At 39.9% G+C, this 52,758-nt stretch carries 51 protein-coding genes and 1 pseudogene (1 of these 52 cut by a window edge); 25 read left to right on the forward strand and 27 right to left on the reverse strand.

Going from position 1 to position 52,758, the window contains the following annotated elements; translation table 11 throughout:
• Window positions 1–965, reverse strand: the 5' portion of a protein-coding gene (locus J3L16_RS01835; RefSeq protein WP_207611156.1) for an FtsX-like permease family protein. 268 nt of this gene lie to the left of the window's left edge; only the first 965 of its 1,233 coding nucleotides appear in the window; it begins with the start codon at window positions 963–965; its stop codon lies beyond the left edge, outside the window.
• A gap of 243 nt (window positions 966–1,208) precedes the next feature.
• On the opposite strand from J3L16_RS01835, the gene J3L16_RS01840 reads away from it, so the two are divergent.
• The gene (locus tag J3L16_RS01840) at window positions 1,209–1,643 is read left to right on the forward strand and encodes a nuclear transport factor 2 family protein (protein ID WP_207611157.1); all 435 of its coding nucleotides are present in this window, start codon (window positions 1,209–1,211) and stop codon (window positions 1,641–1,643) included.
• Window positions 1,644–1,698: 55 nt separating this feature from the next.
• Here J3L16_RS01840 and J3L16_RS01845 read toward each other — a convergent pair whose 3' ends face one another.
• A complete protein-coding gene (locus J3L16_RS01845) occupies window positions 1,699–2,376 on the reverse strand; it encodes an ATP-binding cassette domain-containing protein (protein WP_207611158.1) in 678 nt (225 codons plus the stop codon).
• Between the two features lie 144 nt (window positions 2,377–2,520).
• On the opposite strand from J3L16_RS01845, the gene J3L16_RS01850 reads away from it, so the two are divergent.
• On the forward strand, window positions 2,521–3,696 hold the full coding sequence (locus J3L16_RS01850) for an aminotransferase class I/II-fold pyridoxal phosphate-dependent enzyme (protein ID WP_207611159.1): 1,176 nt from the start codon (window positions 2,521–2,523) through the stop codon (window positions 3,694–3,696).
• Here the strand turns inward: J3L16_RS01850 and J3L16_RS01855 are convergent.
• Both J3L16_RS01855 and J3L16_RS01860 read right to left on the reverse strand, forming a co-directional pair.
• Window positions 3,674–4,237: an acyl-CoA thioesterase gene (locus J3L16_RS01855; protein WP_207611160.1), complete on the reverse strand. Its 564-nt coding sequence runs from the start codon at window positions 4,235–4,237 to the stop codon at window positions 3,674–3,676. The genes J3L16_RS01850 and J3L16_RS01855 overlap by 23 nt on opposite strands.
• Window positions 4,238–4,339: 102 nt before the next feature.
• Window positions 4,340–4,882 (reverse strand): sugar O-acetyltransferase, encoded by a 543-nt coding sequence (locus J3L16_RS01860; protein ID WP_207611161.1) that lies wholly within the window; start codon window positions 4,880–4,882, stop codon window positions 4,340–4,342.
• Between the two features lie 110 nt (window positions 4,883–4,992).
• Between J3L16_RS01860 and J3L16_RS01865 the strand changes: the two genes are divergently transcribed.
• Window positions 4,993–5,328, forward strand: a complete 336-nt coding sequence (locus tag J3L16_RS01865; RefSeq protein ID WP_207611162.1) for a zinc ribbon domain-containing protein YjdM — start codon at window positions 4,993–4,995, stop codon at window positions 5,326–5,328.
• A gap of 29 nt (window positions 5,329–5,357) precedes the next feature.
• Here J3L16_RS01865 and J3L16_RS01870 read toward each other — a convergent pair whose 3' ends face one another.
• Together J3L16_RS01870 and J3L16_RS01875 are read right to left on the reverse strand one after the other, a co-directional pair.
• On the reverse strand, window positions 5,358–6,476 hold the full coding sequence (locus J3L16_RS01870; RefSeq protein WP_207611163.1) for a hypothetical protein: 1,119 nt from the start codon (window positions 6,474–6,476) through the stop codon (window positions 5,358–5,360).
• Window positions 6,477–6,485: 9 nt separating this feature from the next.
• A complete protein-coding gene (locus J3L16_RS01875; RefSeq protein WP_207611164.1) occupies window positions 6,486–8,069 on the reverse strand; it encodes a bifunctional metallophosphatase/5'-nucleotidase in 1,584 nt (527 codons plus the stop codon).
• Between the two features lie 249 nt (window positions 8,070–8,318).
• Here J3L16_RS01875 and J3L16_RS01880 point away from each other — a divergent pair, with 249 nt between their 5' ends.
• From J3L16_RS01880 to J3L16_RS01900, 5 genes are all read left to right on the forward strand, one after another.
• The gene (locus tag J3L16_RS01880; protein ID WP_207611165.1) at window positions 8,319–8,954 is read left to right on the forward strand and encodes a chalcone isomerase family protein; all 636 of its coding nucleotides are present in this window, start codon (window positions 8,319–8,321) and stop codon (window positions 8,952–8,954) included.
• Window positions 8,955–8,972: 18 nt separating this feature from the next.
• The gene (locus J3L16_RS01885) at window positions 8,973–9,782 is read left to right on the forward strand and encodes an alpha/beta hydrolase (RefSeq protein ID WP_207611166.1); all 810 of its coding nucleotides are present in this window, start codon (window positions 8,973–8,975) and stop codon (window positions 9,780–9,782) included.
• A gap of 22 nt (window positions 9,783–9,804) precedes the next feature.
• Complete coding sequence (locus J3L16_RS01890; protein WP_207611167.1) at window positions 9,805–10,671, forward strand: cupin-like domain-containing protein; 867 nt, start codon at window positions 9,805–9,807, stop codon at window positions 10,669–10,671.
• Window positions 10,672–10,934: 263 nt separating this feature from the next.
• Window positions 10,935–13,193, forward strand: coding sequence for a catalase/peroxidase HPI (katG, locus tag J3L16_RS01895; protein WP_207611168.1), 2,259 nt, complete (start codon window positions 10,935–10,937; stop codon window positions 13,191–13,193).
• Window positions 13,194–13,367: 174 nt separating this feature from the next.
• Entirely contained in the window at window positions 13,368–15,656 is a 2,289-nt protein-coding gene (locus tag J3L16_RS01900; RefSeq protein WP_207611169.1) for a DUF748 domain-containing protein, read from the forward strand.
• Between the two features lie 104 nt (window positions 15,657–15,760).
• Here J3L16_RS01900 and J3L16_RS01905 read toward each other — a convergent pair whose 3' ends face one another.
• Entirely contained in the window at window positions 15,761–15,937 is a 177-nt protein-coding gene (locus J3L16_RS01905) for a hypothetical protein (RefSeq protein ID WP_207611170.1), read from the reverse strand.
• Window positions 15,938–16,192: 255 nt separating this feature from the next.
• On the opposite strand from J3L16_RS01905, the gene J3L16_RS01910 reads away from it, so the two are divergent.
• The 6 genes from J3L16_RS01910 to J3L16_RS01935 all read left to right on the forward strand — a co-directional run bounded on the left by J3L16_RS01910 (window position 16,193) and on the right by J3L16_RS01935 (window position 20,209).
• Window positions 16,193–16,618, forward strand: a complete 426-nt coding sequence (locus J3L16_RS01910) for an energy transducer TonB (RefSeq protein WP_207611171.1) — start codon at window positions 16,193–16,195, stop codon at window positions 16,616–16,618.
• A 123-nt stretch (window positions 16,619–16,741) separates the two neighbouring features.
• On the forward strand, window positions 16,742–17,668 hold the full coding sequence (locus J3L16_RS01915; protein ID WP_207611172.1) for a hypothetical protein: 927 nt from the start codon (window positions 16,742–16,744) through the stop codon (window positions 17,666–17,668).
• Between the two features lie 202 nt (window positions 17,669–17,870).
• Window positions 17,871–18,194, forward strand: a complete 324-nt coding sequence (locus tag J3L16_RS01920; protein WP_207611173.1) for an MGMT family protein — start codon at window positions 17,871–17,873, stop codon at window positions 18,192–18,194.
• 76 nt (window positions 18,195–18,270) lie between these two features.
• Window positions 18,271–19,098: a hypothetical protein gene (locus J3L16_RS01925; RefSeq protein WP_207611174.1), complete on the forward strand. Its 828-nt coding sequence runs from the start codon at window positions 18,271–18,273 to the stop codon at window positions 19,096–19,098.
• A 69-nt stretch (window positions 19,099–19,167) separates the two neighbouring features.
• Window positions 19,168–19,362 (forward strand): hypothetical protein, encoded by a 195-nt coding sequence (locus tag J3L16_RS01930; RefSeq protein WP_242698587.1) that lies wholly within the window; start codon window positions 19,168–19,170, stop codon window positions 19,360–19,362.
• A 130-nt stretch (window positions 19,363–19,492) separates the two neighbouring features.
• A complete protein-coding gene (locus tag J3L16_RS01935; RefSeq protein WP_242698588.1) occupies window positions 19,493–20,209 on the forward strand; it encodes a DMT family transporter in 717 nt (238 codons plus the stop codon).
• A gap of 12 nt (window positions 20,210–20,221) precedes the next feature.
• Here J3L16_RS01935 and J3L16_RS01940 read toward each other — a convergent pair whose 3' ends face one another.
• The 3 genes from J3L16_RS01940 to J3L16_RS01950 are packed head-to-tail and all read right to left on the reverse strand — an operon-like array spanning window position 20,222 to window position 21,924.
• A complete protein-coding gene (locus J3L16_RS01940; protein WP_207611176.1) occupies window positions 20,222–20,743 on the reverse strand; it encodes a YceI family protein in 522 nt (173 codons plus the stop codon).
• Window positions 20,744–20,747: 4 nt separating this feature from the next.
• Window positions 20,748–21,299 (reverse strand): cytochrome b, encoded by a 552-nt coding sequence (locus tag J3L16_RS01945; protein ID WP_207611177.1) that lies wholly within the window; start codon window positions 21,297–21,299, stop codon window positions 20,748–20,750.
• Window positions 21,292–21,924 (reverse strand): YceI family protein, encoded by a 633-nt coding sequence (locus J3L16_RS01950; protein WP_207611178.1) that lies wholly within the window; start codon window positions 21,922–21,924, stop codon window positions 21,292–21,294. The genes J3L16_RS01945 and J3L16_RS01950 overlap by 8 nt, the downstream gene beginning before the upstream one ends.
• A 187-nt stretch (window positions 21,925–22,111) precedes the next feature.
• Here J3L16_RS01950 and J3L16_RS01955 point away from each other — a divergent pair, with 187 nt between their 5' ends.
• Window positions 22,112–22,864, forward strand: coding sequence for a transporter substrate-binding domain-containing protein (locus J3L16_RS01955; RefSeq protein WP_207611179.1), 753 nt, complete (start codon window positions 22,112–22,114; stop codon window positions 22,862–22,864).
• Window positions 22,865–22,918: 54 nt separating this feature from the next.
• Here J3L16_RS01955 and J3L16_RS01960 read toward each other — a convergent pair whose 3' ends face one another.
• The 5 genes from J3L16_RS01960 to phoB form a co-directional block, all read right to left on the reverse strand.
• A complete protein-coding gene (locus J3L16_RS01960; RefSeq protein WP_207611180.1) occupies window positions 22,919–25,675 on the reverse strand; it encodes a TonB-dependent receptor in 2,757 nt (918 codons plus the stop codon).
• A gap of 96 nt (window positions 25,676–25,771) precedes the next feature.
• Window positions 25,772–27,544, reverse strand: coding sequence for a hypothetical protein (locus J3L16_RS01965; protein WP_207611181.1), 1,773 nt, complete (start codon window positions 27,542–27,544; stop codon window positions 25,772–25,774).
• 241 nt (window positions 27,545–27,785) lie between these two features.
• The gene (locus J3L16_RS01970; RefSeq protein WP_207611182.1) at window positions 27,786–28,724 is read right to left on the reverse strand and encodes a phosphate ABC transporter substrate-binding protein; all 939 of its coding nucleotides are present in this window, start codon (window positions 28,722–28,724) and stop codon (window positions 27,786–27,788) included.
• A gap of 7 nt (window positions 28,725–28,731) precedes the next feature.
• On the reverse strand, window positions 28,732–30,024 hold the full coding sequence (gene phoR / locus J3L16_RS01975; RefSeq protein WP_207611183.1) for a phosphate regulon sensor histidine kinase PhoR: 1,293 nt from the start codon (window positions 30,022–30,024) through the stop codon (window positions 28,732–28,734).
• Window positions 30,025–30,065: 41 nt separating this feature from the next.
• Complete coding sequence (gene phoB, locus J3L16_RS01980) at window positions 30,066–30,755, reverse strand: phosphate regulon transcriptional regulator PhoB (RefSeq protein ID WP_207611184.1); 690 nt, start codon at window positions 30,753–30,755, stop codon at window positions 30,066–30,068.
• 170 nt (window positions 30,756–30,925) lie between these two features.
• On the opposite strand from phoB, the gene J3L16_RS01985 reads away from it, so the two are divergent.
• Together J3L16_RS01985 and rdgC are read left to right on the forward strand one after the other, a co-directional pair.
• Window positions 30,926–32,659 carry a HAMP domain-containing sensor histidine kinase gene (locus tag J3L16_RS01985; protein ID WP_207611185.1) on the forward strand — a complete coding sequence of 578 codons (1,734 nt, stop codon included), beginning with the start codon at window positions 30,926–30,928 and terminating at the stop codon, window positions 32,657–32,659.
• Between the two features lie 41 nt (window positions 32,660–32,700).
• Window positions 32,701–33,618: a recombination-associated protein RdgC gene (gene rdgC / locus J3L16_RS01990; protein WP_207611186.1), complete on the forward strand. Its 918-nt coding sequence runs from the start codon at window positions 32,701–32,703 to the stop codon at window positions 33,616–33,618.
• Window positions 33,619–33,622: 4 nt separating this feature from the next.
• Here the strand turns inward: rdgC and J3L16_RS01995 are convergent, their stop codons facing one another.
• From J3L16_RS01995 to folB, 4 genes are all read right to left on the reverse strand, one after another.
• Window positions 33,623–34,459 carry an HDOD domain-containing protein gene (locus J3L16_RS01995; protein ID WP_207611187.1) on the reverse strand — a complete coding sequence of 279 codons (837 nt, stop codon included), beginning with the start codon at window positions 34,457–34,459 and terminating at the stop codon, window positions 33,623–33,625.
• Between the two features lie 96 nt (window positions 34,460–34,555).
• The gene (locus J3L16_RS02000; RefSeq protein WP_207611188.1) at window positions 34,556–34,915 is read right to left on the reverse strand and encodes a histidine triad nucleotide-binding protein; all 360 of its coding nucleotides are present in this window, start codon (window positions 34,913–34,915) and stop codon (window positions 34,556–34,558) included.
• Between the two features lie 24 nt (window positions 34,916–34,939).
• Window positions 34,940–35,740: an undecaprenyl-diphosphate phosphatase gene (locus J3L16_RS02005; protein ID WP_207611189.1), complete on the reverse strand. Its 801-nt coding sequence runs from the start codon at window positions 35,738–35,740 to the stop codon at window positions 34,940–34,942.
• A 51-nt stretch (window positions 35,741–35,791) separates the two neighbouring features.
• Window positions 35,792–36,160, reverse strand: a complete 369-nt coding sequence (gene folB, locus J3L16_RS02010) for a dihydroneopterin aldolase (RefSeq protein WP_207611190.1) — start codon at window positions 36,158–36,160, stop codon at window positions 35,792–35,794.
• A gap of 64 nt (window positions 36,161–36,224) precedes the next feature.
• Here folB and plsY point away from each other — a divergent pair, with 64 nt between their 5' ends.
• Window positions 36,225–36,827, forward strand: a complete 603-nt coding sequence (plsY, locus tag J3L16_RS02015) for a glycerol-3-phosphate 1-O-acyltransferase PlsY (protein WP_207611191.1) — start codon at window positions 36,225–36,227, stop codon at window positions 36,825–36,827.
• On the opposite strand, the gene tsaD is transcribed toward plsY, so the two are convergent.
• Together tsaD and J3L16_RS02025 are read right to left on the reverse strand one after the other, a co-directional pair.
• Window positions 36,820–37,833 (reverse strand): tRNA (adenosine(37)-N6)-threonylcarbamoyltransferase complex transferase subunit TsaD, encoded by a 1,014-nt coding sequence (gene tsaD, locus J3L16_RS02020; RefSeq protein ID WP_207611192.1) that lies wholly within the window; start codon window positions 37,831–37,833, stop codon window positions 36,820–36,822. The genes plsY and tsaD overlap by 8 nt on opposite strands.
• A gap of 77 nt (window positions 37,834–37,910) precedes the next feature.
• On the reverse strand, window positions 37,911–38,318 hold the full coding sequence (locus J3L16_RS02025; RefSeq protein WP_207611193.1) for a secondary thiamine-phosphate synthase enzyme YjbQ: 408 nt from the start codon (window positions 38,316–38,318) through the stop codon (window positions 37,911–37,913).
• Window positions 38,319–38,552: 234 nt separating this feature from the next.
• Here J3L16_RS02025 and rpsU point away from each other — a divergent pair, with 234 nt between their 5' ends.
• The 3 genes from rpsU (at window position 38,553) to J3L16_RS02040 (ending at window position 40,174) form a co-directional block, all read left to right on the forward strand.
• Complete coding sequence (gene rpsU, locus J3L16_RS02030; RefSeq protein ID WP_207611194.1) at window positions 38,553–38,768, forward strand: 30S ribosomal protein S21; 216 nt, start codon at window positions 38,553–38,555, stop codon at window positions 38,766–38,768.
• An 87-nt stretch (window positions 38,769–38,855) separates the two neighbouring features.
• Entirely contained in the window at window positions 38,856–39,299 is a 444-nt protein-coding gene (locus J3L16_RS02035; protein WP_207611195.1) for a GatB/YqeY domain-containing protein, read from the forward strand.
• 50 nt (window positions 39,300–39,349) lie between these two features.
• Window positions 39,350–40,174 (forward strand): SDR family oxidoreductase, encoded by an 825-nt coding sequence (locus J3L16_RS02040; RefSeq protein ID WP_207611196.1) that lies wholly within the window; start codon window positions 39,350–39,352, stop codon window positions 40,172–40,174.
• On the opposite strand, the gene J3L16_RS02045 is transcribed toward J3L16_RS02040, so the two are convergent.
• The 3 genes from J3L16_RS02045 to J3L16_RS02055 form a co-directional block, all read right to left on the reverse strand.
• Window positions 40,163–41,179 carry a hypothetical protein gene (locus tag J3L16_RS02045; RefSeq protein ID WP_207611197.1) on the reverse strand — a complete coding sequence of 339 codons (1,017 nt, stop codon included), beginning with the start codon at window positions 41,177–41,179 and terminating at the stop codon, window positions 40,163–40,165. The genes J3L16_RS02040 and J3L16_RS02045 overlap by 12 nt on opposite strands.
• 61 nt (window positions 41,180–41,240) lie before the next feature.
• Window positions 41,241–42,104 (reverse strand): polysaccharide lyase family 7 protein, encoded by an 864-nt coding sequence (locus tag J3L16_RS02050; protein WP_207611198.1) that lies wholly within the window; start codon window positions 42,102–42,104, stop codon window positions 41,241–41,243.
• Between the two features lie 267 nt (window positions 42,105–42,371).
• Window positions 42,372–43,235 (reverse strand): polysaccharide lyase family 7 protein, encoded by an 864-nt coding sequence (locus tag J3L16_RS02055; protein ID WP_207611199.1) that lies wholly within the window; start codon window positions 43,233–43,235, stop codon window positions 42,372–42,374.
• 363 nt (window positions 43,236–43,598) lie between these two features.
• Between J3L16_RS02055 and dnaG the strand changes: the two genes are divergently transcribed.
• From dnaG to J3L16_RS02075, 4 genes are all read left to right on the forward strand, one after another.
• Window positions 43,599–45,371: a DNA primase gene (dnaG, locus tag J3L16_RS02060; RefSeq protein ID WP_207611200.1), complete on the forward strand. Its 1,773-nt coding sequence runs from the start codon at window positions 43,599–43,601 to the stop codon at window positions 45,369–45,371.
• Between the two features lie 159 nt (window positions 45,372–45,530).
• The gene (gene rpoD, locus J3L16_RS02065; RefSeq protein WP_207611201.1) at window positions 45,531–47,354 is read left to right on the forward strand and encodes an RNA polymerase sigma factor RpoD; all 1,824 of its coding nucleotides are present in this window, start codon (window positions 45,531–45,533) and stop codon (window positions 47,352–47,354) included.
• Window positions 47,355–47,628: 274 nt separating this feature from the next.
• Window positions 47,629–49,887 (forward strand): carbohydrate-binding protein, encoded by a 2,259-nt coding sequence (locus J3L16_RS02070; RefSeq protein WP_207611202.1) that lies wholly within the window; start codon window positions 47,629–47,631, stop codon window positions 49,885–49,887.
• Window positions 49,888–50,013: 126 nt separating this feature from the next.
• On the forward strand, window positions 50,014–50,532 hold the full coding sequence (locus J3L16_RS02075; RefSeq protein ID WP_207611203.1) for a hypothetical protein: 519 nt from the start codon (window positions 50,014–50,016) through the stop codon (window positions 50,530–50,532).
• A 64-nt stretch (window positions 50,533–50,596) separates the two neighbouring features.
• Here the strand turns inward: J3L16_RS02075 and J3L16_RS16170 are convergent.
• The 3 genes and pseudogenes from J3L16_RS16170 to J3L16_RS02085 form a co-directional block, all read right to left on the reverse strand.
• Window positions 50,597–50,728 (reverse strand): annotated as a pseudogene (locus J3L16_RS16170) (transposase); the annotation flags it as partial.
• A 255-nt stretch (window positions 50,729–50,983) separates the two neighbouring features.
• A complete protein-coding gene (locus tag J3L16_RS02080; RefSeq protein ID WP_207611204.1) occupies window positions 50,984–51,313 on the reverse strand; it encodes a hypothetical protein in 330 nt (109 codons plus the stop codon).
• The coding region (locus J3L16_RS02085; protein WP_242698590.1) for an RHS repeat-associated core domain-containing protein at window positions 51,310–52,758 on the reverse strand (1,449 nt) is incomplete at its 5' end. The genes J3L16_RS02085 and J3L16_RS02080, both read right to left, overlap by 4 nt.

Raw genomic sequence — 52,758 nt, forward strand, 5'->3', positions numbered from 1 at the left:
GACGCACCCAATATACGCATAACGGCTATTTCTACAGACCGTTCATTCATACTAGCCAATAACATTGTGGTTAATCCAAATAGAGACGCCAGTAATACAAGAGCACTAATAAACTGAAGTAGCTTTTCCATACTCGCCATCAATTGCCAAAGCTGGTTTAACGCAACACCGGGCAGAACGGCCATTAATCTGTCGTTTTTGTACTGATTTACTTGTCGCTGTAAAGTGAACGTTGCTAATTTGCTCTTTAGCCCTACTAACACAGCGGTTATATTCGCAGGCTCAAGTTCGTTGTAATTTTCGCTCGCAATAATTCCGTCTAATGCTCGAGGCGCTATATGTATAGCTTCAATGGCCTGTAAACTCACATGCAATGTTCTATCTACCGGTGTACCTGTAGGTTTAAGGATCCCAGTCACATGAAACGGAGAGTGGTCATGTTTGTGAAAACTGGTATTGCCTATTCCATGAGAAACAACAATGTCATCGCCTAACCGATAACCTAAGCTCTCTGCAACTTCGGCCCCCAGAACAACATCAAACAAGGTACTGAACTTATTCCCTTTAGCAAATGCAATATTTTGTTTATTGCCATATTTAAAATGGTCAAAATAATCGTTTGTTGTACCTAAAACCCGAAAACCTTTATGTGAATCACCTAAAGACAAGGGAATAGTCCATGCCACTGAACGGTGTTTTTGCAGCATGAGTAAGCTGTCATATTGAATGTTGTTGGTTGGGCTTCCCATCCTAAAAACAGAGTAAAGTAACAAATTCAATTCACCAGTGGGTGCCCCCACAATGAGGTCTGTGCCTGAAATGGTACGGTTAAAACTTTCTTTTATTTGCGACCGTAAGTGTTCTACCGAAACCAGTAAACTAATACTCACCAACAAGGATAAAAAGGTCAGTAAAACGGTTTTTTTACGACTAACAACACTTTTCCATACCAATTTTTTTAACATAACCTCTCTCTAACACACTGTTCTGCTTATGGTATTTAAAAGTTCAGAAGCATGAATTCAAATGACAAAACCAAACTATACGGATTGTATAACTAAGTTTCAAAGGCTACTCACTATATCTGTATTGTATGAATAAAGTCATTAATCTCTCTTTTTTGAACTAAAAGTTCTACTTTCTCTGTCTTTAAACTCAAGAGGTTTAATGCACAGGGCATAACCTCAATAACGTAGAGATACCTATTCATGTTTAAATCAGTCTTAGTTGTATTAAGCCTTGCACTATTTTCATCAAACGTATTCGCCGACAAAGCTTCTGACAAAGTAGCCATAGAAGCCGCCGTTAATGATTACTTTCAAGGCCAAGGTGAAGCCAGTAAAGAACGCTTGTTCCGCGCATTTGCTGCGGAAAATGCCACTATGGTTGGGGTTGTAAAAGATGAGCAAGGCAAAGACGTTATAAAATCGTGGAAAGACATGACCACTGTTCTAAACCATTGGTCTTCAAATGAAAACCCAGCCGGTGGCAACCTTGACGGTGAGATCATCAGCCTAAATGTTGTAGATGACCGCTTAGCTGTGGTGCTATTTCGCTCAACAACTCGTTTTTACGACGCCTTAACACTGGCAAAAGTCAATGATGAATGGAAAATCATAGGTAAATCTTACATTCTCCAATAGCGCTGCTATCACCACATTGGCGTCAGCGGTAAACCTTTATCGCTGACAATAAAAATCACCCATCAACTGAAGACCAAGTCGCTATATTTGACAAGGTTTCATGACGTTCAAAATAGCTTCCCAAACTATCGTCATGGCTTACAAAAATTAAACTCGATTGATTCACTTTACACAAATCCAACAGTAATCCCATAAAGCCATTTGCGGCTTGTGAATCTAGTGCTGAAGTAGGCTCATCGACCAGTAAAACCTTAGGTGTGTTTACACAGGCACGCATTATTGCAACTCGTTGCTTTTGCCCAATGCTCAATGTGGATATTGCCTGAGTTAACACCGATTCATCTAATTTCAATGCCTCTAACATGGGCTTCACATGACCCTCTATATCTAATTCAGAGTTAGCGAAATGGGTTGCTAACTGTAAGTTTTCTAAGGTATTCAAATAGGGAACAAGATTAAATTGTTGAAAAACAACACCCAAGTTTTGTGCTCTAAACTTATCTCTTTGCTTTTGAGATAAACGACTTAACTCTGTTCCATTAATGCACACCTCCCCACTATTAGGTTTTAATATTCCAGATAAAAGCCCCAAAAGCGTGGATTTCCCAGAACCAGAAGGTCCTTGTAAAAAAACATGTTCGCCGTGATTTAATGTCCAATCATTGCATTCAAACACAGCATTGGAATTTGGATAAGAAAAGATTACTGAAGAAAGTTGTACTGCACTAGTCATGGTTATTCTATTTATAGAGACACCTTTTTAGTTTTACCACCTTAATCACTGTGTTGTCATTACCAATATTGGCTTGCGCATTTAAAAAAGTCGCTATACATTGCAGCTCCTAAAATACAACAACACGACATTATAGGTAGTTTTTTGAAATTTTCAGATAGAGCCAATGCCATCTCTTCTTTTTTAGCTATGGAGTATGGCGAGAAAGCCACTGCATTAGAACAAGCAGGTCACCATGTTGTGCGCTTAAATTTAGGTGAACCCGATTTTGGCGCTCCTAAAGAGGTCTCTGAGGCTATGCTCACTGCGGTTTCCAAAGGAGAGCTGCCTTACACTTCAGCACTCGGCTTACCCGCGTTAAGGCAAGCTGTAGCAAATTTCTACTTCAGTCAACATGGGGTAGAAATCGACGCCAACCGAGTGATTATTACTTCAGGTGCATCTGCGGCCTTGTTACTTATCAGCGCAGCATTGATAAACCCCGGAGACAATGTCATTTTAGGTGACCCATCATACCCGTGTAATCGTCGCTTTATTACTAGCTTCGGTGGTGATGTCTCTTTAGTGCCTACGCCAGCAAACCAACATTTTCAGCTGACTGCACAAAATGTTGCAAACAATTGGCGCGATACCACCAAAGGCCTGTTAATAGCATCTCCTGCTAACCCAACAGGCACCTGTATCAGCGAAACGGAAATGTCTGCGATTTCTGCATTTTGCGAAGAGAAAAACGCGTGGCGTATTGTTGATGAGATCTATTTAAATTTAGCCTTGTCTGAGCAATCTAACGTCAATACCGTATTAGCCTCTGACGACAAGGCTATTGTCATTAATAGTTTTTCTAAATACTTCGGTATGACAGGTTGGCGATTAGGTTGGTGTGTCGTGCCATCAGAGATGGTAGCTCCTATGGAAAAACTAGCGCAGAATCTTTATATTTGCCCATCAACACCTGCTCAATACGCAGCGTTAGCTTGTTTTACTCCCAATTCGTTAGCGGAATGCGAAGCTCGACGAGCAACACTAATCAACAGAAAAAATTACGTATTAGATGCCCTTAACCGTATTAATTTACCCGTAGAAGTACATCCAGATGGCGCTTTTTATGTGTATATCAACATAGCAAAAACAGGACTAACCGCCATCGAATTTTGCGACGCCCTGTTGGCCAAACATTATGTCGCGATGACACCAGGAAACGATTTTGGTGAGCACCGCGCTGACGAATATGTTCGACTTTCCTTTGCCACCGATGATCAAAAACTAAAAGAAGGTCTAAAACGCATTGGAGAATTTGTTAAGAGCATTTATCAGGGCTAAAGCCTAATGAACAGCGATGAGATTCAAGTAAGGCTATATCCTTATTGCGAACGCAATCATCTTGTTGCTGTTGAATGCGAGCGTTTGCTTCTTTTTTGACTTCCATACGCTTGATGGCCGTAACAAAATTTTTCATTTCTTCTTCATTACTCACAACCAGCTCTGGTACTTTGGCAGGTTTTCCGTCATCACCTTTTGCCACCATAGTAAAATAGCTATTATTGGTGTGTTTAATAAAGTTGTTTTTAATGTTTTCAGATGTCACTTTAATGCCCACAATCAACGACGTATTACCCACATAGTGAATTGTGGCATCTAAATGTAGTAGCTCACCAACTTCTACCGGTTGCAAAAACTCTACACCATCAACAGTAACAGTTACACAATAAGCACCTGCATGTTTACTTGCACAAGCATAGGCCACCTTGTCCATTAACGACAAAATAATACCGCCGTGAACCTTACCGCCAAAATTAGCGAAAGAAGGAACCATAAGTTCCGTTAAGCGAGTGCGAGAAAATGCAATATTACGAGCATCCATAGTGATACCTTGGAAAAATTATTATTATAGGGCTAACAATAAACTATCACACTACACACCTGCAATGGTGAAATCTAAATGCTGAGCTATCGAAAGCAGATCTTAGATGCTATTTTTCTTCATAATTTTCGCAGGGTTTCCAGCAATTACCACATCATCACCAAAACTTTTTGTCACTACTGAGCCTGCGCCAACAACCACTCGATTACCCAAACTAACCCCAGCCAATAATGTTGCGTTCCCCCCAATCCACACATCGTCTCCAATAGTAATTGGCAATGATGCTTCTAAGCCTTGCGCTCTGAGTTCGGCATCAAGGGGGTGAGTTGCCGTATAAATACCCACCTGCGGTCCCAGCATACAGTTTTTACCAAAGGTAACGGCGGCCGCATCCAAAATCACACATCCAGTATTTGCATAGAAATTGTCACCCAAACGAATGTTATCACCGTAATCACAATGAAAAGGCGATTCAATGTAAAACCCCTTTCCCGTTGTGCCAAACAACGACTCAAACTGCGCTTTGCGTTCGCCAAATTTATCTTGTGCGGTTGCATTTATATTTTCAACAATCCGTTTTGCTCTGCGTCGTCGCTGTGCCAGAGCCTTGTCTCTCGGACTGTACCAATTGTACTTCTGTTTCATGATTGAGTTTCCTGCATTGAACACTAAATCTTAATTGGAGATAAGACCAATAGGCTTTATACTCGCAGCCGAATTAATTGCCAGTACTTTTATTTACAAGGCCAGAAAGAATGACTGATACACTTCCCCCATGCACACAATGCCAATCAGAATACGTTTATGCTGATCAAAACCTGTTAATTTGCCCAGAATGCGGCTTTGAATGGGATCCCTCGGCAGAGGCTGAAGAGGAAGAAATATACAAAGATATCAACGGCAATGTGCTTATTGAAGGCGACAAAGTCACCTTGGTAAAAGATTTAAAAGTAAAAGGTTCATCCTTAATACTTAAAGTAGGAACGAAAGCTGTCATCAAGCGCTTTACTCCTGGCGACCATGACATTGATTGCAAAGTCGATGGCGCTGGTCACATGATGCTGAAAACAAAAGTAGTTAAAAAAGCTTAAAAACGAATGAATTGAAACTTGCTAAGCCATTATTTCGGCTTAGCAATAACATCGTGTAGCTCTTGTAGCGAGGGCAAAATAAATTCAGGTTGATAAAACAATCGATTTAATCGTCCAAGCAAATTCACCGTTCTAGACGCATCATGGCCCTTCACTCGGTGGCGACTGGTTGTTTGTAAGAATTCATGAGGCTGTAAATTAAGCTCCGCAATTTCTGACAAATCAACGTCCTGCTCTCGTATGGTTTCCAGTATACGTTCCGTCTTGCTGTTTTCTGTTGGAATAAGAACAGAGGAATAAGCGTCTTCCAAAGGCGCACTCACAGCCTCTAGCGCTGCATTAATTCCAGCCCAGATATCAGCCTGACTTAACTCAGCACCTTGGGGCGCATAATACCCCAATACTTCCCACTCAAATTCAGCTTGGTTGGTAGCAATAGAGCTTTCATTTTCTGGAGAAAACGATAAATCAGGGCGAGCGCCAATATTGTAGGCATCTAGAGACAAACTTAAGCATAAAACAATATCACCCAGTTTAGATTTGTCTTGGTATAGCGCATCAAATGCACCGCGCTTTACTCCCATCCATCCATAGACAAACGAAGGTGCAGTAGCAAACTCTCGTATCGCTTTGGGTAAATCTTCACCGTATTTATTAATTAGTAGCGGTAGAGGATCTTGCTCTACATTGTCATCGGGTATCCATACTTCGTATTCCAATCGGTTGTCACCTTTGCCTCTGCTTTTAATTCCATAAGACAAATTAACCGGACGACAAATACTTCTGTCTTCATCGACTTTATGAAAGTACTCAGAGCGCATCCGCTTAATAAATGGCGCATCATCCCCAGCAATTGCAGCGGTAGGATAGCGAAATCCCGACTCGCTATTTGCAACCAATGAAAATCCAGAAATGCTTTTTTCAAGTAATGGCAACACGCCTTCCATTAACGTGTAATTCGGTAAAACAATACTGCGTTCTGGCTCAATTGTAAGCCGTTCACCAGATTCAGTCACAAACTTAGGGGTTTTATGGAACTCATACCCTTTCAGGCCAAGCTCTAAAATCGCATTGTTTCGCAAACGCGCTATTTCTAAGAATAGCTTTGTGTGATCTCTTTTATGTTGTAACAGGGGGCGATGCTGCATTTTGGTGTATCAATCCTTCGGCTTACTCGTTAAATTAAACGGAGTAGGCAGGTGTTTAATGTAATTAATCGTTTCGTCTAAATCATTTCCATTAGAACTTACCCATTCTCCTTCATCAAATAGAGGCAAATTCATAACGTAATTGTTACCTGCAACCGAATAAACATTTGTGTCAACAATAGTCTTACCATCAAGAGTAATATTTCCATTGTCAGAAACAACCAGGTTACTGCTCCAAAAATGCACTGTTGATACAAGTTGCTTGAGTTGCTTCCCTGAATATAGTCTCACCATTAAACTATTGCCAAAAGGTTGGATTGCGTAAATATCTCCCCAGGTTACGTCTCCCCCTTTCAATTCAGCTCGAACGCCACCTTCGTTCATTACCCCTACGTCGGTTTTTAGACCATACCGATGAGAATCAGCAATAAAGGTTCCCAACGAATTTTGCTTTTCTACTGGTGAATATGAGTTTATAAATGTAGCTGTATAGCGCAATGCAAAGTTCGTCGCGGCCTTAACCAAAAGGTCAATTTTGTTCGTCTGTAGAGTTTCAGCTTCAGATAATGAATATGATGTATTGGCATCCAATTTGACAATTTTTGCAGACGCGTTTTCTACATCACCAGAGACCTTGTTTATCGTTAATTCTATATCTGCATATGCTCTACCTTTAGAATAAGCTTGTGTCACTAACAGCTTGTTTCCTGTATCAGTAGTCACATAGGCATTAGTAAAAAAGTGAGAATGGCCCGATACGACAAGATCGATGGAGTCAGGTAATTTTTTAACAAACTGTCCAAAATGACTATTCAAAGGAATAAAATTGTCATCCTGAGTTTCTCCAGAATAATAGTTTGTGTTTGATTCATCACCATCATGAACAATCACAATGATCGTTTCTACACCTTTCTTTTGTAATACAGCAGCATACCGTTCTACCGCTTCAGTCTGATCGACAAAGACCAAATTATCAACAGTTCCTCGAGTCACCTCTACCGGAGTAGTATCAAGAGAGATACCAATGATACCTATACCTACACCGTTCACCTTTTGTATTGAGTACGGTTCGAGTAGCAATGAATTAGTGCTCTTATCAATTACATTAGCACTAAGTGTTTTATAATTTGCGCCCTGCCAATGAGTATCTAAAAAGGGGCCTTTTGCATGAATACCTCCATGTAACAAACGCAGCATTTCCTCACTGCCTTCATCAAATTCATGATTACCTGCAGTACCCAATACTTGGCATCGGAAAAGCCTATATTGTTGGCAATACGAATTAATCAGATTTAGAAATTGGATTGACGGTTCATCTTGTAGCAAGGATGATTCTGCGGGGCTTGCTCCTACTTGATCACCTCCGTGTAAAATAAAAGTAGGACGCTGATCAGTTGCCAGTGATTGCAATAGCGCAGGTCCTAGCTGCTGCATGCCGCCCTCACCATCATCAGGTAAGACTTGGCCATGAAAATCATTAATTCCAAGTACTTTTACAACAAAGGTATCGTTAGATTCTGTTGTGTGTGTTCTCGAGCAAGCGGCAAAGAGCAAGCATAGAAAAAAGCTCGCACAAAGGTATTTATTATTCATAGTTGAAATAGATTAAAATGGTTGCAATCATTTATATTAATGCAATCTCCCCCTCCTCTTCAATTCATCTATTCGTTTATCGAAGCAAATAAAAGACTGAAGTGAAGATATCTGCGCATTATTAGCTAATTTAGTACGAATAAGCTTGCTCATTCACCGCTAATCTGATGTGATTAGTCTGATAAGCTCAGTGTCGAATAATAACTCAAAAGAGCAATGTAGGAGTAATTAGGTTTGGTAGCAATTTCAATGAAAAAATCTTTGGCCCACCAGCCTCTGTTAAGAGCCTTGTGCTTTATCATCGCTTTCTTTTCTTTTTCAACTATTGCCAGCCAAGTTAGTGACAATAACAGCGGCTTTGCAGACGCAATCCACTTCCCTGATTCAACAACGCCTCCTCTGAAACTCACAGGCCAAACAATAAGAAAAAAGTACCTACTCGATATCTATCGAATAGCCCATTATAGTGATATCGATTTCGAAGAAGCTTCATCTTTGAACGTTTATCAACACATATTAACTGAACCTGCAAACAAACAAATCTCTCTCATTTTTCAGCGCTCATTAAGTGCCAAGCAAATACAAAATGCACTAACAAAAGGAGTAAAATTTAATTGTGAAGGTGATGAAGAAGAACTAGTCGCACCAGATTTAGAAAAATTCCGACAAGCCATTAAACAGGATGTAGCAAAAAACGATAAATTCTCACTTCGGTGGACAAAAGAAGGCCACCTATTAGCCTTTTTCCAAAATGAACTTGTTGGCACATTTGATAGCCCATTACTCGCAAGGCTTCTGTGGAGCATGTGGTTTGGTGAAAAGGCAATTGTGCAACGCAAAGAACTAATAATAAAACTAAATGATGCTAACAGCAGCACACAGTAACTCAGGTAGTAAAAAATAATGAAAATAATAAAAGGTGAATTACGATTATGTCGTTTTTTGGTTCCCTATCGAATTTATGGAGAGGCAAAAGAAACAATCGTATGTATTAGCGGGGCAAAACAAACTATGGCTGCATGGCGTAGTTTCATCACCCATTTCGTTCCTGATTATTCTGTCGTTGTATTTGATTTGCCTGGCCAAGGAAGAGCTAGCTTTGTAACTGGAGAGCCAGCAATCTCTTTTGACGATCAGCAAAAAATATTGCTTGAAGTCATAGACAAAACAAACCGCAATGGCAAAGTCATTTTGGCTGCAGCATCTTGGGGTACTATCATTTCTGCTGCAGTTGCAGCAAAACATCCAGACCTTATTTCTAAAATGATTTTAGGCAGCTTTGGCGTTAAACCCAATAGAGAAGTATTAGCCTTAATAAAAGAAGGTAAACGCTTATACGATGAAGGTCGAGCAGATGAAATTGCATCGCTAATGATATCTGGATTTGGACAACACATATCTGAATGCCAAAAACGTCAGATGATTAATCAATTTGGAAACATGACCGAAGATGAGTTTGTGAGTTTTGCTAATCACTGTGAATTTGTTGAGCAAGCTAATCACATCGAAGAGTTTGTGGATTTATCTAATATCGGCGCAAAGACACTGATTATCAGCGGTGAATATGACGCGATACTCGATCATAAGGGCATTCAAAAAGCGTCCACTCAAATCCCAGATTGTGAATACAAATTAGTAGAAGGCGCTGGGCACTTCCTACATTGGGAAAGACCCGAAATCTTAACTACGTATCGCGAATTTCTAACCGCTTAAGATTGGGTTGTAGTCTTTTTATATGACGAAATCTGAACTAGATCTTCAACCCGTCGACAGCGTTGAGACAATCGAGTACGCCGAATTTCAAGAGCACTATTTTCGGCCGTTAAAACCTCTTGTCATTAAAACGTTGTCGGCCACATGGCCTGCAACTCATCGCTGGAGTCCTGAGTTTTTTAAAAACGAACACGGACATAACAAAGTAACAGTTTACGATAAAAGTTTTGTCACTCCAGGAAAAGGTTATATGGGCGGCAGCCAGCAAATCACTTTGGCTGAGTATATTGATAAAATCCTTACCACCCGCCAAGACTTACGTTTATTTCTTTATAACATCACCTCTCATATTCCTGAACTCTTAAACGACATTCAGTTACCCTCAATCGCTAAAGGTTTTTCCAAAAAGTTTGTTTTTATGTTTTTTGGTTGCCAAGACTCTGTGACACAAATGCATTTTGATATAGACATGTCTCATGTTTTTCATACCGCCTTATATGGAAGAAAAACGGTGACTTTATTTGCCTATGACCAAAGTACAGCATTACACCGAACACCTTTCACATGCAGAAGCTATGTTGATGTGGATAACCCAGATTTTGATACTTATCCAGGTTTAAAAAAAGTAAAAGGTTTAAAAGTTACGCTAGAGCCGGGAGATACTTTATTTATTCCTAGCGGATATTGGCATCATATGGTGTATGACGAAGCTGGCTATGCCTTGTCTCTAAGGTGCAGTAATTCGAGCTTAAAAAGTAAGCTACACGGTGCATATAATTTAACACTTATGCAATCAGTAGATAGGTTAATGAATTATGTTATTCCTACTCGCTGGCATAAATGGAAACAAAATAAAGCAAAAATTGATTATTTTAAAAGCGAAAATTAGTAATTCCTGTCTTATTACGTACAAAACACAGTCTATTCAATCACTTAAAAATGTAACTTATCGCTGTTGGTACTGTTAATTTTTAACAAAATACATTGACACAATCTCCATTCAGGCATTTAATTCGAATAGAAATACCATCAATAATCTATTTTTAAGATTAAACAAATCTAAATAATAGATTATGGATAATAGAAAATTTCTCCTATAGTTATTCTTGAAATGAGTTTTTTACGTTTTATTTACGTCTAAGGACAATACACATGAACATAATAAAAATATTTAAAGTTTCTGCTGTGGCGAGCGTCGTCGCATTAACTTTATCTCAAAACGTCATCGCTGCGGGTCATCATCATGAAAAAGCCGCTATCGGAATGGGGACAGTTGCTCCTAACAAAGCAAAAAGTAACTTATTTTGGTGGCCTGAGTCACTAGATTTGAGTCCGCTGAGAGATCATGACAAACGCTCTAATCCTTTCGGAGACGATTTCAGTTATGAAGCCGCCTTCGCACAACTTGATGTTGATGCAGTAAAAGCTGACATCGATAAAGTGCTTACTGAATCTCAAGATTGGTGGCCAGCCGATTATGGTAACTATGGCCCGTTCTTTATTCGTATGGCTTGGCATGCTGCAGGTACATACAGAACCTATGATGGTCGCGGTGGTGCTGGCGGTGGCCAACAACGCTTTAACCCGCTTAACAGCTGGCCGGACAATGTGAGCTTAGATAAGGCTCGTCGTTTACTATGGCCAATCAAACAAAAGTACGGTGAACTGATTTCATGGGGTGACCTTATTGTTCTTGCCGGTAATACTGCACTAGAAAATATGGGCTTCGAAACCTATGGTTTTGCCGCTGGTCGCGATGATGATTGGGAACCTGATCTAGTGTATTGGGGACCAGAAGTAGAAATGCTTGCAAGTGACCGACGAGATGCTGACGGCAACCTTCAAAAACCCCTTGCTGCCGTTCACCAAGGATTGATTTACGTAAACCCTGAAGGTCCGGGCGGCGTTCCAGATCCACTAGCATCAGCTCAAAGTATTCGTGAATCATTTGGCCGTATGGCGATGAACGATGAAGAAACCTTTGCTCTTATTGCTGGCGGACACACTTTTGGTAAAGCCCACGGTGCGCATAAGCCTGATGAGTGTGTTGGCGCAGAACCTGGTGCTGCCGGTGTTGAACAGCAAGGTTTAGGTTGGGAAAACAAATGTGGTAAAGGCCACTCAGAAGATACAATAACCAGTGGTCTTGAAGGCTCTTGGACGCAAGCTCCGACTCGTTGGACGTCTTTATATTTGGCGAACTTGTTAAACAACGAATGGGAAAAAACTCGTTCTCCTGCTGGCCATATTCAATGGGAAGCTAAAGGCGGAGCATTGAAAAATTCAGCTCCCGATGCTCACGTAAAGGGCAAATTCACTTCACCAATTATGTTTACAACGGATATAGCGTTAAAAGCAGATCCTGAGTACAGAAAAATTGCAGAGCGCTTCTTAGCGGATCCTTCTGAATATCAAAAGGCATTTGCTAAAGCATGGTTCAAGCTCACTCACCGTGATATGGGACCTCGTGCGAACTACATTGGCGATGACTTCCCTGAAGAAACATTAATTTGGCAAGACCCAATTGATCCATCAGGATTTAAACCTCTGAAAGCCAAAGACATTGCTAAGTTGAAAAAGCAAATTCTAGCATCAGACTTAAGTGTTCAAGAACTTGTAAGAGTCGCTTGGGGTGCAGCGGCATCTTATCGTGATTCAGATATGCGCGGCGGTGCAAATGGTGCAAGAATCGCACTTGCTCCTCAGAAAGATTGGGCTGTGAACAATCCTGCTGAAGTGCAAAAAGTAATCGCTGTTTTAGAAGGTATCCAAAGTGACTTTAATACTAAGCGCAAAGGTATCTCTCTTGCTGATCTAATCGTACTCGGTGGTGCTAGCGCCATTGAAAAAGCGGCGAAAGATGCCGGCTTTGACGTAACGGTTCCATTTGCTCAAGGTCGTGGAGACGCAACGCAAGCGCAAACTGATGAACTATCTTTCTCTCACTTAGAAGTGGAAGTAGACGGTTTCAGAAACTTCTATAAAGAAGGTTATTATTTATCGCCAACACAAGCGCTAGTGAATAAAGCGGATCAACTAGCCCTAACTGTACCTGAAATGACGGTATTAGTCGGCGGTATGCGAGCACTTGGTGCAAATACTGATGGAAGCGATTTAGGCGTTCTGACAGACAAGCCTGGAACACTTACTAACGACTTCTTTGTAAACTTGTTAGATATGTCTACTAAATGGCAAAAAACTGACTCGGGTTACACATATGAAGGCGTCGATCGCGCTACAGGTAAAGTGGTTTATACCGCAACCCCAGTAGATTTGATTTTTGGCTCTAGCTCGGAACTTAGAGCAGTTGCTGAAGTTTACGCTTTTGATAGCTCAAAAGAGCGGTTTGTGAATGACTTCGTAAACGCATGGGCTAAAGTCATGCAAAACGATCGCTTTGACATTAAATAATGTTTTAGCATTTACTTACTAGTCATTAAAAACTTCCTCTGTGGCAACACATTGGGAGTTTTTTTATTTCTAAATCCCATAAAACATTAGGAATGTGCCTAGTTTATAAAAATTCACCTTTAACTCATTGTAAAATTCCAACACAATGTTTTTTTTTGCGTCGCTAGAGGGTTTATGAAGTTATTTGGTCGTATTGTTATATGGAGCTTTGCCATTGTTATCGCTCTTGGTTTATTGGTTTGGGCTCTCTCCCCCGTTGTTTCTCGCCCAATCATTGGGAATATATTAAAAGACAAAGGTCTTGTACTTCATGAAGACAGTTCAATTCGCCTAAACCCTTTTCGTTCTCGACTCACAATATCGAATTTATCTTGGTTGCAAAAAGACAACACCGTTTTCGAACTCGACACCTTGGCAGTAGATTATAGCTTGTGGAAAGCTGTTTTCGCTAAAGTGCACATAAATGAAATATTTATCGAAGGGGTGTATGCTCACGTAAAACAATCTGACAACGTATTATCTGTTTTAGGTATTATGCTCAATGAAGAAGCAAAACAAGATGATGCAATTACTGATGAAGCAAACACAACGAATACCAGTGATACTAGTGAAATAGCCATAGATGTAGCACTTGTTAAGGCAACATTTAAAGATATTCATTTAGAATATGAAGCTGAATTGCAAAATCATAATATTGGAATAAACCTTTTTGAAATAAATGATGTCGCATTTGACGGAACTCATTTTTCACTAAATAGCTCGGCCAATATCACATTTTCATCATCCATATCTGATGCCGATATCAATTTTAATTTTGCCACATCTCTAGTATTAAAAGGCAGTTTGGGTGACGTAATTCACGCAGAGTTAGGCGATTTAACCACTGAATTTTCAAATCTCTCATATAAAGACAAAGACTACCAAGCAACATTAGGTTTATTTGAAGTAAATGTACCCGAAGCGTCGGCCTCTATTGGCGATGATATTCAAGTCTCTAGCTTAGTTAGCGTTGAAATGAGTAGCCTAAGTGCTCAACATACTGGCGGTATTACACTGGCTAAAATCAGTGCACTTCAGTTACCCCAATTGATAGTTAACAATACAAACAATGTTGTTTCAGCTAAATGGGATTCATTTGTCATAGATGAATCTCAATTTTTAGTGGATTCAGATAATCAACAAATGGCGTCGTTTAAAGCGCTCTCCTTTAATCAGTTCTCTGGCGAATTCGACCTCAATAAAGGTGTTTCGGATCTATCTTTGGATACTGTGGCACTAGACCAACTTATTGCAAATATAACCGTGGACCAATCTGGTAGTATTGCTGCCATTGACGCTATATCAGCGACTGAACCTGACAACGACAACCAAGCAGAAGCAGAAGCAGAAGCAGAAGCAGAAAATAATACAGATGAAAAAGTAAAGGATAGTGTTTTCTTTAACGTCAATACAATCGCTTTAACTTCACCAGCAAAAATTCATTTTGAAGACCAGTCAATAAGCCCACTATTTGACAAAAATATCGAAATATCGACCCTATCCATAGACAATATCAATAACAAAGATAACAACGAATCTGCTGAGTTTTTACTTTCTTTGAAAGACGAAGATTACTTTAGCTATCAAATTGATGGAAGTGCTCAGCCCTTTGGCGAAAAACTAAATTTGATACTTAACAGTAATATAAAAGAGCTCGCTGTTCACGAAGTGTCACCTTATTTACATACCGCATTAGGTTTTGGCGTTGAAGCCGGTCAATTAGATTCAGAGGCCAGTATTACAGTCGCAGACAATGCTCTCGATGGAACACTAAAGCTGAATTTACGAGGCGCAACATTCACTTCGAATAAGGCAAAAGAGGAAGACGAATTAGATATGGTCGGCCAAGCAGCAATCCCACTGAATGTTGCATTAGGTATGCTAAAAGACAATGACGGTAATATAAATTTAACCATTCCAGTCAATGGTGACGTAGACGACCCCAGCTTTGGAGTGCAATACATAATTGGTTTAGTAGTGAAAAAAGCAGTAATGAACCAAACTAAAAAACACCTTATCAATACCTTCGTTCCTTACGGGCAAATTTTAAGTATTGCTTATTCTGCTGGTACTTACGCACTTAAAGTCCGTTTTGAAGATTTAGTGTATGAACCAAAGCAAACTGCACTCAATGAATCGCAATTAACCTTTGTTGACCAGTTTGTCGCATTAATGGAAAAGAAACCGGACATCCAAGTTAACGTATGCCCCATAGCTTCAACCTCGGAGCTCGATGAAACCATAGGAAAAGAAACAATAACTAAAGATCAAAAGCAACGTTTGGTTGAAATAGCAAAAGAACGAGGCGATGAATTTAAACGCCAAGTCACCGAACAAGGAGTTGATTCAGCGCGAATACTATTGTGTAGTCCTGAAATAGATTTTAGCCAGAAGAGTTTACCTAGAATATCACTATCAGTTTAAGGCTAAAAACAACATAATAATTTGAAACTGTTATAACCAACGCCTTTGCTGTAATGCAAATGTGTTGGTTAACTCAAAATTGTTAAAATAGGAAGGTTAAATTCTTATTCTTCGTGTCTGTGCTTCTTCAAAAAATCTCTAATAAAGTGCCTAATTTCTCTAGCAGCACTAGTATCTAATTCGTCACATAAATCCACAAACTCGTCTCTTTCTTCTTTTTTTATACGAATAATGAGTTGGCTATTTTTCTTCGTATCTTTTTTATCGTTCACTTTAGACATGCATAAACTTCTTAATCAGCACTGCAATTCACTATTAAAAACAAACCAGCGCTATAGTTAGTATTTATATTGTATATACACATACTTACATCACTAATGTTACACTTTTATGTCTACGAGATGAAAAGTTAATTAAAATTTGACAAAAGTAATTCATTGTATATACTTTAAATATGCATCAGATACTCAAAGTATCTCAGTTGCAAAAATTAAAATTTTTTACTGACTATATAAGCGTCAGAATTGGGAGTAAGTATGAAAAAATTAGCAGCAAAACTCACCATTATCAGTGTAATCAGTTTTATTTCTTTAGGCCTTCAAGCATCGACAATAAATGCTAATGAGCTTTCACAATCTGGTATTCAATTAGTGAAAGTAAAAGACGTTATGCCAAGCTATCCAAGCAGTGCATTAAATGATAAAACTCAAGGTACAGTTACTTTGTCTTATGATTTGAATACTCAAGGGCAACCGGTCAATATTAAAGTGGTTAACTTTAAAGGGTCTAAACGCTTTATTCGCTCCTCAATAAAAGCGTTAGAAAACTCGCGTTTTGAACCTGTTACTGCAAACAATTCAGCGGTAAGCGTTATGGGCCTTCAAAAAGAGTATGAATACTTGATGTTGGACGATAGTAACAACAAGCGACTTTCACCTGGGTTTGTTGCTTTCAATATTTAATAATACATTTTTACCTAAAAACCCCTTTATTGGGGTTTTTTATTGGGTAAAAAATAGCGTTACATCCAAAAAAGCGTAGTATGCAGCTATACCACCGTCACGTTATGAATCCACATTGCAGTAATGAATTATTCTCAAACAAAGTTTTCTGTACTTGTCGTTCCTATTTTCATATTTATTGCCATAGTTATTGTTCAGGCTTTCTCACTTTACCAAACGAAAACAATCAATTTTCCCTCTAAATTAAAAGAGATATCGGGTATTGAGGTTGATAAAAAAGGACATCTTTGGGCGATAAACGACGGAGGAGATGGTCCCTACTTATACCGTGTCAATGAACTTGGTAATATTGAGAAAAAAATAAAAATTAACAACGCAAAAAACTGGGACTGGGAGGATCTTACACAAGACACCTTCGGTCACTTCTTTGTGGGCGATTTTGGCAATAATGGAAAAGATAGAAAATGGATGACTATTTACAAAATTGAAAACCCCATTGATATTAAAAGTAACGAAACGTCTGCGGAAATTATTAAATTTACCTATCCAGAGATTGTAACAAAAGAGCAGGCAAACGTATTTAAAGATGCTCATTATGATATTGAAGCCTTTATCTATTTCAAACGTAACCTCTACTTATTCACTAAAAATCGCACTAACCCATTTGACGGTATCACTCGACTTTATAAAATTGGCGACCATGCTGCCAATTTCCAAGCAGAATACATGGGTGAATATAAAACTTGCACAGAATTAAAAGAGTTATGTTGGATAACATCAGCTGCGCTAAGCCCCGACAAATCAAAACTGGTACTACTGGATTCTCAAAGAATTTGGCTATTTGAAAACTGGGATAATGACAACTTCTTTTCTGGTGATGCCTACCAAATCAACTTAGGTTTAGTCACTCAAAAAGAGGCAATTACCTTCCTAGACGATAATCATGTCATTTTTACCGACGAGCTTTATCATGGGGTCGGTGGAAATGGGTATGTAGTTGATCTTCGTAATGTTAATAAAATACCACTAAAGACCAATAGTAAAAGTTGATTATATTAATCTACTTTATGTATTTTTATATCGCTTAGTCCCCATATAGAATTACCCTAAGTTAAAAACCTTAGGAAGCATTCAATGAAAAAATTAATTAACGCACTATTTCGTTCAACAAAACAAAAAGCACTAACAGACTGTAATTACAAAGATAACTATTATGGTGATAGGTGCTGTAAATAGGAAACCATTTCCGTCAATGAATACGAACAGTATTGATAAATATAAGGCAATAAACGGTGTTGTTTTACGTATCCCAGTAGGTACAGTCGCGTCTTATGGCCAAGTTGCTGCATTAGCAGGATTACCTGGCCGAGCTCGACTTGTAGGGAAAGCACTGAGTAGCCGTATTAATGAAATGGATATTCCTTGGTATCGCGTTCTACGCAGCGATGGAAAAATTGCATTCGCAGAATCTTCAATTCAGTATCAGCGGCAAGTAGAACAGCTCAAACACGATGGTGTTGTCGTGATTAAAGGTAAGGTAAACATGCGTACTTACCAATGGGAATCCGTACTTTAAGAGCAAGAGAATGGGTAGGAATTCACCTAGATAACGTGATAATGTTATCTACATACAAACTAATAGGTTATATACAATGCGTCGCAATCTAATTTTATTCTTTCTAATAACATTTTTTTGTATAAAAGCAGGTGCCGAGCAACCATCGTTAATAAAATCGGCCAGTGAACAAGAATATCGAGATGCCTTGTCTCATTTGAAGCAAATGCTTCCTGAAGTAGAAAACAAAGCAGTCTATAGCCCACTTTTAAGACCTTTTGGTTTACTAGACGTCGTGCCAACTCAACTAAAATCTAAAGACGATAAAATAGCCTTCATCAATTTCAATCTAGGCGTTATGGGCAGTACTTTAGGGTTGAATAAAGAAGATATAGCACTACTTCCAAATTCGGTTTTATGCAACGATGAGAGCTGTATTCAAAAACGCATAACCCTTGCAGAAAAATTTTTGGTTGACGCAGAGCAAGCGTTAAATCAATTTGCCCAGTCCAGTGAATTTTTCTTAGTAGGCCAACTTTCAGAATCGGTTTTCCGTATTAATCACACATTTGTAAGTAACTCAGAGGCATATACATATAGACCTTCAAAAATAGTAGGGCTAATTCCTTCTGCAGATTTCACTCATTATAGCGAACTTACGCAATCACCAGAGTTACTGCGATTAATCGAAGAAAGTGCATCACTAAGAAAGTTAATGCGAGCGTCAGGGATTGCAGCAGTAGTAAGAAGTAGCAACAACACGCTTAATATTATTTTCAATGGTGTAGGCGATAACCATTGGGGAGTAATTATTGGTGAAAAAGGGTTAGCCATTCCCTCACCAGGTGAATTTAACCATTTGGGTTACGATTATGACAAAGTTGCTGCATTTCATGATAATGCATTTTATTACCAGACCAATTAATTCTTAATTTAGACGCCAATGATAAGCTGTTCAGACTATGACTATATCGAACTAGTTTGCCTTTATAAAATGACAGTAGAGCTGCACTTCGAAGGTTTTTCTATCATTGGCGTAGCGCACGATACAAAACGCAATAGCGAGCTATTAGAAGGTATACAACTGATTATCGAAGATGACGTTCAGTGGTATCCTTTAGATACACTATTAGCAATGACGGCTATTACAAAAAACACTTTTTTTCAGCATTTGGAATTTTCTCATTAAAACAGCCCCCCTTATTTTATTTTCACTCATTGCATTCGCAGCAAACTCAGTTTTATGTCGATTAGCCTTTACACACAGTACAATTGACGGAGGAAGCTTTACTATAATTCGTATTTTGTCCGGCGCAATAATGCTTTGGATTCTCGTGTTTTTAAATCAAAAGCGCATAGCTAAACCCAATAATAATGCATCTTGGTTAGGCGCGTTATCCCTCTTTGGATACTGCGCAGCATTTTCCTATGCATACTTGCACTTGGATACTGCACTAGGCGCGCTTATTCTTTTCGGCACAGTACAACTCGTTATAATTGGAACGAGTATAACCAGTAGTGAAAAGACATCTTTACGCACATGGGGTGGTGTTGTTTTAGCTCTCTGTGGGTTCGCTTATTTAATGTTTCCGACAGAAGTAAACGAATCGAAAATTTCCGTGGTAGGTACTGGCTTAATGATTTTATCTGGAATAAGTTGGGCTATATACACTCTTTTGGGTAGAAAGAGCGAAACACCTTTAGCTGATAGCGCAATTCACTTTAGCCGTGCCTTGTATTTCTGCGTCCCACTTGCCGCTTCCTTCTTGTTTCTACATTCTCCCTACATCACTACAAAAGGGCTTTTTCTTGCCATTGCGTCCGGCGCAATTACGTCTGGAATGGGCTATGCCATTTGGTATAAAGTTTTACCTCGCCTGACGAGACTACAAGCCGGTGTAATTCAGCTCAACGTCCCTATTGTTGCCGCATTAGGAGGGGTAATCTTCGTAGGCGAAAGCATCACTCTTTCATTTATTGTAGCCACAGTGTTATTACTTGGTGGAGTACTTATTACATTAGTCCCTGAAAAATAAGATTCACACGCCCTACCGTTTTATTGTTAACTGTAAACCAATTTCACGGCTTACCCATTCAGCAGTAGGATCTGACTCTTCGCCTATCCCAAATGAAAGACGGTCGATAGAAAAAGTAGCGATTAAACCATCTTTAGTCTCTTCAAGTTCGAACTCTACGGGACCCGATTTACCCCTTAACACTAATGTGCCAATGACCTTATAACCCGACGAAGTTGACTCAATTGAGGTACTTGTAAACCTTGCTGTAGGGTGCTTATCAGCAGCAAACCAGTCCTCTTCTGTAAGGGTTTCATCATACAGCGCATTTCCTGTTTCGGCAGAAGAGACTTGAAATGTAGCTTGTATAGATGCATCTTCTGAAGGCGGTAACACCAAAGTTGCATTCCAAGAATTAAATACGCCTGTAAAATCTCTACCGGCATGCTGTCCAGAAAAGCTCAGCTTTGAGGTGGTTGAATTTGTTTCAATTTTTTCTGCAAATACCGTCGTATTAAAAAGAAATAATGAAAGAGTAAATAGTCGTTTGAGCATTGTGTTAGTTCCACCACATACGTCGAATGAGTTTAATATTGTGTTTTACTGTATGTACATAAACAGCACTTATATGGCCCACGATAAGCAGCAACATGGTTAAAACGCCGTACCAGTGAACGTTACTTGCAATGATTTGGGCTTCTCTATTTTTTGCTAGCCCTGGTATATGTGGCCATTTTAACCAGTCAAAAAATACCAAGGTTGGCAAACCGAAAGGACTTGCAGATACCATAACCCATCCAGTGACCGGAATTAATAACAGCCCTATATAAAGGCTCACATGCCCCAATTTAGCCATTTTTTTCTGCTCTTTCGGAATACTATTCGGTAATAAAGGGGTATAAGTTACGAATTTAATAAACACTCTTAAAACAAGAGCCCATAGCATCAGAACACCAGATGCCTTATGTATCTGGTACAAGTCAAATTGTTCAGCTTTAGGTAAATCACCATTTACCATATACCAACCTGATCCTGCCATGAACATAAAACCTAGTGCCATTATCCAGTGTAGGGCAATGGCAAAAGAATGATAGCGAGTGGAGTTAGTCATTAACTTTAGAGAACTCTCCTGAAATACTCACTTCTACTTCACCACTAACCTGCGGAACATATTTACTTAAACCCCACTGGGTACGATCAATAGTCGTCGATGCAGAAAAGCCCATAACTGGTTTACCATTGAATGGATGTTTTTGCATGGCGCCATTAAAAACCACGTCCAAAGTAACAGGCTTAGAAATACCTACAAATGTCAACATACCATCCATTTTTGCTGTTGATTCACTGGTCATAGTAATTTTTGTTGATTTGAAATCAATGCTGGCATACTTACCCGCGTTAAACCAACCGCTGTCGTTTGCAAGGATGTCATCAAAATCTTTCTTGTCTGCGTTAGGGTATGCCGTTTGAATTGATGTTGGATCGATAGAAGCCGTAACTTTTGAGTTTTCGATATTTGCCGGATCAAAATCAATACTCGCATCAAATGCGGCAAATCTAGCGACATAATCAGACAAGCCTAGATGTTTTACCGTCCAGACAATATTTGCATGAGTCGGGTCTACTACGTAGTGCCCTTCTGGTAACTTTTCAAATTCTGTCTTAGCAAAAACTAAAGACGCACAACTTGCTAAAAATAAAGAGCTTGCGATAAATCCAAATTTAATTACGTTCATTTTTTCACTTCCAATCATTTTGTTCTTATAATATATGCTTATTAATATAGAAATAATCACTTTTTTATGTTGCTTATAGCCTTAAGGGTACTATTTGTCGCAAACTAACTAAAAACTATGTGGTTACACATATAAAAAGGAAAGTAGACTTTGCCAATTGCTCGACAAGTCTGACATAAATTAATATATGCGCACTTTTTTACTACTCCTTATTTTGTTTTTTTTTAAAAGCGCTTACCCATGCGAGCACCCTCTAGTTCTGTCATTCAATGGTGACTGGCCTCCTTATTTTTATAAGGTAGGAGAAGAAACTTACGTTGGGTCCGACTTCGATATCTTATCTAGAACATTAGACTCAATGTCTTGCACATTTAACGTATTACCAATGACTCCAGAAAGAGCCCAATTAGAGATGTCTAAAGGAACATTTGACATTTTCGTTGGTGCCTCTTACACCAATCAACGCAATTTAGATTTTTTTTATACAACTCCGTATAGAAAGGAGTATATAAGTTACGCGTACAACACAAAAAATCTAACTATGAACACCAATGCTCTTGACGATATTTTAGAAAATGATGGCTATGTAGCGATTAACATACAAGGCTATTTTGGCGATTATGTAGAAGCTTTAAAACAACGTTACCCCGATAGATTTATACACGCATTTAGCGCCATAAAGCGTATGCAAATGTTAAATGAGGGGGTGGTTTCTGTGGTTATTGACGATAAATCAGTTCTATGTAAAGACGCCAAACGTTTTACAAATAAGCCTAGGCTAAAGTCCTATAAAATATCCGATCAAATACTGCATCATGGTGATATACATTTTATATTTAATCGAAGTACTGTTACCCCCCAATTTGTAAAACGTTTCAACGATGTTTTATCAACAGAGTTAATAAACACGTCGTCATTTCAAACTGATTCTTGTTCATAAAAAACGCCACATAATAATGTGGCGTTTTTTATATTTATTATCGAGTCGTTTCAACTAGAACTGATAGCGGAAACTTACGCTATAGGACTGTCCTACTTCTTGTTCAAAGCGAACAACATCGGAACCACTATCGTCAGCTTGAGTGATTTCATTAAAGTCATCAAGTAAATTTCTAGCTTTAAATTTCACATTAAAGTAGTCAGTAATGAAATAGGTATAGGTTAAATCAAGTGAATCAAACGGTTGTTCAAATGAATCTGCTCGACCACCCTCTCCCGATATAAACAAACGCTCTGAAAATGTATTGAACGCTAAACCTGCTGAGTGTTTTCCATCTTTCGAATCAAAACCCACAATAATATTTGCAACAAAATCAGATGCCTGTGTTAGTTCACGCTCGCGATTTGTAACGTTAACCGCTATATCACCCACGTTGATTTCGTTGGTAAACAGCCCAGTTAAGTTACCTTGAACGAAGAACTGAGAACCAATATCACCAAGAAAATCCAGATTAACCAACCATTCCACTTCAACACCCGCAATTTCAGCAGACTCGACGTTTAATACTTGTCCTCGAAGTTCGTTACCTGAAGTCGTTTGCGCAAGTATTTCAATTGGATTTTCAATATCTTTATGGAAAAGACTTACTGTGAAGTTATCGCCGTTATCAAAATACCATTCAGACCTAAAGTCTAAATTAGTGATATCCGATGGTGTTATTCCCGAGTTACCTGTAATGATAAAATCAGTAACTGGATCGCGATATGACGTATCTACAATTTCACGTAAATCAGGGCGAACCGTTGTTTCGCTCCAGCTCAGTCTTAAATTAAATGTCTCAGCCCAAAAGTCAGGTAAGCTATATTTTACAGCCACTGAAGGGTAATAGTCGTCTTGCTGGAATGCACCATCGAGGTCCCCTGTCGCTGCAAATTCGTTAATATCTAAATTTGGGAAAATAGGACTATTCAGCGCAAGCGGGTTAAACAACGCACTTACTTGGCGGTAATCTTCATAACGAACACCTGCAACTAGGTACAAGGTTCCATTCCAATCAAAGTCTATTTGACCATAAGCTGCATCAACTTGAGTTGCCGCAACACTGGGGCCAAAGTCGGTATTTTGTAACGCCAACTCGAAACCAAGATCAGGGTTAAGAATATTCTCATCAGAAAAACGCTCTGAAATAGAATCCGTTACAAATGCGTTATTCGTTGAATTTCCATCAATAGTGAAATTCAATTGTGTAGAAATACGAGCTCGTCTATCGCTTCGCGCTCCACCGCTTACTTCAATAAGCCAATCACCAGCATATAGCGGCAATTTCAAATCAAAACCAGAGCTTTCTAATTGGTCATCCAAATCAAGGTTTTCAAATTGAAGACCGTTACTGGCAATACCACCCAGGGCTAAATTAACATTGCTAATTTCACCAGACTCTACATCTCGGTCAAAATTCGCAACAGCTGTAAATGAGTTTGGAATTTCCGTAGTTGCCGTTGAATCAGAATAGAACCAATTTAATTCTAAACCAGTCAAAAATGAATCACCTAGCCCTAACAAGTCTAGTGTGTCATCACCTAATTGATGTCTACCCGATAACTGGTATATCTCTAGTTCGCGTTGCTCAAATACACCACGGTAGTTTCTAAAGCCATTGCCAGAACTAAAGCCACTGGTATCGTTATACTCGTCAGAAAGAAAAGTTTCATCGTCGGTATTTCGGATAAAGAAGTTTTTGCTCTCTATTGTGTGTTCGGTACCCCAACTTAACGCCGCACCTGCGGTGACTGTTAAGCTTGAGTTTTCTGTTGATTTAGTTTGGTCAATAAACTCTTCATCAGGTTCTTCTAAACGGCGAATAGTTCGGTCTTGAGTACGTAGAGACTCTCCGTAATTGAGTGTTACTAAACCACCTAAAACAAAATCTGTCCCAAAATCTATAGCATCACCTATGCCACCGCTGATCCCCCAATCCTGAACAGCTCTGCTGCCTTCGGTGATATCAAGGTTGCGGTCGAAAGCTGTCGCTAACTGGCTGTTAACAAGGTCTGCTTCAGCAAGAGAGATAGGAGAGCCGTTACGTACAGATGTTTGCTGAATAGCATTGGCGCTAAGGTCAAAATCACCACCATTTACAAAACTGCTACCTAAAACGTCTAGCACGGTTGAAGACAACTGACGACTGCTGTCACCATCACCAAAAGAACTGCCGCTGGGGTTTTCTATATGCTCATCAGAAATACTATTGATACCAGCACTGGTACCCACATAGGCAATAAAACTTTCTGGAATTGATGTTGTACGAATATTAATGGCACCACCACCAAAAGCTGCGCCTTGGTCGGCTGAGAAGCCCTTTTGTACAGACAAGGATTCAACAATAGCGGCTGGAAATATATCTAATGGAATAACATTTCTTGTTAAATCTGGCGACGGCACTGCTGCACCGTTTAACGTTGCGCTTGAATAGCGTTCACCTAAACCACGCACGTATACAAATTTTCCATCGACCAATGTCAAACCAGGAACACGTCTCAATGAATCTGCAACATTAGAGTCACCGACTCGAGCAATTTGGTCTGCGCTCAGTAGGTCAACAACACTGTCAGCCTCAAGACGTTCCACGACTATTTCTTCTGCAGCTGAGCGTCGGCGACCAACCACTTGCACTCGCTCAACATCAGCAGGAGCAACATTGGTTTGCTCGTTTTCGGTTTGAGCATTAACAGAAGATGAAATTGCAGCAGAAAGAATGCTAAGTGGAAAAACAATCAATCCAGCTTTCAAAGAGAATCTATTCGTTGTCATCGGTAATCTTAATAAAGTAGTGAGAACATATAAAAGGAAGGGAGTACATAGTTCCCTTCCTTAAACGAGTTGCAAAATAAACGAATATCGCGTTGATTAACGCTCGCCTGCAACTTGGCCGTCTTCAAACCATAATGCTTGACTACGTGCACCTTCTAGTAGACCAAATGTCCACACTAGATCATCATTTGTAAACGTAGCACCAGGCTGAGCAAAACCATCCGGTAAAGATGTACCCTCTACCAAAATATCTGCAACAGGAACTGCTAGGAAACCATTCAAGATGTTCGTAGTAACACCTTCATCTGCACGAACAGTGGCATTAGAAAGTACATTACCTGTATCAGTTAGGAAGTTAACAGCAGGGCCAGAGAAAGGACCCGCAGCATCATCAGCACGGCGGCTAAGAGCTGTTGCATATTGCTCACTACTCGTATCTACAGTATCGAAGTTCAACTCTTCACGAGCACTGTTTGCTGTCAAATCAGGACATGCAAAAATATTACCTTCAAATGTCAACAAACCTGCAGCCAGCTGAGTGGCGTCAATGTCATCTTCAGCTTGGAAGCAATAGTTGTCGTTTTCAACACTATCATCACCAGCGTAAGCTGTAGTAATGATTGAGTTATTTACTGAAATTAGGTGACCTTCTTCAAAGTTAACACCTGCACCACCGTCACCGTTACCCGCAGTAGAGCGGTTTTTCGCTGAACTAATGCATGTTAAGTTATTGATTGTGCCACGACTTAAGTAGTCCTCAGCAAATACATCATTTTCGTTTCGTGCAGAAGCACCATCTGATTCAACACAGTGTGCACCAGTACGCGTACCCACGCTCACGTCAGTACCGCCACCTTGTACAACAAGAGCGTTGTTAATTGTGCCATAGTAACCATCATCGATGTCGATAGAGTCATCTTGAATATACACGGCTACATAGTTTGTAAGGTCAGCACCACCGCCGAAAAATTCAATACCATCATCGATGTTTGCATAAATCTCGATGTTAGAAAGAGACGTACCACTTCCTACTGCACCAAAGGTAATACCGTTTAATTCGTTACCTGGAGAAAGCGCTGAACCTGCATGCTTAACAACAACATAGTTTAGTATACCTGAACTATCTTCTGGTAAAGCTCCACCGAAGTTAGATTGGTCGTTACCAACTAGACCTTCAACAGCGATTGAGCACTCAGTGTTATCAGCAAGTGTTAACGGAGTTGCATTTCCAGTGTTAGGTTGGAAGTTCCATCCACTGTTGTATTGGCAAGCATTAGTGAAACCAAAACCGTTAATAACGATACCGCCCCACTCTTCTGTTTGCTCTGGAGTAACCAAATCATTTACATCGGTTTCAGACGTAATAGTGATAGGTGCATTAGCTGCGCCTTGGGCACTGATTTGTGCGCCTCGATTTACTACTAATGCTCTATTTGCTTGAAAACCTAATGTTGCACCAGCTTCAATGAAAAGGGTTGGGCCATCGCCACCTTCTGTTATACCAGCGTCAGCAGCTTCGCTTAAAGATACGTAGTTCTCACCTACATATAAGCTTTCGTTAAACAAGTGAGCGCCATCATTTTCTAACACATTAAAAGTAACGTCTGTCAAAATCTCATTTGATGAGCTAACAAACAAAGCAGTGTAACGGCAGTTATTACCTTCTACCGCGCCTTGCTGAGTTGCACCAGCCTCATCCACATATGAAGCACACGGATTGTCATCTACATTTGAATCTGAGTCACCACTGTCCGCAACTACACCTGTGTTAACATTGCTAACTTCAAGGTTGATGTCGCCGCCACCACAAGCTGTTAGCGCAACCGTTGCTGCCACTGCAGACACTCTGAACAAATTATTGAGTTCCATCAAATACTCCAAGAGATTTTTATTCGTTATTTAAAAAGAGTGGGCATCTTAGAGGGGAAAAATGACAGTTTTGTTAAAGCTCTGCAATGTAACAAAACTTTAATATTTCATTAGAAGTTTGTTGTTCTTGCGTGAATAAATTTCGTCCATCACAAGTGCATTCATCATATGAAACTATCTTATAAGATCAATAGTTTAAGTCCAAAGTTAGCGACAAAGAATAAAACGATTTCATTTTTTGCTAATTGGCTAATAAGCTTAGTTGCTGGTTAATAATCGACTCTGAAACTGCAAAGTAACCGTCTTTAGTTACCATTTCTTGCCCTTGCTTTGAAAGAACGAACCTTAAAAATTCGTGCTCTACCGATGGAAAAGGTTGGCTCGGTGATTTATTTACAATCAAATACAAGTAACGAGAAAAAGGGTATAAGCCCTCAGTCACAGTATCATGATTAAGAGGAATTAATGAGTCTGTATTTGAACCTACTGCTAAGGCTTTTACTCCAGCAATGTTGTGCCCAAAAGGCGCATAACCGATAGCCCTATGATTTGATGCAACGGAGTAGACCACTGAAGCCGACCCTGGTTGTTCATTAACCGCGTTTTTAAAATCTCCATCACACAGTGCATTGAGCTTGAATGAACCATGGGTGCCCGATACCGAATTTCTACCAAAAATCTGGATAGACTTATCCGGCTTAGCCATATCGATTCCCAGCTGTGACCAATGAGTAATATTTTGACGGCCCCCACAATAACGAGTAGATGAAAAAATACTGTCAATTTGACTGAGGGTTAGCCCTTCTAAAGGATTCGAATCTTCCACGAAAATAGCAATTGCATCAATCGCCACTCTTAATACTGTAGGTGGATAGCCGTAGTTTTTTTCAAAACGACGTATTTCACTGGCTTTCATTGAACGGCTCATTACGCCTATATTTGCAACACCTTCCGCTAACGCAGGAGGGGCTGTAGATGACCCGGTTACATCTATTTCGATACTTGCTTGAGGGTAAATTTTTTCAAACTCTTCGGCCCAAAGGGTCATCATATTGGCCATTGTATCAGAGCCCACAGCCACTGCCTTTCCCACTACACCAGGACGTCGTTGATAATTTTCTGCAGAATGAACTGTGTTACTGAAAGCCCAAATAGCGATTGCAAAAAATAGCCCCTTCATAACTTTCTCACTCCGCTATTAGCTGTTCATCTAACTCAAAAGAAAAAGTGCTGCCGACTCGAAGTGTACTGGTAATTTCCAAATGAGAATTATGATGACTTAACACATGCTTCACAATGGATAAACCTAATCCTGAACCACCGGTTTTCCGTGACCTAGCTTTATCCACTCGATAAAAGCGTTCAGTCAATCTAGCAATATGCTTCTCTTCAATACCATCGCCATTGTCTGACACAGAAAACATCGCTCCTGATGGTGTTTTTTCCCATGTCACCCTAATTTTTCCACATACCGGGGTATAATTAATCGCATTGAACACCAAATTAGAACAAGCACTTCTCAATTCAGTTTCGACGCCAAATACATGTAAAGACGGATCAAGGTTAAACTCTATTTCGTGTTGTTTATCTTTATTCAAAGTAATGGCTTCGGCTTCTACTTGCCTTAACATAGCATGTACATTCACCGATTTTTCGAACACTCTCTCTGCACTCGCTTCTATACGGGACAAAATTAACAAATCTTCAATTAAGTTTTGCATACGCCCAGTTTGAGAATGCATTTCTTGAAGCGCTTTTGCTATGAATGGGTTGTCGTCAGGTACAGGTAATAGTTCTATATAACCGGTAATAACCGTTAGTGGCGTTCTGAGTTCATGAGACACATTGGCAACAAAATCTTTCCTCATTTCCTCTAATTGAGAGACTCGTGATACATCCCTCGCTATTAGCAATAGATGAGATTCACCATAAGGCATAATCCGGTATTCGAATATTTTTTGTGGATTTAAAGGCGAACTAACCTCAATAGGATGATCGAAACGCCCTTTGTGAAAATAATCAATGAACTCAGGGTGCCGAATAAGATTATCTAATCGCATACCAGAATCAGTGGGCCACCTGAGCCCCATTTCAATTCTAGCCAAACGATTACACCATATAATGCGAGCATTAGCGTCAACTACTACTGCTGCATCCGGTAGTGCTTCAGAGCCTTCTCTAAAGCGTTTCACCAATGCGCCTAACTCTTTTCTTTTATTCCGGTTTCGACGTTGAAGGTAATAAATACCTTCGTAAATATGTTCCCAAAAGCCAGACACAGTTGGAGGCGACATTTTTCGACTGTGCCATAACCATCGATTTAATTTATATAATTGCCAATAATTCGTAGCAAGCAACACCAGAGTCCCAACCAATATTGCGACTAAGGTATCATCGAGTAACGCCCCTAATGAGGCGATAAATACAAGAAATATCATCACCTTGGTTAAGCTTTTAACCCATGAAAAGGGATAGTACATGTTGCTCCTACTGCTAATGTATTTGCAGGTATAAAAAGGACCTAAGGTTTAGTAGAAAATCTGTATCCCGCCCCACGGACAGTTTGGATCATTGTATCATGCCCGTGCCCTGAAATTGCTTTACGTAGGCGTCGTATGTGTACATCGACAGTACGGTCTTCAACATATACATTAGTTCCCCATACGTTATCAAGCAACAACTCTCTACTGTAAACTCGCTCTGGATGAGTCATAAAAAAGTGTAATAACTTAAATTCCGTTGGCCCCATATCTAACTGTTCGTCATTCGCCATCACTCTATGAGAGATAGGCTCAAGTTTTAACCCATTATATTCAATAGGTTCTTCACTAGACATAGGAGTAACTCGGCGCATTACTGCTCGAATTCTTGCCACCAGCTCTTTGGGAGAAAAAGGTTTAGTAATATAGTCATCAGCACCTGCATCTAGGCCTCTAATTTTATCTTCTTCCTCTCCTCTTGCGGTTAACATTATAACCGGTATATCTCTTGTAAATTCATGTTGTTTCAAGCTTTTTGCCAGCTGAACTCCACTTCCCCCTGGCAGCATCCAATCAAGAAGAATTAAATCTGGATAGGGCTCACAGATCTTGCCTTGAGCAATATCATAATCTTCAGCCTCAACAATACTAAATCCCGACTGTTCAAGAACAAACTTTAACATTTCTCTAATCGGTGCTTCATCTTCAACGACCAACACAGTCTTTGACATCATTATTTCCTAAGGCAATAAAATCGAGCTTATTATTTAACGGTTCTATTACACTTTTATTAAATTAACAAGTAGAACGTAAGTTCCAAAGGATTTTATGTATTCACGTAACTTGAGAAACCGCTCGTTTACGCATATTCTTAACCTCACCATGATATTAGGAATACTGGATGGCACACGTTAAAACTGGGTTATCACGAAAGCTACTTACTCGAGTGCTCTCTTTATATTTTGCACTCACACTGACGGTTACTTTTACTCAGATTATCGTAGAGTATCACGCTACTAAAAGTAACGTTGAAGATGAGCTTCGTACGTTGAAAAATACATTTTCTACTAGTTTAACCCGTGCAATTTGGGAACTAAACCTAGAACAAGCAGAATCTATAGCTCTAGGGCTAATGGAAATCCCTATTGTTGAAGGCGTTCAAATTCGTGATGAAAACGGGCAATTTGTTGCTCAATTAGGTATCGCTGCGCAAAACTTTTCTGAAAATGATATCGCCACGTCTGGGCAAATGACAGACTATTCAGGCGGTGTATTTGGTTACAGCTTCCCTCTTATTTTTGAATTTTCGGGACGAACTTCCAATGTGGGCGATGTCACCCTATATTCTAACTTTGATATTATTTTCGGCCGTATAGAAATAGGAGTTATTTTATTAATAGCTAATGCAATATTAAAAACGGCATTTTTGATATTTTTGTTTATGTCTGCTTTTAAGACAATGTTAAGTACGCCTTTGCGCACTATTACCCGCCAAATGATGGAGTTTAATGCTGAACGGCCCCAAGATTCAAAATTGTCTTTGCACATTGAAGATGATAATGAATTAAGACAGCTCACCAACTCCTACAACCATGTTATAGACGACTTAGTTGCGTCTCGCGATACACTCAAAAGTGCTCAAAATGAATTAGAATACGCCAATGAAAAATTAGATAATCAAAATCTCCTTTTAGAGCAAGAGGTTGCAAAGAAAACCGCATCATTGAGCCATATCATGCTGGATTTAGAACAGCAAAAAGACGAGCTCATAGTCAAACAAAGAGAGTTAAAGCAGGAAAACGAAAATCGCCAGTACATTGAAAACGAACTGAGACGGAAAAATAACGAATTGGCCTCATCCATGGGCACCCTCAGAATCGCCAGAGATCAACTGCTAGAATCAGAACGTATGGCCTCGCTAGGCGGATTAGTTGCAGGTATTGCTCACGATATCAATACCCCTTTAGGCGTCAGTGTAACTGCTAGTAGCTTTATGCAAGAGCGTATTAAATCGTTAAAAACAAAATATGCCGACAATGCAATTACCAAGTCAGCAATGGATGATTTTTTTAAAGAAGTAGAACAAACATCTGATTTACTACTCAACAACCTATATCGCGCATCTGATTTAATCGCCAGCTTTAAGCAAGTTGCCGTAGACCAAACTAGCGAAGCCGAGCGTTGTTTCGATTTAAATGAATACTTACATGAAATTCTAAGTTCGCTGCTTCCAAGCTTTAAACATTCTCAGCATACCATCACCATCGAATGTCCTGAGCAACTGCAAATTTTTTGCGCTCCAGGCGTCATCGCGCAAATTATCACAAATATGATAATGAACTCTCATATTCATGGCTATGACGAAGGTATAGCAGGTCAGATATTAATCCACGTTACAGAAGAAAATAACGATATCGTACTAGTATATGAAGATGACGGTAAAGGCCTTTCCAGTGAGCATCTCGACAAACTTTTCGATGCATTTTTCACTACAGCAGCAGATATAGGCGGCTCAGGACTAGGTACTCATATTATGTACAATTTAGCTAATCAAGCATTAAAAGGTAAAATCACCGCATCAAGCAAAATGGGTAAAGGATTAAAGTATACGATACGCTTCCCCAAACGAACTTAAATTGTTAATCTGCCGGACTGTCTCATTCTAGTCCTCTAAACATGTGGTTTAAAAATTTAAAAGTCTATCAACTTACGCAAGATCTCTCTTTACACGATGATGATCTGCAAAACGCATTATCCGATCTCGCTTTTCGCCCCTGCGGAAAACAAGAAACCGCTACTATGGGGTTTTGCTCTCCATTTTCATCGGTGAAAGGGGGGAGTTCCCCTGCCCTATTTCACCGAGTGGGTGACCGTTTTTGGATAACCTTAAAAAAACAAGAAAGGATCCTTCCTGCCGCAGTTGTCAATGCTGAACTTGCTGAAAAAGTAGAAGCCATTGAAGCAGAAACCGGCTCTCCTGTAGGGAAAAAACAACAAGCAGATCTAAAACAAGAAATTGTTCATGCGCTGTTGCCAAGAGCCTTTACCAAAAATAGCTACACCCATGCGTGTGTGTCGATTGAAGATAGTAAGGTGTTAGTTGATGCATCTTCAGATGGTAAAGCGGAAACGTTTCTAGCCATGCTTAGAAAAGCACTGAATAGCCTTCCTGTTGTTCCTTTGGTTAGACGTAGCTTGCAAAACGAACTTACTAGCTGGATTAGCCAGGCTGTTCCCAACACGATTGAACTGCTTGAAGAAGCTGAGCTTAAATCTAGTGACGATGCTGCAAGTATTGTTAGATGTAAAAACCAGCCATTAGATTCAGAAGAAATCGCCCACCATATTGAAGCGGGCAAGTGGGTTCAAAAAATTGCTATTTCCTACGATGATGTAATGACAGCAATTTTATGTGAAGACGGCAGTGTTAAGAGAATTAAATTCACCGACCGAATAGTCGAATCGGTCAGTGACGTACCTAAAGATGACATCATGCAGCGCCTAGACGCCGAATTTGCATTAATGTCTGCAGAGTTGTGTCAATTTATTAATTTTCTAAATAAAGAGCTATCGCTTACAGACGATTTAACCTAAAAGGTTATGCAAAAATAGCAAGAGCGCTATTGTACATATCTGAAAACTCATCTGTAGAGAGTTCGCTAGGGCTCTCTATTACGCCTCTTTCAATTGCTGCATTTATCACTGCGTCTTTTTGCTGAGCCATTTTACCACTCAAGACAGCACCAATTCGAACAAAGTCCATATAGTCTATATTATCGCTGACCACAGACAAATCACTCCAAGACTTTGAAATAGCAACAAAATTTGGACCAAACTCCCACTTTTCCATTATTTTTCCACCAATAACACCCGAAGTTTGCTTAATCGCTTCTTCGAGAAATGATGGATTTGCGAATACGTCATTATGGCGTTCTGCTTCTGTTAATATTGGCAGGACACCAATACTATGCACCAATGCACTCAATGCCAGTGCGTCCAAACTCTTTTCTTTATTTTTTGTTCTTGCAGCATAGGTTTGAAGCACAGCCATACTGTTGGCAACAACGGCGACTGTTTTTTCCCATTCTTGGCTTAAATACTTAGCAATAATGTCATTTTTAGATACGAAAAGTTGTTCCATTGCCAAAGCTGTGGCTATATGTTTAATTTGACGCAGTCCAATACGAGTTACGGCCTGAGAAACCGACTCAACCTTAACCGTTCTTCCTAAATAAGCGCTATTGGCAATTTTTATCATTCGCGCGCTTAACGACGGGTCTTTAGCAATTACGTCAGCCATTTTATTTAAATTTATTTCAGGATCATCAGCGGCTTTTCTAACTTCTAATGCGATCGCCGGCAAGGTTGGAAGTACCAGCGTATCGTTCTTCACTTTTTCAAAAAGTATGGTGAGTAATGCGTTCTGTGTCGACATAACTTGTCCTTTCTTATTTCACTTAAATACAACGCCATCCCATTTTTGATGGTGGCTTTGAAGAGTTACTTTAAATACTAGTACATACCTGAATAATTATTTTAATTTTGCAGAAAAAGGTGGCCAGCCCAATGGCTTACCCGCTAGAACGTGAAGATGAATATGATAAACCGTCTGCCCACCAAACTCATTGCAGTTCATGACTGTTCTGTACCCTTCTTCAGCAACGCCAAGTTCTTTAGCCACTTTAGCCGCTACGAAGCTCAAATGCCCCACGACGCCACAATCTTCTTCGGTAATATCATTAATAGTAGCAATGGCTTTTTTCGGAATAACCAAAAAGTGAACGGGCGCTTGAGGGCTAATGTCTTTGAATGCTAGCGCCAATTCGTCTTCATACAAGATATCAGCGGGGATCTCTTTATTAATAATTTTTGTAAATATCGTGTCTGACATTATTTCACCTTAACTTTAAATTCATTAACCAAATACAAACCACAATAAAATTGTACCCAGTGTTAACCTATAAATCACAAAAGGCAACATACCGACACGAGAAATCCAGTTTAAAAACAAATAAATACATAGATACGCACTTACAAAAGAAAATCCGGCGCCATACAATAAGGCCATCCAATCTACCGCTTCTGTTTGCTGAATTAACTCAATCGTAGAAAACAGTCCGGCTCCCAAAATAGCGGGGATAGACAATAAAAATGAAAATTTTGCCGCGCTTTCTCTATCAAACCCAAGCATTAAGCTTGATGTCATTGTAATACCACTACGGGATGTGCCCGGTATTAGCGCCAGAACCTGAGACAAACCAATGATTATCGCACTGCTAAATCCCATAGAATCGAGTTTGCGTGTCAATGATGCTTTTACATCTGCATACCAAAGTAACAAGCCAAAGCCTATGGTTGTAACCGCCATCACCAGAGCCGTTCGAGCATTTAATGCAATCCAATCTTTCATTAAATAACCCACAATAATAATAGGCACAGTTGCAATGACCACAGACCAAGCAAGCTTACTTTCATTGCTTTGATTTTTACTAAAGCCGTGTTTTAAGAAGCCTACAGTCAACATGGAGATTTCTTTACGCATATAAATAACCACGGCTAGTAAACTGCCAACATGTACAGCCACATCAAATGCTAAGCCTTGACTAACCCAGCCGAACAACTCAGCAGGTAACAATAGATGAGCGGAACTCGATATCGGTAAAAACTCGGTTACGCCTTGAATAATAGCCAGTATAATAATTTCTAAAAGCGTCATTACGCCGTACCTCAAATAGTATTGTGGTTAAAACAGAAGAAAGAGTGAATGTTAAATAGAGGTGATGCCTCGTTTATCAAACGCCATAATGACAGAAACAGTGGTCGCATCGGGTAAAATATCAGGCTTTTCAATTTTAAGCGTAATCTTATCTACTGTAAAAACAGCTAATACGCTCTCACAAATGCGCCGCCCCAAGGCTTCAAGTAATTCAAAAGACGTTTCACTCGCAACCTGTTTAACATGTTCTGCGACCTTACCATAATCAACGGTATCATTTACATTATCCGATATTGTTGCATTAGAAATATCTACATCCAAGGATAAAGTAAGCAATAAATTCGTAGCTTGTGTTCGCTCCCAGTCATATACCCCAATGAGAGTAGGAACCTGTAATTGTTCGATGATAATTTTTTGCATCTGGCGATTTAGTCGATTTTTTAGTAATTTATACACTAGTGTACCTAATTGTAGATAACATTCCATGACTGCCAATGCTGTCTTTATGATTTGTTTAGCCTATTTATCTGGCTCTTTATCAAGCGCAGTAATAGTAAGCCAACTTTTTCATTTACCTGATCCTCGTTTGTTTGGCTCAAAAAACCCTGGTGCGACAAATATATTGCGATTAGGAGGCCGTACCCCGGCAGTACTCGTTTTACTATTTGATATTTTTAAAGGACTGGCCCCTGTTTACCTAAGTTACTGGTGGGACTTGCCGGTTATAGTGTTAGGTTTAGTGGCTATGGCAGCCTGCTTAGGGCATAGCTTTCCTTTATATTTTGGATTTAAAGGAGGAAAAGCCGTTGCCACTGCGTTTGGCGCACTACTGCCTATTGGTTTAGGTCTAGCGGGTATGATGATAGGAACATGGTTGGTGGTTGTTTTTCTTACTGGCTTTTCTTCTCTAGGCGCGATTACGGCAACGCTGCTAGCACCAGTTTACACCTATTTTATAAAACCAGAATATACTCCCGCAGTCTGCATGTTAAGCCTGTTTATTATACTGCGTCATCGACACAACATTGTTCGGCTAGTAAAAAGAGAAGAACCGACTATTTGGCAAAAAAAGAAAGCGGTTAAATAGGAGGCAATTCTTCTAATGACCAACGGGGCTTAGCCACATCGCTTAGGCTTGACACTTGGCCTGCACTTAATCGCTGACAGCCTGCATAAGCAATCATTGCACCGTTATCCGTACATAAGTCCAGTGCGGGGTAAAATACTTCCCCTTTCATTGAGTCCATCATGGTTTTCATGGCTGAGCGCAAATGACGATTTGCACTGACTCCACCAGAAATAACTAACCGTTTGCGCTTTGTTTGTTTTAGAGCGCGGCGGCACTTGATCATTAAGGTATCAACCACAGCCTCTTGAAACGCATAGGCGATATTGGCATGGGTTTGCGCACTGCCGTCACAATCTCGAATGGTGTACGCAGCAAATGTTTTTAGCCCACTAAAACTAAAATCTAATCCTGGTTTATTGGTCATGGGGCGCGGGAAGTTATAATGTCCAGCTTCCCCTTTTTCAGCTAGCTTTGCTAACAAAGGGCCACCGGGATAATCTAGCCCCAACAATTTTGCCGTTTTGTCGAACGCTTCGCCTGCTGCATCATCAATAGATTCACCTAACACGGTATATTTGCCTATGCCTTCTACATCTATCATCATGCTGTGGCCACCAGAGACCAGCAACGCAACAAAAGGGAACGGAGGTGGATTATCTTCCAGCATTGGCGCTAATAAGTGGCCTTCCATATGATGAACACCGATAACAGGTAAATTCCAAGAAAACGCTAATCCTCGGGCTACAGAAGAGCCAACAAGAAGCGCACCGATTAAGCCAGGTCCTTGAGTATATGCAATACCATCAAGATCCTCTTTACTGCAATTTGCTTCTTCTAGTGCTTTTTCAATAAGAGGGACTATTTTTCTAATGTGATCACGAGACGCAAGTTCAGGCACTACCCCACCATAGTCAGCGTGTAGCTTCACCTGACTATATAAAGTATGGGAAAGCAAACCTTGTTGCTTGTCATAAATTGCGATGCCTGTTTCATCACAAGATGTTTCAATACCTAGTACGCGCACATTCGTCTCCTGTTAATCGCTGCGCAGTTTACTATTAGTTAAAATAAGCGCAAGTCACAGAGCCATTTAACAATCAATTAGACTAAAGTCACCACCAGATTACGGGGGCCACCGTGATTTCGGTGCTCACACAAATAAATTCCTTGCCACATACCCAAAGCTAACTTGCCATTAGAGATAGGTACAGTTACATCTGGCCCCAGCATACTTGCCTTAATATGTGCAGGCATATCATCGCTTCCTTCATAGGTATGGGTGTAATAAGGTGCATTTTCCGGTACCATAACGTTAAAATGAGATTCAAAATCTTGTCGGACGGTCGGATCTGCATTTTCATTTATGGTCAGTGATGCTGATGTATGTTGTATAAATACATGGGCCAACCCAGTGTGAGAACAATTATTTAATACCTGTTCAATGTACGGTGTTATTAAATGGAACCCACGAGGCATTGCTGGTAACGTAATGAAATGCTGTTTAGTCATAATTAATACATTTTTTTGCGCGATTTTAAGCATAATTGTTGAATATTAGTAAGTGTATCAAGGCATTTTCAGTTAGTAATCAATAACTGTTTAAATTTTGATATATTTTGACTTTACAATGCGCGTAATAATGTTTAGAATTCCGCACCATTTTTTAGCACACGGGTAGCCTTTCTCAGCTTGAAAGTTGCATGTGAAACCCGAAATAATTGAAAGAATATAGGTGAGAACTTAATGCCCATAGTTAAAGTTAGAGAGAACGAACCGTTTGACGTAGCCTTACGCCGTTTCAAGCGTTCTTGTGAAAAGGCTGGAATTTTATCTGAAGTACGTCGTCGTGAATTCTTCGAAAAACCTACGTGGGAACGCAAGCGTAAGAAAGCGGCTGCGAAAAAGCGTCATTTGAAAAAATTGGCGAGAGAAAACGCACGTCGTGTAAAACTCTACTAAGGGTTTTTCTGTACTGAATTTAAAGGCGCTGATTATTATCGGCGCTTTTTTGTTTGTACAAGCAAAATAAAAATGAAGGAATGGCCAATGGCACTCATAGACGATTTAAAAAACGCACAAAAAGACGCAATGCGCGCAAAAGACAAATTGCGTTTAGGTACTATTCGTATGGCACTAGCAGCAGTGAAGCAACGTGAAGTAGATGAACGAATAGAGCTAAACGACACTGATGTGTTAGCAATTTTAACAAAAATGGTAAAACAACGCCAAGACGCCGCCGAGCAGTTCGATGCCGCCAACCGCGATGACCTATCATCAAAAGAGCGTGAAGAAATTGCGGTTATTGAGTCATTCTTACCACAACCTCTTACGGCAGATGAAATTGCTACGCTTATTGACGAAGCGGTTGAATCTACGGGCGCATCTTCAATGCAAGACATGGGGAAAGTGATGGGTTTACTAAAACCTAAACTTCAGGGCCGTGCAGATATGGGTAAAGTAAGCGGCCTCATAAAAGCAAAACTGAACTAAGCTCAGTTTATTTAAACGCAAACCTCTACGCACGCCAAAAAGGAATAACCATGCAAAAACGCGCAATGATCAGTGGATGCTCATCAGGTATTGGCGAGGATATTGCGCTTAAACTTGCAAAAGAAAATTGGCATGTTATTGCAGGTGTTCGTAATCAAGCTGACTTAGAAAGGTTAAAACAATACCACAATATCACGCCTATTTTACTTGATGTGACCGTCCAAGAACACGTAACCGCATGTGCTGAATTCTTTAGTTCACAACAGTTGTCTCTTGATGTTCTCATCAATAACGCTGGCTTAGCCAGCGGTGGCCCAATTGAAGGCTCTAGTATCAATGATTGGCAAAATGTGTTTGCAGTCAATGTCTTTGGCTTAGTTAATTTAAGTAAAACGCTATTGCCTTTTCTTCGTCAGTCAAAAGGGCGAATTATCAATGTTGGCTCTATTAGTGGTCTAGTTGCATCACCTTTTATGGCCATTTATGCCGCCAGTAAATTTGCTGTTGAAGCAATCTCAGATAGTTTACGACGAGAACTGAAACACCTTGATGTGCATGTCAGTGTGATTGAGCCCGGCCCAGTAAAAACGAAAATTTGGACCAAAGGCGAAGAAAAAAGTCATCAATCTAAAGCCACATATAATGAATCAGTTGTAGCAGCGTACGGCGAAAAACTCGACGCGTTCGAAAAAGCAATAGATGCAGCCGTGGTCAATGCCCTTGATGTGTCACAAACAACTGAAGTGCTATACCACGCCTGTCACTCACCTAAGCCCAAAACACGCTACATCGTCAGTAAACGCACTTTAATGATTAAATTACTGCGAATTCTTCCTGATAAATGGGCTGACTCGCTAATATTATCAATGAGATAAATTTCCATAGTAGCGTTCTAATATTTGAGTTGCTCGGTGAGAAAAAGGCGATTTTTCAGGTTCATTGTCAATAAAGGCTCTGAGTGGCCCTTCGAATCGAGCCAAAAGTGCTAATTGTTGGGAGTCATCATCATCAATAAATAGCCCTAAGTTATGTAGCGCAGTTAGCGCCCCATTTTTTTCGATATTAGAGGACGCAGTGGATAAGCCGTTCACTAGAGTGTCTTCAAAACCAATCAAATTACCGCCAAACATAGCAACAGTCTCAAGAGCCTTAGCCTTCAACTCCGGCGTTAATTCTTCTTCAAACACCCCGGTTAAATTATTCAGTACACTATCGTCGGTGGTTTTCCATTTATGATTTGCTAAAACCTCAAAGGCATACACTTTATTTTCGATATTACTTTCAGTATAAATGACTGACGTTAACATATCTGTTAAGTCTTCTTTTTGCGCTTGTAAATTACTTCCCTTACTTGAAGAGTAAGCAAGATCAATCAGTGCTAAAGCACTCAATCGAGTACTTTGATCATCTGAAAATGTAATCTCGTTAATAATAGCAGATAATGTATCGAAAGGTAGTTGGCGTAATATATGAACAATTGAATGGCTGCCGCCATTGTCTTGCTTTACTTCAATAGCCAGATCTTTAACTATGTTTGGATTAGAGCTCAAATAAGCCACTAGTTCATCCATATCACCTGTCAATTTTCGGTAATCAGCTTTAGATAAACGACTTTCAGATATCAGCCCCTTTAACAAATTATCAAAGCATTCTTCTTCGCAATTATCATCGCTAGGCTTTGGCCTCGTCTGTATCGGCTCGTCAGTTTTTTTTGCATCACCTTGATGAACATAGTCATCTTTAGTAGTAGCGCTTAGAGGTAAAGCTTCAGTAACAGTAGATTTTTCTGCTTTAGAAGAGTCGCTTTTTTTATGAAAAGGACCCAAAATTATAAATAAAATAACACCAATAACGGTTAAAAAAATAGCCCCGTATTTCATATCACCCACCAAACTCTAAAACCCTCTATCGCATATTGCGATAGAGGAACAAACAAACTAATTAATAATTATCGTGCTCTAAAGACGTATACTGAATTTGACAATCACCTACATCACCATCGGTATAACACCCGGCTTTGTTGTAAATATCAATATCACTTTGCGTCCATTTCGAAATATCAAAATCAACTTCTTCGCCATTACCCGTCACTGTTATCGTGTCGCCGCCATCAGTGCCATAAGTCATGAGAAAACTATTTTCATTCGACGATCCAAACAGAGCTTCTCCTAAATCTTGGTACTCATAACCACCACTTCCATTAAAATCAGGATCTGTACGAAATACGGCCCACAAATGGTCGTCTAACCCACTGCGACTCTCATAATATGCAATTCGAAGCATAGGAGAGCTTGTAATAGCATCGCTATCTGTTGTGGTATTTTGGTCAATATGTAGTTGTGCAACAGTAAACTCTGTTGAGCGATCGGCACTGCTCCCTCTTATTTTAAAAGTACCACCAAACTCTGGCGCAGGACTCACAGTGTCAGCTTGAAAACTTTCCAGTCTAAGCTCCGTTCTAGAGGTTACCGATTCATCGACTTTAAAATACAATGAATCACCCACACCACTTTCTTCTGCAAAGTAGAAATAGTTGCTTCCACCAACAGTGTTATTCGCATAGTCTCCGTCTAGCATTTCACTATAGGAAATACAATCGTATTTTCCTCCATCTCCCTGATACTGATGCTTCGCAATACCTAAAACACTTCGAGTGCTTCCTGATGTATTGTCATATGGACTTAACGACTCACTACTCTCGGGTTCACAATAGTCCGCTGCGTGAGCGTACCCACCTACAAGACTTAACGTTAAAACGGTACCATTAAAAAACGCAGATAAAGGATTGAATCTAAAGATATTCATGTTTTCACCTTAAAAATTAATCGAACTACAATTAATGAAAAATGCCTAATGCATTGTACAAAAGACGAGCTCAATATACTTATAGGTTTCAATGTGGAGCAACACTCCAACCTTAAACTTTACACTTTGTCAATACTGGTCACAAAAAAAACCAAGGAAAAGAACAAAAAAAGAACAAGAAAAACACAAAAAATATAGTTTGGTTGTAAAAAAGAGGTTATCGCTTTGGCTTACCTCTTTTTACAAATAGAAGAAAAGAATATTTAATTAGTAATTACTTTTATGCAATTCTGTAAATTGAATTTGGCAATCGCCCACATCACCATCGGTATAGCACCCAGCTTTATGGTAGATGTATATGTCATCTTGCTTCCATTGGCTAATATCAAAACGGGTTGATTCACCATTTGTGACAACCCAAATTTTAGTACCGCTATTTGTGCCGTACTTCATAATAAAGCTATTGTCATTTGCCGCTCCTGTTACGGCTTCACCAAGTGACACATATTCATAAGCACCGCTTCCGTTATCATTTGGGTTCGGGCGGAAAATAGCCCAGAAATGATTATCTATACCATCTCTAGAGTGAATATAAGCAATACGTAACATAGGTGAATTAGTTATAACATTAGCATCAGTCGTTAAGCTTGTATTTGTATCGACATGAAGCTGGGCGACAGTAAAATCTTCAGAGCGAACAGCTTTACTGCCTCGAATTTTAAAGGTTCCACTAAAACGAGGACTTGGGTCGACACTGTCAGCTTGGAAGCTCTGCAACCTTAATTCAGTTCTGGATACAACGGATTCATTCACTTTAAAATAAAGAGAGTCACCAACATTGGCGTCGTTGTTAAAATAAAAGTAATCTTTTCCGCCAGTGGTATTACTAGCGTATTCACCATTCAACATCTGACTATAAGAAATACAATCATACTTACCGTCATCACCTTGGTATTGATGTTTGGCAACACTCAGGGCTGTTCTCGTATTACCCGTTGTATTGTCATAGGGGCTTCTACTACTGCTACTCGCTGGCTCACAATAATCTGCATAAGAGGGAGCCACTAAAAACGCACAGGCAAGACTAACTACTGCAGGCATGGTAAAACGCTTTAACTTATTTTTATTCATATTATCACCTTCATAATTTACTGAGACTTCGCGATTGAACAGAATAAAACCTCTTTTTAATGAGCAAAAAACTGAACAAAAAAAGGAGGTTCATAATTTTCATGTGACAAATGATACTCAAAATTAAACAAAAAAATAACAATTTTGCGACAACTCATTACAAGTGTTGAATTTTATTATGTTTTTAGTTTAAGAGGTCCAACCACATAGCGTGATATTTATTCAAAACGTCTAATGTTTACCCTCCGTAAATTTTTAGTTGACGTTTTAGTTTCTTGTTCGTAAATGTGGAATCCCCTTGCTCATAAATTTAAATTAGTTGATCATTGCTTCCTTGTTTATCAAAAAATAGTTATTTCAAATATGGCTGGACGTATTCCTCGCGACTTTATAGACGATCTTATTGCACGTAGTGATGTAGTCGAGGTAATAGATAGCCGAGTAAAACTAAAAAAAGCAGGTAAAAATTACCAAGCATGTTGCCCGTTTCACGATGAAAAAAGCCCCTCATTCACAGTAAGCCAAGAAAAGCAGTTTTATCATTGTTTTGGATGTGGTGCCCATGGCAATGCCATTTCGTTTTTAATGGAATACGACCGCTTAGAATTTGTTGAAGCCGTAGAAGAGTTAGCCAGTATTTTAGGGTTAGAAGTACCAAGAGAAAAAGGGGCTGCTCCAGCCCAGTTAAGCGCAACCAAAAACCAGCGTGATTCCGATTATCAATTAATGGAACAAGTTACAAAATTTTTCCAACATCAGTTAAAAAATCACGCTGGAGGCAAAGCTGCCATTGATTACCTCAAACAACGAGGATTATCGGGAGAAATCGTAAAACAATGGGAAATTGGTTACGCTCCCAGCGAATGGGATGCGGTTTTATCTACGTTCGGGCGTGACAACGGCCTTATTCAACAACTTATCGATCTAAAATTAATCACCAGAAACGATAACAATAAGTGCTTTGATTTTTTTCGCGACAGAATCATGTTCCCTATTCGCGACAAGCGTGGTCGTGTAGTCGGCTTTGGTGGCCGAGTGATGGGAGATAACGGTCCTAAATACCTCAATTCACCAGAAACCCGATTGTTTCATAAAGGCCATGAGCTTTACGGATTTTATCAAGCACGGCAACTTCATCGCCAACTAAACTCTGTGCTTATTGTAGAGGGTTATATGGATGTGGTCGCACTTAGTCAGTTTGGGCTAACAAATGCGACCGCCGCTTTGGGTACGGCTACAACACCTGAACATCTCACTATGTTAATGCGCAGTACCAAAACTATTGTGTGTTGTTATGATGGCGACAGAGCAGGCAGAGATGCTGCATGGCGAGCCGTAGAAAATGCCCTACCTATATTACAAGACGGTGCCCAGCTTAAATTTCTGTTTTTACCTGATGGTGAAGATCCCGATACTATGGTGCGAAAAGAGGGGCAAGATGCTTTTAATCAACGGCTAACGTCAGCAAAACCACTATCTCAATTTTTATTTGAACATTTATTGAATATTCATTCTGTGGGTTCATCCGAAGGTAAAGCGGCGTTAAAAGCCCAAGCCATGCCGATGATAGAGCAAATTCCCGGTGAAAACCAAAAGTCTTTAATGCTGGAAACATTGAGCCAACACACAGGTGAGTTTGATAGGTTTAAACTTACCAAAGATATAAACCAAGCACGCCATTTGGCCAGCAAGCCTGATGTCAAAAATAAGTTCCAACAACAAAAAACCCGCATTACCCCTATAAGACAATTAATTCATTTATTGCTTGAATACCCCGAGTTAGCGAAAGACGTGCCTGAAGTTCAGCCTGAATTACTGGTTGATGGTGGTTTTAATGGCTTAAATTTACTTATGGACATTCACGCTTTTTGTAGTTCAGAAGGCGAAATAACCACACTCAAAATGCTCGACCATTTTAATCAACATCCACAAATATCAACGATCAATAAACTCCTATTACAGGAAACTCTGATATCAAAAAGTGATGCAATTCAAGAATATCGAGATAGCTTTGCAAAATTACTTGATTGGATGGTGGAAAGCCGTATGGAAATTTTAATCGCACGAGATCGCGTTGGTGGATTAAGCAAAGATGAAATGAAAGAACTCGCGCTATTATCTCAATCGCGAAAATGATGACCTTTTCGACGACAAACCTAGTTATAAATGCGGTTGTTTGTTATACTGGTAAATTCGCTACGCTTCCCTAAATAGAAGTTATAACTACTGCATAGTATGCAGCTAAGTGAAACTCGGGTTAAGCGTCAAAGTGTCAATTAAATTAGTGTAGGGTTTATGGTACAAAGCAAGCAGTCACAGATTAAGCTTCTTATCGCCAAAGGTAAAGAACAAGGTTATCTTACCTTTGCAGAAGTTAACGATCACCTTCCTCAAGACATTGTAGACTCAGACCAAATCGAAGACATCATTCGCATGATCAACGACATGGGCATTCAGGTCAGCGAATCAGCGCCTGAAGCCGATGAATTGCTTATGCAAGAAGCGTCTGCCGATGAAGATGCCGCCGAAGCCGCTGCGCAAGCACTTGCAACGGTAGAAAGTGAAATAGGCAGAACAACTGACCCTGTGCGTATGTACATGCGCGAAATGGGAACGGTTGAGCTACTTACTCGTGAAGGCGAGATAGAAATAGCCAAGCGTATTGAAGATGGTATCAATCAAGTTCAATGTTCAGTTGCTGAATATCCTGAAGCAATTACTGAGCTATTAGACCAATGGGATTTATTCGAAGCTGAAGAAATTCGCCTTAGCGATATTATTTCAGGATTTGTAGACCCTAACGAAGATCAAGACATCGCACCAACTGCAACCCATGTTGGGTCGGAGCTTTCTAAAGAAGAATTAGATGACGAAGACGATGATGATGACGAAGAAGAAGAAGATACTGGAGTCGATCCAGAATTAGCTCGCGAGCACTTCACCTTACTTCGTAACCAATACGAGAAAGCGCGTAAAGTTATCGAGTCGAAAGGTCGTAGCCATAAGGCAGCTCGTAAAGAAATCGAAAACCTAAGTGAGGTTTTTAAAGAGTTTCGTTTAGTTCCAAAGCAATTTGATCGCATGGTTCGCAGCATGCGCAACATGATGGACAGAGTTCGTATTCAAGAACGTCTGATCATGAAGCACTGTGTTATCCAAGCGAAAATGCCGAAAAAAGACTTCATCAAAGCCTTCGCTGGAAATGAAACCACTGTTGATTGGTTTGCAACCGTCTTGGCCTCTGGTGCACCTTATGTAGAAGCACTTTTAACCTACAAAGAAGAAATCGAACGTAGCATCAGTAAAATGAGCGCGGTTGAGCACGAAACAGGCCTTGAAATTGTTGATATCAAAGATATTAACCGACGCATGTCTATTGGTGAAGCAAAAGCCCGTAGAGCGAAAAAAGAAATGGTTGAAGCCAACCTACGTTTGGTTATTTCTATTGCCAAGAAATACACCAACCGTGGCTTACAATTCTTGGATCTTATCCAAGAAGGTAACATTGGCTTGATGAAAGCCGTTGATAAATTTGAATACCGTCGAGGTTACAAATTTTCAACCTATGCAACATGGTGGATACGTCAAGCAATTACCCGTTCTATCGCTGACCAAGCAAGAACCATTCGTATACCTGTACACATGATAGAAACGATTAACAAACTTAATCGTATTTCTCGTCAGATGTTACAAGAAATGGGTCGTGAACCTACACCTGAAGAATTGTCAGAACGCATGATCATGCCAGAAGACAAAATTCGTAAGGTGTTAAAAATTGCGAAAGAGCCTATTTCAATGGAAACCCCCATTGGTGACGATGAAGATTCCCACTTAGGCGACTTTATCGAAGACAGCACAATAGTGCAGCCTCTTGATTCAGCAACCGGTGGCAGTTTGAAAAATGCGACTCAAGAAGTGCTTTCAGGGCTTACCGCTCGTGAAGCAAAAGTACTTCGCATGCGCTTTGGTATCGATATGAACACCGATCACACCTTGGAAGAAGTAGGTAAACAATTTGACGTTACTCGTGAACGTATTCGTCAAATCGAAGCAAAAGCCCTTCGTAAACTACGTCATCCAAGCCGCTCTGAGCAACTGAAAAGTTTCTTAGACGAATAAGCTACACGCAATTTCGTACTACATAAGAAAACGAGGCAAATGCCTCGTTTTTTATTACCTGCAATTCACTCTTACGCTCTCTTTTCCTCCTTCTTGCTTTTCAGCAGCAACATATTGATGAATAAAAATTAAACAATTTACTTTTGTTATTATTTTGTTTATATTTTGTTGCAAATGGTGTGGCATTGATTTATAGCAGATGACATTAGCCATTAGTTAACCATCGGAAGCAAAAGAATGGTCTTTTCTTACAACCAATTAAAAAGAGAACACTATGAAAAAGAACAAGATGAAATACAGCGCCATTACTGCTGCTCTTATTTTTGCAGGGTTTGGCGTAACCGCACACGCAGTCACTCCCGTATCGGTAATCGCAAGTAGCGACGACGGTAATGTGCCAGAAAATACCCTTGATGACGACGATGACTTCTCCACTCGCTGGTCAGCTCAAGGCCGCAATGGAGATCAGTGGATACAATATGATTTTGGTTCTAACCAAGTGATAAATGCCGTTAGCATTGCGTTTTTCAAAGGGGACGTTCGCAATACCTTTTTTCAAATAGAAACCTCAACTGACGCTGAAACATGGACGACAGAGCTCGACACGTCTAGCAGTGGCGGTACTATTGAAAACGAAACATTTACGTTTAATGATGATGTTAATACTCGTTATATTCGATATATCGGTTTTGGTAATAGCAGTAATGACTGGAATAGCGTAACCGATATTGAGTTTATCCCGGGTACTCCCCTTCCCCCCGTTTCCGACGACGCAGTAAATGTACCCGCGCTTATTCAAGCTGAAGATTATGTCGACTTCTCAGACGTAGACTCTGCCAATCGAGGTGGTGAATATCGTGACGACGCTGTGGATATTGAAGAAACCCAAGACACTGGAAATGGCTATAACGTCGGGTGGATAAAATCTGGTGAATGGCTCGAATATGTCATAAACGTCGATGAAACTAGCGATTTCAACGCTGAGTTTCGCGTTGCTTCAAGGCATTCTACAGGCTCTTTTGACATACAAATTGATGGTTCAACACGAAACAGTTTAAATGTTGAAAATACCCAAAACTGGCAAAGTTGGGTAACCCAAACTGTGGATTTAGGACAAATCGATGCAGGCGAACATACAATCAGGATCAATATCACCGGAAGCGATTTTAACCTTAATTGGATAGACATCAAAGCCGTTGAAGACGATGATCCTGTTGATCCCGATCCGATAGACCCACATCCAATAGATCCTGACACACCAGTCACTGGAGATACTTACACAGCAACACCAGATTCATTGAATGATGTACTTGCCAACGTCAGAGGCGGAGATGAAGTTATTATTACGGGGTCAGGCGAAATTTCATTGAAGAATTACGATTTTGATGAACAAGTGTTAATAAGGGCGGCAAGTATTGGCGGTGTTTCATTAACCAATGCCACTGTTGCCGACTCGAATAATATTACCCTGCAAGGTTTTGTTTTTGGCCCTAATGACGAAAGCACCTTAGTTAAAATTGTTAATTCAACCAATATCAAAATATTGCGCAACCTGTTTGACCATAAAGACATTACGGAAAGCCAAACCTCTATTGTTATGACTCAGGCAAGTCAATTTATCGAAATCGGATACAACGAATTCCGTGATAAAAATTTGTCGGATCGCGGCGAGAAAATCACGGGTAGTTTCATCAAAACACAATTTGACGATCCACTGATGACGACAGATTTACATGTTCATCACAACCATTTCAACAATATCGCTCCTTATCTAGTAGGCGGTACACCTGCTGGCGATTCCGACCGCGAAGTTATTGCTATGGGTATAGCGGATTCCCAAGATGTGGTCACAAATAACATTGTTGAATACAATCTTTTTGAAAATTGTGACGGTGAAAACGAAATAATCACAGTGAAAACGTCAAATAATGTATTTCGTTACAATACCTTTAAAAACTCTATGGGATCGCTGTCGTTCCGCTTAGGATCTAACAATGAAGCCTATGGAAATTACTTCTACGGGGTGGGCTCTGGAAATTCAGTGTCTGACGACAACTATCAAACCGGAGGCATTCGCGTTTATGGCGAAGGTCATAAAATTCACGACAACTATATGGAAAATTTAACCGGTGTAAGCTGGAGACGTCCTATTTTGATTGACTCAGGAGATACCTCAGACAGTACTGGAAACGACAGCCACGAAACATCAACAAACGTAGACGTATTCGACAACGTCATCATAGATAGTGTAGGCGGCGGTATTCATATTGGCGGAGACGTTTATTCAAACGTACCAACCAATATCACGATTACTAATAACATTGTTATCTCTGACGACGGCATCTTATATAACAATGTCGCGAACAGATCATCCAACACTTGGTCTGGTAACATCGCCGTTGCCAGCGGCGACGCTACAGCAACAAGTGGAGGTGCGTTAAATGCCACAGAGGTTCAGGTGTTAAACAACCCACCAGCGATTAATGCTCCAACCCCATTAACAGAAGACGATGTTGGCAGACACGCCAATTAATTTAAATGGGTTAGACAATAAAAAGTCGGCTCTGCCGGCTTTTTATTTGTTATAGCGCTTCACAAAAAAACAATTAAGATTTATTCTCATTTATATATTAATCATCAAAAAATGAGTTTTAACTTCGTGGCATCCCCTAAATTACATATGGCATTTCGTAAGTATCATCGTTGGCTTGGATTTTTCCTCGCTGGAATTATGGCGGTGTATTCAATTAGCGGTATTCTTCTGATTTTCCGTCCAACCGACATCCTGAAATATGACAAAATTCAAGTTAGGCAACTCGAGCCCAACTTAACCGCCAAAGAACTGCCATTAGCACTTCGTATAAGAGGAAGTAAAGTGGTCGGTGAAACGGATTCGGTCATTACGCTCAATATTGGTGAATACGAAAAGCAAACTGGCGCAGCAACTGTCACTCGTAAAGAATACCCTTATGTACTAGCCAAAATGGTCAAAATGCACAAAGCCACCAACAACAGTCCCCTATTTTGGTTAAACATCAGTTTCGGGTTAGCTTTATTGTTTTTTGTTATTTCCGCATTTCTCATGTTTATACCTAAAATTCCCATGTACAAAAACGGGTTAAAAATAGCGGGAATTGGTGCGACCTTGGCGATATTGTTTATCTTTTTTGGGACCTAGTTTATTCATTGAAAAACCTAGGTTTCAAACGACTGAACAAGCGCCGTCTGCCTTCACATTATTGGCGACGGTGTATATAACTCACACCGCTATATCGGTCGAACCCACACAAAAAGGCTCGTCTTACACAACGAGAAATGCAGTGGTAATAAGGGGTATCCGTTTCACATATTAGACTTTTCCTTGGTCTGGGTATAATTCCTTTTACTCTCTTTTATTCAGTGTCAACTACCTCATTTTGAACTAGTTGACCGAAATAAAAAGTGACCTAAAGAATGGTTAAAGTGGGTGTCCTATTTGAGTTCATCCTATTTAAGTTCACTAGTTCATCTATATCTAAAGCTTTGGCAGAAACTTTATCAAATTCAAATTGCCAGTTTGGCATCTCATCGCACTTTTTACTTTCCATCAACTGAATAATAGCTACTTAATCCAAACAAAGAGAAATAAACTATTTTGTAAAAGTTTTCTTTAATATTTTTCCATTTCTAGGATCAATTTCTACGTCATAAGAGCAAAATGAATATAAAGCTAAAGGATTTTTGGAGATCATTCCACAATAAGTATCCGACGATTTACTCGTAGGCAACTCAGCAATCCAAAGCTTCTCACAAGAGCGCGTATAGCAAACTAAATTAGCAAATTGATTCATATTTAAACCTGCATCTGGATCGAATAAAACAATTACAGCCTTTTCAAACTCTATTACATCTATGATGGGATACTCTAACTCCCAGAGTAGCCCATCCACTTTCAATTTACCTTGGCTAAATTCAATCATTGTAACGGACTCCCTGGACCAAAGCTTGAGTTTGGAATTCTACGTAATAGCTCAAATTGCTCTGCTCCTCCTCGCCTATTCGGAAAAACATCATCGGCTCTAAGCGGTGATGCACGAGACCTCCTTACTCTAGTACCAGCTGGAACCAATACTTCTTGAATTAAACTTGCAGTATTATTTCGAGGCAACGCTAATGCTTCTTGCGCAAAAGCGCTACTTCTTGGTGGAACAGCTGTTAAAAAACTACCTTGGGGTCTATCCGAAAAAACTCGAAAGAACACTTGATCTGACTCAGTTACAAATTCTCTAACAACACCAGCTTCATTTGGTGTTCGAGTTAGTCCCTTTGCAACCACAGTTCTCGAAACAATACTCCGAGCAAGCCCTCCAACACCCAACAAGTTAAAGATTGGGGTACTAGATGTTAAACCAGCAGTGTCTGTAGCAACAGCGATTTCGTAGTTAATAGCATCTATTACACTCTGTTGCTCAGCTATTAACGATGTTACACCTTTAAAATAACTTCCAGCTCGTAAAGTGTCTAATTTAGATGTTGCCGCTAGGTGTCGTGCATTCCAATCTAATATCTGACTATTAGAAACTAAAATACCTCCCACAGAAACACCATTTTCAACACCAAAAACAGCTTCTGCCTCTCCATTTAACTTAGTGCTTTGAAGAGAACCTATCTCAGTAGTATCACCACCGCTTCCTTCTGCACCGCCACTCGATGATTGCGCGACAAACACTGATACCTGAGTATTAGTGTTTGGTTTAACTTCATTAGAAGCGCCAGTTCCATTGCCACCAGCATTCATTCCAGGCGAGCCAGAGAAATTAAACGCAGACCCGCAAGAGTCCCCATTGCCACAAATAGAGTCACTTCGCTTTGGATCTGCCGTATAACCACTGGGGTCAGTGTACCTCAATGGATTGTTCATCACATACGAATAAGGGTTAATGCCTTGACTATTACCTATGTCTTGAACTATGGGGTCCACAGACATAAACCTACCAACATTATAATCATACACCCTACCGTTCATATGAATAAGCTCTACTTCATCCAAATGCTCGTGGTCGGTAAAACCTCGGCGGGTTGCCATGTCGCTGTCGGCTGGATTTGAGCTTAATCGTGCGGTTAATCCCAATGCCGATAATGGAATAAAGTCGCCGCCTTTGGGTTTTCCAAAGGGGTCGAAGCTGCGATATGCTGTGACTCTGCCTTGCTCATCAGTAAAGGTGCTGGCACTGCCTAAGCGGTCTTTGTGAGTGAAGCGAATTTCGCTTTTGTTGCCGGTTTCGTTTAATACCGCTACATCGCCAATAAAGGTGCGCTGGGTGGTTTCATCTGGCGTTATTTCAACCTCGTAAACCTTGTCGATATAGTGAGTTGTAATTGTTTGTCCATCAACTTTGCGCTGTTGTTTTACCCGCATGATGTC

The organism is Alteromonas sp. 5E99-2 (assembly GCF_017368475.1).
GTDB lineage: Bacteria > Pseudomonadota > Gammaproteobacteria > Enterobacterales > Alteromonadaceae > Alteromonas_F.

Excerpts from the sequence above, each read along its gene's own strand:
- J3L16_RS01935 (WP_242698588.1), top strand. The coding sequence starts at position 19,493 with ATGCTTTGGATTCTCGTGTTTTTAAATCAAAAGCGCATAGCTAAACCC.
- J3L16_RS01875 (WP_207611164.1), bottom strand. The coding sequence starts at position 8,069 with ATGAATAATAAATACCTTTGTGCGAGCTTTTTTCTATGCTTGCTCTTT.
- J3L16_RS02000 (WP_207611188.1), bottom strand. The coding sequence starts at position 34,915 with ATGTCAGACACGATATTTACAAAAATTATTAATAAAGAGATCCCCGCT.
- J3L16_RS02035 (WP_207611195.1), top strand. The coding sequence starts at position 38,856 with ATGGCACTCATAGACGATTTAAAAAACGCACAAAAAGACGCAATGCGC.
- J3L16_RS01860 (WP_207611161.1), bottom strand. The coding sequence starts at position 4,882 with ATGAAACAGAAGTACAATTGGTACAGTCCGAGAGACAAGGCTCTGGCA.
- katG (WP_207611168.1), top strand. The coding sequence starts at position 10,935 with ATGAACATAATAAAAATATTTAAAGTTTCTGCTGTGGCGAGCGTCGTC.
- phoB (WP_207611184.1), bottom strand. The coding sequence starts at position 30,755 with ATGTCAAAGACTGTGTTGGTCGTTGAAGATGAAGCACCGATTAGAGAA.
- J3L16_RS01845 (WP_207611158.1), bottom strand. The coding sequence starts at position 2,376 with ATGACTAGTGCAGTACAACTTTCTTCAGTAATCTTTTCTTATCCAAAT.
- J3L16_RS02005 (WP_207611189.1), bottom strand. The coding sequence starts at position 35,740 with ATGACGCTTTTAGAAATTATTATACTGGCTATTATTCAAGGCGTAACC.
- dnaG (WP_207611200.1), top strand. The coding sequence starts at position 43,599 with ATGGCTGGACGTATTCCTCGCGACTTTATAGACGATCTTATTGCACGT.
- J3L16_RS01970 (WP_207611182.1), bottom strand. The coding sequence starts at position 28,724 with ATGAAGGGGCTATTTTTTGCAATCGCTATTTGGGCTTTCAGTAACACA.
- J3L16_RS01880 (WP_207611165.1), top strand. The coding sequence starts at position 8,319 with ATGAAAAAATCTTTGGCCCACCAGCCTCTGTTAAGAGCCTTGTGCTTT.
- J3L16_RS01945 (WP_207611177.1), bottom strand. The coding sequence starts at position 21,299 with ATGACTAACTCCACTCGCTATCATTCTTTTGCCATTGCCCTACACTGG.
- J3L16_RS01940 (WP_207611176.1), bottom strand. The coding sequence starts at position 20,743 with ATGCTCAAACGACTATTTACTCTTTCATTATTTCTTTTTAATACGACG.
- J3L16_RS01905 (WP_207611170.1), bottom strand. The coding sequence starts at position 15,937 with ATGTCTAAAGTGAACGATAAAAAAGATACGAAGAAAAATAGCCAACTC.
- J3L16_RS01965 (WP_207611181.1), bottom strand. The coding sequence starts at position 27,544 with ATGGAACTCAATAATTTGTTCAGAGTGTCTGCAGTGGCAGCAACGGTT.
- rpsU (WP_207611194.1), top strand. The coding sequence starts at position 38,553 with ATGCCCATAGTTAAAGTTAGAGAGAACGAACCGTTTGACGTAGCCTTA.
- rdgC (WP_207611186.1), top strand. The coding sequence starts at position 32,701 with ATGTGGTTTAAAAATTTAAAAGTCTATCAACTTACGCAAGATCTCTCT.
- J3L16_RS01890 (WP_207611167.1), top strand. The coding sequence starts at position 9,805 with ATGACGAAATCTGAACTAGATCTTCAACCCGTCGACAGCGTTGAGACA.
- J3L16_RS01925 (WP_207611174.1), top strand. The coding sequence starts at position 18,271 with ATGCGTCGCAATCTAATTTTATTCTTTCTAATAACATTTTTTTGTATA.
- J3L16_RS01885 (WP_207611166.1), top strand. The coding sequence starts at position 8,973 with ATGAAAATAATAAAAGGTGAATTACGATTATGTCGTTTTTTGGTTCCC.
- phoR (WP_207611183.1), bottom strand. The coding sequence starts at position 30,024 with ATGTACTATCCCTTTTCATGGGTTAAAAGCTTAACCAAGGTGATGATA.
- J3L16_RS01930 (WP_242698587.1), top strand. The coding sequence starts at position 19,168 with ATGACAGTAGAGCTGCACTTCGAAGGTTTTTCTATCATTGGCGTAGCG.
- J3L16_RS01910 (WP_207611171.1), top strand. The coding sequence starts at position 16,193 with ATGAAAAAATTAGCAGCAAAACTCACCATTATCAGTGTAATCAGTTTT.
- plsY (WP_207611191.1), top strand. The coding sequence starts at position 36,225 with ATGACTGCCAATGCTGTCTTTATGATTTGTTTAGCCTATTTATCTGGC.
- J3L16_RS02070 (WP_207611202.1), top strand. The coding sequence starts at position 47,629 with ATGAAAAAGAACAAGATGAAATACAGCGCCATTACTGCTGCTCTTATT.
- J3L16_RS01870 (WP_207611163.1), bottom strand. The coding sequence starts at position 6,476 with ATGCAGCATCGCCCCCTGTTACAACATAAAAGAGATCACACAAAGCTA.
- J3L16_RS02050 (WP_207611198.1), bottom strand. The coding sequence starts at position 42,104 with ATGAATATCTTTAGATTCAATCCTTTATCTGCGTTTTTTAATGGTACC.
- J3L16_RS01865 (WP_207611162.1), top strand. The coding sequence starts at position 4,993 with ATGACTGATACACTTCCCCCATGCACACAATGCCAATCAGAATACGTT.
- J3L16_RS01915 (WP_207611172.1), top strand. The coding sequence starts at position 16,742 with ATGAATTATTCTCAAACAAAGTTTTCTGTACTTGTCGTTCCTATTTTC.
- J3L16_RS02045 (WP_207611197.1), bottom strand. The coding sequence starts at position 41,179 with ATGAAATACGGGGCTATTTTTTTAACCGTTATTGGTGTTATTTTATTT.
- J3L16_RS02040 (WP_207611196.1), top strand. The coding sequence starts at position 39,350 with ATGCAAAAACGCGCAATGATCAGTGGATGCTCATCAGGTATTGGCGAG.
- J3L16_RS02080 (WP_207611204.1), bottom strand. The coding sequence starts at position 51,313 with ATGATTGAATTTAGCCAAGGTAAATTGAAAGTGGATGGGCTACTCTGG.
- J3L16_RS01995 (WP_207611187.1), bottom strand. The coding sequence starts at position 34,459 with ATGTCGACACAGAACGCATTACTCACCATACTTTTTGAAAAAGTGAAG.
- J3L16_RS01960 (WP_207611180.1), bottom strand. The coding sequence starts at position 25,675 with ATGACAACGAATAGATTCTCTTTGAAAGCTGGATTGATTGTTTTTCCA.
- J3L16_RS01855 (WP_207611160.1), bottom strand. The coding sequence starts at position 4,237 with ATGGATGCTCGTAATATTGCATTTTCTCGCACTCGCTTAACGGAACTT.
- J3L16_RS02025 (WP_207611193.1), bottom strand. The coding sequence starts at position 38,318 with ATGACTAAACAGCATTTCATTACGTTACCAGCAATGCCTCGTGGGTTC.
- J3L16_RS01950 (WP_207611178.1), bottom strand. The coding sequence starts at position 21,924 with ATGAACGTAATTAAATTTGGATTTATCGCAAGCTCTTTATTTTTAGCA.
- folB (WP_207611190.1), bottom strand. The coding sequence starts at position 36,160 with ATGCAAAAAATTATCATCGAACAATTACAGGTTCCTACTCTCATTGGG.
- J3L16_RS01985 (WP_207611185.1), top strand. The coding sequence starts at position 30,926 with ATGGCACACGTTAAAACTGGGTTATCACGAAAGCTACTTACTCGAGTG.
- J3L16_RS01920 (WP_207611173.1), top strand. The coding sequence starts at position 17,871 with ATGAATACGAACAGTATTGATAAATATAAGGCAATAAACGGTGTTGTT.
- rpoD (WP_207611201.1), top strand. The coding sequence starts at position 45,531 with ATGGTACAAAGCAAGCAGTCACAGATTAAGCTTCTTATCGCCAAAGGT.
- J3L16_RS02055 (WP_207611199.1), bottom strand. The coding sequence starts at position 43,235 with ATGAATAAAAATAAGTTAAAGCGTTTTACCATGCCTGCAGTAGTTAGT.
- J3L16_RS01840 (WP_207611157.1), top strand. The coding sequence starts at position 1,209 with ATGTTTAAATCAGTCTTAGTTGTATTAAGCCTTGCACTATTTTCATCA.
- J3L16_RS01900 (WP_207611169.1), top strand. The coding sequence starts at position 13,368 with ATGAAGTTATTTGGTCGTATTGTTATATGGAGCTTTGCCATTGTTATC.
- J3L16_RS01955 (WP_207611179.1), top strand. The coding sequence starts at position 22,112 with ATGCGCACTTTTTTACTACTCCTTATTTTGTTTTTTTTTAAAAGCGCT.